Origin of the sequence: Hahella sp. NBU794 (assembly GCF_050749805.1) — a bacterium.
GTDB lineage: Bacteria > Pseudomonadota > Gammaproteobacteria > Pseudomonadales > Oleiphilaceae > Hahella.
Map to the genome: position 1 here is coordinate 2362672 of NZ_CP192738.1, position 56972 is coordinate 2419643.

The 56972-nt window shown below is 53.9% G+C and carries 55 protein-coding genes (2 of these 55 only partly in view); 26 read left to right on the plus strand and 29 right to left on the minus strand.

From position 1 onward, the window contains the following. From ACQYWX_RS10555 to ACQYWX_RS10565, 3 genes are all read left to right on the plus strand, one after another. On the plus strand, positions 1-890 hold the 3' portion of the coding sequence (locus ACQYWX_RS10555; RefSeq protein WP_431688724.1) for a hypothetical protein. The gene continues 91 nt to the left of window position 1, outside the view; the window shows 890 of its 981 coding nt (coding positions 92-981); its start codon lies beyond the left edge, outside the window; the stop codon is at positions 888-890. 11 nt (positions 891-901) lie between these two features. Continuing rightward, entirely contained in the window at positions 902-1453 is a 552-nt protein-coding gene (locus tag ACQYWX_RS10560; protein WP_431688725.1) for a DUF6160 family protein, read from the plus strand. Positions 1454-1932: 479 nt separating this feature from the next. Beyond that, positions 1933-3093, plus strand: coding sequence for a hypothetical protein (locus ACQYWX_RS10565; protein WP_431688726.1), 1161 nt, complete (start codon positions 1933-1935; stop codon positions 3091-3093). A 180-nt stretch (positions 3094-3273) separates the two neighbouring features. Here ACQYWX_RS10565 and ACQYWX_RS10570 read toward each other — a convergent pair whose 3' ends face one another. After that, the gene (locus ACQYWX_RS10570; RefSeq protein WP_431688727.1) at positions 3274-3717 is read right to left on the minus strand and encodes a macro domain-containing protein; all 444 of its coding nucleotides are present in this window, start codon (positions 3715-3717) and stop codon (positions 3274-3276) included. 210 nt (positions 3718-3927) lie between these two features. Between ACQYWX_RS10570 and ACQYWX_RS10575 the strand changes: the two genes are divergently transcribed. Beyond that, positions 3928-4998 (plus strand): hypothetical protein, encoded by a 1071-nt coding sequence (locus ACQYWX_RS10575; RefSeq protein WP_431688728.1) that lies wholly within the window; start codon positions 3928-3930, stop codon positions 4996-4998. Between the two features lie 30 nt (positions 4999-5028). Here the strand turns inward: ACQYWX_RS10575 and hemN are convergent, their stop codons facing one another. The 10 genes from hemN to ccoN form a co-directional block, all read right to left on the minus strand. Further along, complete coding sequence (gene hemN / locus ACQYWX_RS10580) at positions 5029-6405, minus strand: oxygen-independent coproporphyrinogen III oxidase (RefSeq protein ID WP_431689508.1); 1377 nt, start codon at positions 6403-6405, stop codon at positions 5029-5031. A gap of 76 nt (positions 6406-6481) precedes the next feature. After that, positions 6482-7213 (minus strand): sulfite exporter TauE/SafE family protein, encoded by a 732-nt coding sequence (locus tag ACQYWX_RS10585; RefSeq protein WP_431688729.1) that lies wholly within the window; start codon positions 7211-7213, stop codon positions 6482-6484. Then, on the minus strand, positions 7206-7439 hold the full coding sequence (gene ccoS, locus ACQYWX_RS10590; protein ID WP_431688730.1) for a cbb3-type cytochrome oxidase assembly protein CcoS: 234 nt from the start codon (positions 7437-7439) through the stop codon (positions 7206-7208). Before ccoS ends, ACQYWX_RS10585 begins: the two co-directional genes overlap by 8 nt. Before the next feature lie 9 nt (positions 7440-7448). Beyond that, a complete protein-coding gene (locus tag ACQYWX_RS10595; protein WP_431688731.1) occupies positions 7449-9890 on the minus strand; it encodes a heavy metal translocating P-type ATPase in 2442 nt (813 codons plus the stop codon). Further along, complete coding sequence (locus ACQYWX_RS10600) at positions 9883-10398, minus strand: FixH family protein (protein WP_279502081.1); 516 nt, start codon at positions 10396-10398, stop codon at positions 9883-9885. The genes ACQYWX_RS10595 and ACQYWX_RS10600 overlap by 8 nt, the downstream gene beginning before the upstream one ends. Before the next feature lie 14 nt (positions 10399-10412). Continuing rightward, a complete protein-coding gene (gene ccoG, locus ACQYWX_RS10605) occupies positions 10413-11846 on the minus strand; it encodes a cytochrome c oxidase accessory protein CcoG (RefSeq protein WP_431688732.1) in 1434 nt (477 codons plus the stop codon). Between the two features lie 109 nt (positions 11847-11955). After that, the gene (gene ccoP, locus ACQYWX_RS10610) at positions 11956-12849 is read right to left on the minus strand and encodes a cytochrome-c oxidase, cbb3-type subunit III (protein WP_431688733.1); all 894 of its coding nucleotides are present in this window, start codon (positions 12847-12849) and stop codon (positions 11956-11958) included. Next, the gene (locus tag ACQYWX_RS10615) at positions 12842-13027 is read right to left on the minus strand and encodes a cbb3-type cytochrome oxidase subunit 3 (protein WP_216739116.1); all 186 of its coding nucleotides are present in this window, start codon (positions 13025-13027) and stop codon (positions 12842-12844) included. Before ACQYWX_RS10615 ends, ccoP begins: the two co-directional genes overlap by 8 nt. Before the next feature lie 5 nt (positions 13028-13032). After that, positions 13033-13635, minus strand: a complete 603-nt coding sequence (gene ccoO, locus ACQYWX_RS10620; protein WP_216739117.1) for a cytochrome-c oxidase, cbb3-type subunit II — start codon at positions 13633-13635, stop codon at positions 13033-13035. Positions 13636-13654: 19 nt separating this feature from the next. Then, positions 13655-15100: a cytochrome-c oxidase, cbb3-type subunit I gene (gene ccoN / locus ACQYWX_RS10625; protein ID WP_216739118.1), complete on the minus strand. Its 1446-nt coding sequence runs from the start codon at positions 15098-15100 to the stop codon at positions 13655-13657. Between the two features lie 556 nt (positions 15101-15656). Between ccoN and ACQYWX_RS10630 the strand changes: the two genes are divergently transcribed. Together ACQYWX_RS10630 and rlmM are read left to right on the plus strand one after the other, a co-directional pair. Next, complete coding sequence (locus ACQYWX_RS10630) at positions 15657-16283, plus strand: alpha/beta family hydrolase (protein ID WP_431688734.1); 627 nt, start codon at positions 15657-15659, stop codon at positions 16281-16283. 90 nt (positions 16284-16373) lie between these two features. Beyond that, the gene (gene rlmM, locus ACQYWX_RS10635; RefSeq protein WP_431688735.1) at positions 16374-17525 is read left to right on the plus strand and encodes a 23S rRNA (cytidine(2498)-2'-O)-methyltransferase RlmM; all 1152 of its coding nucleotides are present in this window, start codon (positions 16374-16376) and stop codon (positions 17523-17525) included. 87 nt (positions 17526-17612) lie between these two features. Here the strand turns inward: rlmM and ACQYWX_RS10640 are convergent, their stop codons facing one another. Further along, positions 17613-17897, minus strand: coding sequence for an antibiotic biosynthesis monooxygenase family protein (locus ACQYWX_RS10640; RefSeq protein WP_216739121.1), 285 nt, complete (start codon positions 17895-17897; stop codon positions 17613-17615). A 120-nt stretch (positions 17898-18017) separates the two neighbouring features. Here ACQYWX_RS10640 and tusA point away from each other — a divergent pair, with 120 nt between their 5' ends. Further along, a complete protein-coding gene (gene tusA / locus ACQYWX_RS10645; RefSeq protein ID WP_279502068.1) occupies positions 18018-18281 on the plus strand; it encodes a sulfurtransferase TusA in 264 nt (87 codons plus the stop codon). A gap of 4 nt (positions 18282-18285) precedes the next feature. Here tusA and ACQYWX_RS10650 read toward each other — a convergent pair whose 3' ends face one another. Together ACQYWX_RS10650 and dsbD are read right to left on the minus strand one after the other, a co-directional pair. Further along, positions 18286-19173 carry a DMT family transporter gene (locus tag ACQYWX_RS10650; RefSeq protein WP_431688736.1) on the minus strand — a complete coding sequence of 296 codons (888 nt, stop codon included), beginning with the start codon at positions 19171-19173 and terminating at the stop codon, positions 18286-18288. Positions 19174-19217: 44 nt separating this feature from the next. Beyond that, a complete protein-coding gene (gene dsbD, locus ACQYWX_RS10655) occupies positions 19218-21137 on the minus strand; it encodes a protein-disulfide reductase DsbD (protein WP_431688737.1) in 1920 nt (639 codons plus the stop codon). Positions 21138-21547: 410 nt separating this feature from the next. On the opposite strand from dsbD, the gene ACQYWX_RS10660 reads away from it, so the two are divergent. The 3 genes from ACQYWX_RS10660 (at position 21548) to pdxB (ending at position 24682) form a co-directional block, all read left to right on the plus strand. Further along, positions 21548-22090, plus strand: a complete 543-nt coding sequence (locus ACQYWX_RS10660; protein ID WP_431688738.1) for an elongation factor P hydroxylase — start codon at positions 21548-21550, stop codon at positions 22088-22090. Between the two features lie 234 nt (positions 22091-22324). Continuing rightward, complete coding sequence (locus tag ACQYWX_RS10665) at positions 22325-23506, plus strand: DEAD/DEAH box helicase (protein ID WP_216739126.1); 1182 nt, start codon at positions 22325-22327, stop codon at positions 23504-23506. A gap of 30 nt (positions 23507-23536) precedes the next feature. Further along, positions 23537-24682 carry a 4-phosphoerythronate dehydrogenase PdxB gene (pdxB, locus tag ACQYWX_RS10670; RefSeq protein ID WP_431688739.1) on the plus strand — a complete coding sequence of 382 codons (1146 nt, stop codon included), beginning with the start codon at positions 23537-23539 and terminating at the stop codon, positions 24680-24682. A gap of 1 nt (position 24683) precedes the next feature. On the opposite strand, the gene ACQYWX_RS10675 is transcribed toward pdxB, so the two are convergent. Next, complete coding sequence (locus ACQYWX_RS10675; RefSeq protein ID WP_431688740.1) at positions 24684-24884, minus strand: PA1571 family protein; 201 nt, start codon at positions 24882-24884, stop codon at positions 24684-24686. Positions 24885-25306: 422 nt separating this feature from the next. On the opposite strand from ACQYWX_RS10675, the gene ACQYWX_RS10680 reads away from it, so the two are divergent. Continuing rightward, positions 25307-26002, plus strand: a complete 696-nt coding sequence (locus tag ACQYWX_RS10680; protein ID WP_216739128.1) for a flagellar brake protein — start codon at positions 25307-25309, stop codon at positions 26000-26002. 111 nt (positions 26003-26113) lie between these two features. Here the strand turns inward: ACQYWX_RS10680 and htpX are convergent, their stop codons facing one another. The 3 genes from htpX to ACQYWX_RS10695 form a co-directional block, all read right to left on the minus strand. Next, on the minus strand, positions 26114-26995 hold the full coding sequence (htpX, locus tag ACQYWX_RS10685; protein WP_431688742.1) for a protease HtpX: 882 nt from the start codon (positions 26993-26995) through the stop codon (positions 26114-26116). Between the two features lie 125 nt (positions 26996-27120). Further along, positions 27121-27789: a hypothetical protein gene (locus ACQYWX_RS10690; protein ID WP_431688743.1), complete on the minus strand. Its 669-nt coding sequence runs from the start codon at positions 27787-27789 to the stop codon at positions 27121-27123. A gap of 1 nt (position 27790) precedes the next feature. Next, on the minus strand, positions 27791-28129 hold the full coding sequence (locus tag ACQYWX_RS10695) for a hypothetical protein (protein WP_431688744.1): 339 nt from the start codon (positions 28127-28129) through the stop codon (positions 27791-27793). Between the two features lie 445 nt (positions 28130-28574). On the opposite strand from ACQYWX_RS10695, the gene ACQYWX_RS10700 reads away from it, so the two are divergent. Further along, the gene (locus ACQYWX_RS10700) at positions 28575-29426 is read left to right on the plus strand and encodes a Dimeric alpha-beta barrel (protein ID WP_431688745.1); all 852 of its coding nucleotides are present in this window, start codon (positions 28575-28577) and stop codon (positions 29424-29426) included. Here ACQYWX_RS10700 and gcvA read toward each other — a convergent pair. Then, a complete protein-coding gene (gene gcvA, locus ACQYWX_RS10705) occupies positions 29418-30326 on the minus strand; it encodes a transcriptional regulator GcvA (RefSeq protein ID WP_431688746.1) in 909 nt (302 codons plus the stop codon). The genes ACQYWX_RS10700 and gcvA overlap by 9 nt on opposite strands. A gap of 226 nt (positions 30327-30552) precedes the next feature. Between gcvA and bla the strand changes: the two genes are divergently transcribed. Then, on the plus strand, positions 30553-31440 hold the full coding sequence (gene bla / locus ACQYWX_RS10710) for a class A beta-lactamase (RefSeq protein WP_431689509.1): 888 nt from the start codon (positions 30553-30555) through the stop codon (positions 31438-31440). A 95-nt stretch (positions 31441-31535) separates the two neighbouring features. Here the strand turns inward: bla and ACQYWX_RS10715 are convergent, their stop codons facing one another. Together ACQYWX_RS10715 and ACQYWX_RS10720 are read right to left on the minus strand one after the other, a co-directional pair. Beyond that, positions 31536-32003, minus strand: coding sequence for a hypothetical protein (locus ACQYWX_RS10715; RefSeq protein WP_279502055.1), 468 nt, complete (start codon positions 32001-32003; stop codon positions 31536-31538). A gap of 71 nt (positions 32004-32074) precedes the next feature. Then, positions 32075-33289, minus strand: coding sequence for a pyridoxal phosphate-dependent aminotransferase (locus ACQYWX_RS10720; protein ID WP_216735722.1), 1215 nt, complete (start codon positions 33287-33289; stop codon positions 32075-32077). Between the two features lie 224 nt (positions 33290-33513). On the opposite strand from ACQYWX_RS10720, the gene msrB reads away from it, so the two are divergent. From msrB to ACQYWX_RS10740, 4 genes are all read left to right on the plus strand, one after another. After that, a complete protein-coding gene (msrB, locus tag ACQYWX_RS10725; protein WP_431688747.1) occupies positions 33514-33933 on the plus strand; it encodes a peptide-methionine (R)-S-oxide reductase MsrB in 420 nt (139 codons plus the stop codon). Positions 33934-33962: 29 nt separating this feature from the next. After that, on the plus strand, positions 33963-34628 hold the full coding sequence (locus ACQYWX_RS10730) for a DNA-3-methyladenine glycosylase I (RefSeq protein WP_431688748.1): 666 nt from the start codon (positions 33963-33965) through the stop codon (positions 34626-34628). A gap of 157 nt (positions 34629-34785) precedes the next feature. Further along, the gene (locus ACQYWX_RS10735) at positions 34786-35265 is read left to right on the plus strand and encodes a glutathione peroxidase (protein ID WP_216735725.1); all 480 of its coding nucleotides are present in this window, start codon (positions 34786-34788) and stop codon (positions 35263-35265) included. Continuing rightward, a complete protein-coding gene (locus ACQYWX_RS10740) occupies positions 35262-35738 on the plus strand; it encodes a MarR family winged helix-turn-helix transcriptional regulator (RefSeq protein ID WP_431688749.1) in 477 nt (158 codons plus the stop codon). Before ACQYWX_RS10735 ends, ACQYWX_RS10740 begins: the two co-directional genes overlap by 4 nt. A 5-nt stretch (positions 35739-35743) precedes the next feature. Here the strand turns inward: ACQYWX_RS10740 and ACQYWX_RS10745 are convergent, their stop codons facing one another. The 3 genes from ACQYWX_RS10745 to ACQYWX_RS10755 all read right to left on the minus strand — a co-directional run bounded on the left by ACQYWX_RS10745 (position 35744) and on the right by ACQYWX_RS10755 (position 39630). Next, entirely contained in the window at positions 35744-38137 is a 2394-nt protein-coding gene (locus ACQYWX_RS10745; RefSeq protein ID WP_279502044.1) for an ATP-binding protein, read from the minus strand. A 99-nt stretch (positions 38138-38236) separates the two neighbouring features. After that, positions 38237-39016 (minus strand): hypothetical protein, encoded by a 780-nt coding sequence (locus tag ACQYWX_RS10750; protein ID WP_279502043.1) that lies wholly within the window; start codon positions 39014-39016, stop codon positions 38237-38239. Positions 39017-39138: 122 nt separating this feature from the next. Next, positions 39139-39630, minus strand: a complete 492-nt coding sequence (locus ACQYWX_RS10755; protein ID WP_216735729.1) for a SixA phosphatase family protein — start codon at positions 39628-39630, stop codon at positions 39139-39141. A gap of 168 nt (positions 39631-39798) precedes the next feature. Here ACQYWX_RS10755 and ACQYWX_RS10760 point away from each other — a divergent pair, with 168 nt between their 5' ends. The 8 genes from ACQYWX_RS10760 (at position 39799) to ACQYWX_RS10795 (ending at position 49725) form a co-directional block, all read left to right on the plus strand. Continuing rightward, positions 39799-40791, plus strand: coding sequence for a BMP family lipoprotein (locus ACQYWX_RS10760; RefSeq protein ID WP_216735730.1), 993 nt, complete (start codon positions 39799-39801; stop codon positions 40789-40791). 240 nt (positions 40792-41031) lie between these two features. Then, complete coding sequence (locus tag ACQYWX_RS10765) at positions 41032-42576, plus strand: ABC transporter ATP-binding protein (protein ID WP_431688750.1); 1545 nt, start codon at positions 41032-41034, stop codon at positions 42574-42576. Continuing rightward, the gene (locus ACQYWX_RS10770) at positions 42576-43676 is read left to right on the plus strand and encodes an ABC transporter permease (protein ID WP_216735732.1); all 1101 of its coding nucleotides are present in this window, start codon (positions 42576-42578) and stop codon (positions 43674-43676) included. Before ACQYWX_RS10765 ends, ACQYWX_RS10770 begins: the two co-directional genes overlap by 1 nt. Then, entirely contained in the window at positions 43673-44638 is a 966-nt protein-coding gene (locus tag ACQYWX_RS10775) for an ABC transporter permease (protein WP_127969704.1), read from the plus strand. Before ACQYWX_RS10770 ends, ACQYWX_RS10775 begins: the two co-directional genes overlap by 4 nt. A 76-nt stretch (positions 44639-44714) precedes the next feature. Continuing rightward, positions 44715-45587: a ribokinase gene (locus ACQYWX_RS10780; protein WP_431688751.1), complete on the plus strand. Its 873-nt coding sequence runs from the start codon at positions 44715-44717 to the stop codon at positions 45585-45587. Positions 45588-45590: 3 nt separating this feature from the next. Beyond that, positions 45591-46562: a nucleoside hydrolase gene (locus ACQYWX_RS10785; protein WP_431688752.1), complete on the plus strand. Its 972-nt coding sequence runs from the start codon at positions 45591-45593 to the stop codon at positions 46560-46562. Between the two features lie 314 nt (positions 46563-46876). After that, positions 46877-48523 (plus strand): bifunctional UDP-sugar hydrolase/5'-nucleotidase UshA, encoded by a 1647-nt coding sequence (gene ushA / locus ACQYWX_RS10790; RefSeq protein WP_431688753.1) that lies wholly within the window; start codon positions 46877-46879, stop codon positions 48521-48523. Positions 48524-49332: 809 nt separating this feature from the next. After that, positions 49333-49725, plus strand: a complete 393-nt coding sequence (locus ACQYWX_RS10795; protein WP_431688754.1) for a hypothetical protein — start codon at positions 49333-49335, stop codon at positions 49723-49725. A 22-nt stretch (positions 49726-49747) separates the two neighbouring features. Here ACQYWX_RS10795 and ACQYWX_RS10800 read toward each other — a convergent pair whose 3' ends face one another. From ACQYWX_RS10800 to aceA, 3 genes are all read right to left on the minus strand, one after another. Continuing rightward, positions 49748-51712 (minus strand): alkaline phosphatase family protein, encoded by a 1965-nt coding sequence (locus ACQYWX_RS10800; RefSeq protein WP_431688755.1) that lies wholly within the window; start codon positions 51710-51712, stop codon positions 49748-49750. 399 nt (positions 51713-52111) lie between these two features. After that, complete coding sequence (locus tag ACQYWX_RS10805; RefSeq protein WP_431688756.1) at positions 52112-52480, minus strand: hypothetical protein; 369 nt, start codon at positions 52478-52480, stop codon at positions 52112-52114. 99 nt (positions 52481-52579) lie between these two features. Further along, the gene (gene aceA, locus ACQYWX_RS10810) at positions 52580-53914 is read right to left on the minus strand and encodes an isocitrate lyase (protein ID WP_011396215.1); all 1335 of its coding nucleotides are present in this window, start codon (positions 53912-53914) and stop codon (positions 52580-52582) included. Between the two features lie 107 nt (positions 53915-54021). Here aceA and ACQYWX_RS10815 point away from each other — a divergent pair, with 107 nt between their 5' ends. Further along, positions 54022-54984 carry a LysR family transcriptional regulator gene (locus tag ACQYWX_RS10815; RefSeq protein ID WP_127969711.1) on the plus strand — a complete coding sequence of 321 codons (963 nt, stop codon included), beginning with the start codon at positions 54022-54024 and terminating at the stop codon, positions 54982-54984. A gap of 32 nt (positions 54985-55016) precedes the next feature. On the opposite strand, the gene ACQYWX_RS10820 is transcribed toward ACQYWX_RS10815, so the two are convergent. Both ACQYWX_RS10820 and ACQYWX_RS10825 read right to left on the minus strand, forming a co-directional pair. Next, the gene (locus tag ACQYWX_RS10820; protein ID WP_216735739.1) at positions 55017-55796 is read right to left on the minus strand and encodes a cyclic nucleotide-binding domain-containing protein; all 780 of its coding nucleotides are present in this window, start codon (positions 55794-55796) and stop codon (positions 55017-55019) included. Between the two features lie 26 nt (positions 55797-55822). After that, positions 55823-56972, minus strand: partial view of a FecR family protein gene (locus tag ACQYWX_RS10825; RefSeq protein ID WP_431688757.1) — the 3' portion only. The gene runs 1019 nt beyond the window's last position; 1150 of the gene's 2169 nt are visible here — the last part of the coding sequence; the start codon falls outside the window, past its right edge; it ends in the stop codon at positions 55823-55825.

Consider the following 56972-nt stretch of genomic DNA (forward strand, 5'->3'; position numbering starts at 1 on the left):
GGCAAGTGGACGGTCGCAGCGGGTTCAGTTTCGCTTTCGATAACGTCAAGTTCAAAGGGATGGCGATAGACGGCGCGGAAGCGGGCAGCATCAATATCATTGCTGCGGACGGCTCCAGCCTGGGTTTGAAAGAGTTCCAGCTTTCCGCTGACGCGATCGGCACATTTGAGTCACCGTTGACCTTCAGTCTGGTGGAGATGGACGGTTCTCTGGTGAATAACTCGGGCGCCGGGCTTCCCATGCTGCGTATCGGGCTGCCTGGAATGGAAGGCTGGCGCAATCTGGACGTGCGCTTCAATGAGGCGTTCGGCAACCCGGACGTCCCTAATCCCAATAACCCCAATATCCGCGCTGGTGGAACGCCGTCGGAGCACACCATGCTGGGGAGCGTGTCGATGAATGACATTTCCATTCTCGGCAGCGTGGCCTATAGCGGGATTCCTGAGGGCTATAAGATAGAAAGCACTCGCGTCGATGACGGTAGTCGCGGCGCGGATTCGCGTCAGGGAATGCTGCTCAATGTGGACATCAATGAGCTTTTGATCCCCGAGTGGCTGGTCGAATCTCAGATTGGCGATGGCGTGTTTGATCCCGCCACGGATTTCATTCTCTACAATTTCAGGTTGGAAAATCTACACCTGCACTCCGCCACCTTTGAAGCCGCGCCCAACGGCTTGCGCTTCGCCTACTCCGACCCGCAGCCTTTTACGGAAGACGGCGGCATCATCCCGTCGGGAGGAGGGCTGCCGGATACCCAGCATCCAGATTACGATCCCAATTTCCCTAAAGTGGACCTCACATTCCAGGCGCAGATGACGCAATCGAAGCTGAATGAATCCCGCATCCACGGCGTCACCCTGGATCATCTTATATTCAACGTGCGCAACTAGGCGGAGTGTCAATGACACAGCACAAACCAGTCACTGATAAACGTCTTCTGAATCGCGCGATGCTGGTGTGTCTGGCGCTAAGCGTCTCCGACATGGCCGTCTCGGAATTACGCGATATGGAAGAGGGAGAGCTGTCGCAAGTAACGGCGCAAAGCGGCTTGATCATCGAGATACCCCGGGTGCGCATCAACGCCCACGATGGCGGTCTGGACGACCCCGGCACGCCGCAGGATGAAAGCGACGGTCGCCGCACCCGAGGGTTTCGCTACAACTACATCACCACTGAGCATGACGGCGGCGCCCAGACCTACTATTTCACCGATGAAATCTCCATCGCCATGGATATAGAAGGTCCTCTGAAACTGGATGTGGACGATGGCGGCCACATGATTCTGCAATTGCCTGAGCGGGTCAATTTCGTCGGCGATGGTTACAGCATGAAAGGCATTTATCTCAACAATACTGGCGACCCGGCCAGCGGTGGCAAATTACTCAACGAGATCAACATTCAGGGTAACTTTGAAACCGGCGGCCAGGTGTTTGTGTGGGGATATGACCCCTAGGCGGAAGCGCCGTTCCATTTAACCAATGTGTGGTCTTCGCCTTGTAGCTCTTCTTTACTAGCTTGTCCTCGGCGCTTTTTTCCATTCCAAGAACCGCCTTGCAAGCATCCAGAAACCTATTCTTGATTGTCAGAGCGCACCCACGTCCCTTCTGGCACTGACAATTGCAGCATGATTATTGGCATGAAAGTGACCGGCTTGCGCTAACGCCTGCAAGTCGCCTTCTACTATCTTCGTATTTTGTGAAAACACGCTGGAATGATTGATTTTGTAGAATTCTCACTAGAACTAAAATTAGTATTTTTAGAAAAGTTTGTTTGTTGTGTACAATACTTTGATGTCTTTTTATTAAATAGTTTCTTATTGAAGAGCTTCCTTGTGGGAAAATATGTGTTATGAATATTAAATCTCGATGAGGAAAATAAAATATTATTTTTTAATGAATTATGTGCGCCTGCTGCACGGAAGAGTGTATAAAAATGAAGATGATAGTGTTTATCCTTTTACTGGTAGGGGGCTCGCAATACGCTCACTCTGAATGCTCTAACTACAAAGGAAAAAGATGCATAAAACTGTGTAACGATACTTATGAAACGGTTTATTGGGCAAGGGAGTATGATCATGTGGGGCCGGGGGAGAAGAAAATAGGAGTGTCTACTGGGTGGGAGGCGCTTCAACCTATGAGCTGTTATAACGACATTCCCATTGTTGATTTTTCTTGGCAAGGTGGGACTTTGCCAGGAAATAGGTTCATTTTCATGACAAAGGACAGAAAATGGGAGTGGTTTGAAGGGGATGGACGAGGATATGTGTGTGCTTGGCTTAGAAGTACCACTGAATTTAACCTAACCCATGGGCAGCATAGAGATAACTCACCTTATTATCCTGAGTGTAACCTAGTCGATGGTTATAAGGCTGTGCCAGGATACACAATTAACGCCGGTGGCATTTTTCGAGTGAGAGAGAGTAATGCTTCCAAAAAGCCGTCTCTAGAGAAAATACTTGACGGTGTTCGGGAGTATTATGTAGGCATCGGAAAAAAATATAGAAAAGAAGGTAGGAAGTATGCCGAAGTTAGCAAGCTTGGCTATGACAAATACTATAATATTGCGAAGGATTATAAGGAAGCTATGGATGCTATAGATATCGTCGCTAGGGCAGATAGATCTCTTAAGAAAATAGAGGGTATGATAGAGGGGTATTATGGATATACAGGCGAATCTGTTAATGTAAGAATAAAGTTTGTTACACATAAAGTGGAAAGTTATATAAATGAAAAAATAAGAATACCGTCGGAGTATCTAGAGCCTACAATAGCAGGTCCTTCAGAAATTGATGGTGAAATAGCAACAAGGTCTTTTCTGCTCATTAGTATGAGAGGTCATAATGTTGCGATGCCTGATCCACTCGAAAAGCTGGTAGGCCTTCAAGAGCAACCTGATGGAGTATCTGTTTATTTATTTACCTCAGGAGGTTTCATTACGCTGGAAAATCTTGAGAAAGCTGTTAGCGAGCTTTTATGTGAGAATCCTAAGGACCGTGATTTACTTGCATTTAAGAGAAACTTGACCAGCGCCGGTCTGGTCGATTTTAGTAAAGATTACTCATGTCGTTCAAGCCAGATGAAAGAAATAGGTTAATTGTAAATATGAATTGCGCCTTGGCGATGTCTACAGCATGAAAGGTATTTATCTCAACAATACTGGCGACCCGGCCAGCGGTGGTACGCTGCTTCACGAGATCAACATTCAGGGTAACTTTGAAACCGGTGGTCAGGTGTTTGTGTGGAGGTATGACCCCTAGGCGGAAGCGCCGTTCCATTAAACCAAGGTGTGGTCTTCGCCTTGTAGCTCCTCTTTTATTATGGCGGCTATCCGCTCCCAGTTTCCACCCGCCAGGCCCGCGCCAATCAATGGATAGCCGATGCGTTTGCCGGGGAAGTCAGTCTTGATCTTTCTCATGACAGACCGAATCGCCTCATAGTCCGCCAGGTCGCCCTCGCCACGCCAGTGGAACTGGGTATAGGCGTTAACAACGGTGAAGTGCGCTTCATCACTGGAGACCTCAGCGTAGGAGTAGGTCCCCAGCTTTTCCCGAGCCCCTTTCTCCGTTTTCAAATCCTCTTTGCAAGCATCAGGAAACATATTCTTGATCGACAGAGCAATCCCTCGTCCCATCCGGCACTGGCAATTGCAGCCATGGATAATGACATCAAAGTGACCGGCTTGCGCCAGCGCGAGTAAATCGCCTTCTACTGTTTTCATGTGGCCTTAGACTTTTGAGTGAATGGCGAATCATATCAGTTTCAATATATACACCGTAATAAAGCCAAAGTGATTTAGTGTGAGCGGCACATATTATCTATTCGGTTGAATTGTGAGCGCTTAATTGATTGTATCGGGGGAAGGCGCAGTGCATATTTGGCTGAAAGAGAATAGAATCTGTTCACTTTTTATATGGCGGTTTAATAAACTATGCAAGGTCGAACCTTTCTGTCTGGAATTACTAAATTCACACTCATCTCAATGTTAACTTTCGGCGCCTATGCCGATGAAGTTGTTTTGTTTCAAACTCAGCTTACCAGTAAAGGGCAGGTCAGCCCGAATCACTTCCCGGCTGACTGGACCAGGCCTGCTACAAGCGAATACAACACTGTGGGTTATATACGTAGCAGCAGTAGCGATACTAAAGTGTTGCGTAAAGCTGTACTCAAGCTTGATGCTGCGCCTTTTTCTGAGATCAAGAATGCAGGCGTAGACGTCTGCATATTTATTCATCCCGCTTCTTATGGCCAGTATGAAGATAAATTGACGGTGACGCAGAATGAGGCGGTCTGCTTCAATCAGCATAAAGGCGATGGGCCGCAGTGGCCAAAATCCACGGTGGAGATTAATTTTCCAGGTCAGGGTTTGTTGATTCCCAAAGACTCGATAGTGGCCTGCGACTCGCAAGGAAGTTTGCCGGTAGGCGCGAATGACAACGGCCAGTTCCAGCTCTTTTCAAACTTTACCTGCGAACTTTTCATGGCGGACTACAACCCGAGTGACGCTGTTTCCCCGGCATATCAAAGTGTGAGAACGCCGTTTTTTGATGAGAGTTTTGTGTATACGCCACATTCCAGAACGGCCTATCACCAGAATCTATCCAATCAGGAACTGAAAATTAACGGCGTTTGGGCGTATGACAATACTAATGGCGCCGCAAACGAAATTTGTGTCGCCAAGGGTGGCCAGACGGTTTGTGACAGTCGTCAATTTGAAGGCAATGACTATACGACCCGCAGCGATTTCTTTGCCTATCAAGAAACCTGGAAAAAAGGCGAAAGTTTAACGGCGACTTGCTCTTCTTATGATGAACAAGGTTCTCCAAAATACTGCTCTTTTTATTTTATGGTGGAAGTCCCAGGGCAGAATGGACTGGATAGACGGTCGACAATCAGTCATGAGCAAGCCGACGCGTATTGTAACAATCCTTATCCCTCTAACTATGTGTTGAGCCATCATAGCTATAGTGATTATCAGCGCTGCATGAATTTATTGAATTGATTGCTATCTGTCCCTTTAATAACAAGGTGTCTAAATAATCCTGGAAAATCCCTGTTGCGCCTGTGTCCGGTAGCGGTCGAACACTTTGCAGACGCCGCGGATCAGCAGTCTTCCTGTGGGGTTCACATGCAGGCCGTCGCGGGTGAAGGTGACCAGTCCGTCTTCCGCCATGTCCTGCAGAATGCTTAGCTCTCCGCGGAAATAATGGGCGAAGTCGATATTGAACAGAGCTTCGATGCGGCGGTACTCTATTTTGAAGTTGCAGATCAGTTCGACGATGACTTTGCGGCGGATGACGTCGTCATCATTCAATTGCACGCCTTTGATGATTGGAAGCCGGTTTTCCGCCATGGCTGCTTCGTAGCTTTCCTGGTCGTAGCAGTTCTGGTAATAGCAACGATCCAGCATGCTGATGCTGGAAGCGCCCATGGCGATGAGGTCGCAGTCGCCATGAGTGGTATAGCCCTGGAAGTTGCGATGCAGCTCTCCCTTCTCCTGAGCGATGGATAGCTCATCACCAGGCTTGGCGAAGTGGTCCATGCCGATAAAACGATAATCCGCCGCGATCAATTGGTCGACGGATTGCTGCAGGATGGTCAGCTTATCTTCCGGGCGCGGCAGGTCTTCATCGCGAATGCGGCGTTGCGGCATAAAGCGTTGCGGCATATGCGCGTAATTGAACACCGACAGTCGGTCCGGCGCGAAGTCGATGATGGTGTCTACGGTCTTGCGGAAGGAGTCTGGCGTTTGCAGAGGCAGGCCGTAGATCAGATCAATATTGATGGAACGGAAGCCCAGCTCGCGCGCCTTGCGCAGTACGCCCAAAGTGAGTTCTTCGCTTTGAATCCGGTTAACCGCTTTCTGCACGGCGGGATTAAAGTCCTGCACGCCCAAGCTAATGCGATTAAAGCCGATTTCACGCAATGTGGTCAGTGTCTCGTCGTCGGCTTCGCGGGGATCGATTTCGATGGAGTAGTCGCCCTGGTCATTGTCCATAAAGCGAAAATGCGTGCGCAGTTCATGCATCAAATCGCGCATCTGCTGCGGCGCCAGAAAAGTGGGCGTGCCGCCGCCCCAATGCAGTTGCTCCACCAGTCGATCCGCGCCGAAAAGCTCGCTTTGCAGGGCGATTTCGCGATATAGCGCATCAAGGTAGGGAATCGCTTTTTCTCGGCGTTTGGTGATGATTTTGTTGCAGGCGCAGTAGTAACAAAGGCGCGCGCAGAACGGGATGTGCAGATACAGTGATAGCGAGCGGTTTGCGGCGCGACTGGCGGCCGCCGCCTCATGCACAGCGTCGATAGGGAAATCGTTCTGGAATTCGACGGCGGTGGGGTAGGAGGTGTATCGGGGGCCCTGCAAATCGTATTTGCGGATAAGGTTCTCGTTCCAGTAAATATTTTTCACTACGGCGCTCGCACTTCTACCATGGATAAGAAGTGGCCATTGTATATCCGAGCCAAACAGTCGGGCTTGATATGGGTCAATGCCCGCCGTGGTGTGTGGAAGAGGCTCCGTCGTGCTGATGGTCCATGCTCTGTCCACTGAAGAGTCCGGCGAAATGCACGGGCAGCGTCCAGACGCCAAACAGAATGAGTAGAACGCCGAATACGCGGCGCACCGATAAATTGCTCAGCCAGCGTCTCAGGTGGTAAGCGAAAAGCCCGGCGGCCAGCATGCTGGGCAGAGTGCCGAGACCAAAGCAGAACATGAGCAGGGCCGATAGCGAGGCGTCTGCGTTCGACATTGACCAGGCGAGGGCGCTGTATACCAGTCCACAGGGCAGCCAGCCCCAGAGCAGACCCAAAGCGAAGCTGATGTGTGGTCCCTGACGTTCGCCAAGGGATTTGCTAAGCGGGGAGATTCGGCTCCAGAGTCTGCCTCCGAGGCGTTCGATGTGGGTCAGGCCCATCCACCACTGGCCTACGTAAAGTCCCATCAGGATGATCATAACGGCTGCGATAGTGCGTAACGCCACCAGCAGCGTTTCGTTCAGCGCCAGCGCTTCACCCAGGAAACCGGCGAGCAGTCCGATCAATGCATAACTACTGAGGCGGCCGAAGTTGAACAGAAATAACCATGAGGTTCTTGGCGAGCCGTCTCCACCCTGGGCGAAGGACTGTGCGCCAGCGATGCCGCCGCACATGGCGATGCAATGACCGCTGCCGAACAGGCCGATCAGAAACGCGTTAGCGATCAGCAGAAACTCATGCATCGGGGTTGCGGGGCGCGTCCTCGGAATACTGAGTGGGGGTTTCCTGTTTGCCTTTCTTGTCCGTTTCGTTGCCGGGAATCATCTTCTCATCGTCATCGAACAGGATGCTGTGCGCAGGACCTTCCAGGTCGTCATACTGGCCAGAGCGCACCGCCCAGCGAAAAATAATGACAGCGACGGCGATGAGCGCGATGGAGAGTGGGATCAGGACGAACAGTATCTGCATAGCGGGGCCTTATGGCTTTTGGACGCCGGACAGTCTAAGAGCGTTAAGCACAACAATCAATGAACTGACTGACATGCCGATTGCGGCGGCGTAGGGCGGCACATAACCGGCGGCGGCCAGCGGCAGGGCGAGCAGGTTATAGCAGACAGCCCAGGACAGGTTCTGGCGAATGATGCGATAGGCGTCCCGCGCTTTCTTGACGCCGAATGCGAAAGTACGCAAATCGCCGTTAAGGATGACCGCGTCGGCGCGCACCTGGGTCAAGTCTGTCGCATTGTTCATCGCCACCGCCAGATGCGCTCCCGCCATAACGGGAACGTCATTGACGCCGTCGCCCACCATGACGACGGTGTCGCCTTCTTTCTGCCATTGCTTGACTCGCTCTAGTTTGCCTTCCGGCGAGCAGGATTTTTCGATATCGGTCACCGCCAGTTCCGAAGCGATGGTTTCGACGGCGGCGGAACTGTCCCCGGACAGAATCGCCGTGCGCAGGCCCTGTTCCTGCTGCAATTGCCGTAGAGCCTCTTTCGCGGACGGACGCAGACTGTCGGTCAAATAGAATAACGCCAGTAGCTGTTGGTCATCCGCCAGGGCTACCGTTTGATAGTTCTCCGGCGTCACCATTTGCGATTCAGGCAGCTTCTCCGTAGCAAATTTCAGATTGCCGAGACGGTAGACGGTCGCACCGCGCATTCCTTCGACCCCTTGCCCGGTATGGTTGCGAATCTGCTCCGCCGGGCCCTGGGCGTAATCTTGGAAGACTTTGGCGATAGGGTGGGGGTTATCCCACTCCAGCGATCCGGCGAGGGCAAGCAGCTCCGCGTCGGAATAGCGGGAGCGATTATCGGTTTTCACCAGGCTCAGTTCACCCTGGGTTAGGGTGCCGGTCTTGTCGAAGACTACGCGGGAGGCGCGGGCCAGGGTTTCCAGCGCGTGCCCCCGGGTAATGATTAAGCCGGACTGTCGTAATGCGGTGGTGGCGGTGGTCAGGGCTGTGGGAGTCGCCAGTGACAGTGCGCAGGGGCAGGTCACCACGAGTACGGAAAGCGTAATAGCGAAGGCATGGGCGGGATCAATACGCCACCAGATCACACCGACAATCGCAGCAGTTAGCAGCACCCCTGCGACGAAATAGCTGGCGACCCGGTCCGCCATGGCGCTGAGCTGCGGACGCTCCTGCAAGGCTCTTTCCACCAGACGATTGATGGTGGAAAGATGGGAGTCCTGATCCAGGGCGGTGACGCGCACCACTAATGCATTATCGATATTGACGCTGCCGCTGAGCACGGCGTCTCCGGCGCACCGGGGTCGCGGCATGAACTCGCCAGTCAAGGCGGCCTCGTTGACGGAAGACTCGCCTTGCACGATTTCCCCATCAACGGGAATCAGATCACCGGCTTTAAACAAAATGAGGTCGCCTACGCGAATATCCCGTAGTGGCGTCAGTTGCGCCTTAGTCAGGTCGATTTGGCTATTTTTCTCCCCCTGGCTGGGTAGTAAGTCCACAAACTGCGGGGCCTTTTGTTTCAGGCGGGCATTGGATTGGGCGGCGGACATGCGCGCGCGACTCTCCAGGTAGCGGCCCAGCAGCAGGAAGAAAGTAAACATGCAGACGGAGTCGAAGTAGACTTCCGGCCCTCCGCGGAAGGTGATCCAGACGCTGGCCGCGAAGGCGCCGCCAATCGCAAGGGAGACGGGAACGTCCATGGTCAGGTGACGTAACCGGATGTCCCGCAGCGCCGCGTTGAAAAATGGCCGCGCTGAATACAGGATGACCGGCATGGCGACAATCAGGCTGATGAAGCGGAACAGGTCGACGTATTCCGGCGTATCCTGCAACAGGCCGAAGTACATCGGCACCGCCAGCATCATGTTCTGCATCATGCCGATGCCGGCGATACCCAGGCGCACCAGCATGCTTTTCTGTTCATCGGCGAGGCGCTTTTCCTCTTCCGTCGCGGAAAAGGGATAGCCGCGAAAACCGATGGACTGCAGTTGCAATAATACGTCGCTGAGCGGTGTTGCGTTCTGATTCCAGGTCAGGGTGGCGCGGTGGTTACTCAGGTTCACCCAGAACTCATCAACGCCGGGTAACTTGCGCACGAACTGCTCAACCAGCCAGACGCAGGCGGCGCAGGTGATGCCTTCCAGAGACAGGGACAGGGTGCGTTTGCCGTCGGAGCCGGGTTGTGTGGCGATAGAGGAGAGCACATCGTCCCTGTCGTACAGCGCGTACTTGGAACGATCCAGGCTGGATATCGGCTCAGGAGCTTCCAGACGCTTGTCCCGGAAGCGGTAAAACTGTTGCAATCCGTCGTTATGGATCAGATTGGCGACTGCCTGGCAGCCGCGACAGCATACTGCGTAATCTTCGCCGCCTACGTTGACATGAAGATTGATGGCGGCGGGAACGGGATTACTGCAGTGATAGCACTTTTCGGCTTCACTCATTCTCGGTCGGGACAGCCGGGCTCAACGTGATTTTGGCGTCGGTGGGAAACCAGCTTTGGCCTTTCAGGCGCCAGGTTCCGTCGGCGTCGGTCAGATGGATGTAACGTCTGCCTTCGATCGGGCTGGGCAAAATACCGTGGTAACCGTCTTCCTGGCTGACCAGGGCGACGTTGTAATCATGTTCCGCCAAAGTAGGATGAATGAACTGAATGTTCAGACGCTCCGCTTTCTTGATGGGAATGCCTGACGTCAGCACCAGTTTGATGCGTCCGTCTTCATCGATGCTCGCCTGCGCCGCCAGACCATAGTCTTGTGCGGTGCGATCTTTCACCAGTTCCTGGTTGATCGCCAGACCGTCTTTGTAATAGTCGTCTTTAACCAGCGTATCTTTCCCGCGCACGGCGAGAGTGACCATCAGGATGCTGAACAACACGGAAGAGGCGGGCAGGCCTATCAGCAGCCATACCCACTTTTCTTTGTACCAAGGCAGAACAGTACCAGCCGACATAGCAGTATTACTCATTAGAATTTAACCGGCGCAGGACCAAGAAAACGGCTTTCGGAATCGATCTTCACGGAGGTGTCGTCAATCGCCTGCGCTTTAAACACGATATCATGACTACGCTCTGTCAGCGCACTGGGTTTAGCCTCAACCGCCATCGGGATGGAGCGTATTTCCGATGGCTCCAGCGTGAATTCGCTCTTGCCGGAGATGCTGATGCCATCCATGCCTTCCACAGTGATGACAAACGTGCGCACCTGGTCGGACATATTCATCAGCTGCAGGGTATAGGCGTTTTCGATATAGCCTCTTGCGTTGGTCTGGAACAGGGCTCCCCGGTCGCGGATGACATCCAGCTCAACAGGCAGACGCGTCCCCAGTTTGAATGCAAAGGCAGACATCATGATCACCAGGGCCAGACCATAGCCGATGGTGCGCGGACGCAGCAGTTTGGAGTCTTTGCCTTCCAGCTTCTGCTCCGTGGTGTAGCTGATCAGCCCTTTCGGGTATTCCATTTTCTCCATGACCGAGTCACAGGCGTCGATACAAAGCGCGCAGCCTATGCACTCGTACTGCAGGCCATCGCGAATATCGATGCCGGTCGGACAGACCTGTACGCACATACCGCAGTCTACGCAATCCCCCAGTCCGACCTCTTTGGGATCGGCAGAGCGCTTGCGGCTGCCTCTGGGTTCGCCTCGGTTAAGATCATAGGACACCACCAGGGTATCTCGATCGAACATAACTGACTGGAAACGGGCGTAAGGACACATGTACAGACAAACCTGCTCGCGCATCCAGCCCGCGTTGATGTAGGTGGCCAGAGTAAAGAATGCGATCCAGAAATACGCCCAGCCGGAGCTGATATCAAAGGTGAAGAAGTCAGGGACCAACTCGCGGACAGGGTAGAAATACCCTACGAAAGTCAGGCCGGTGGCGAAGGCCACGAACAGCCAAGAGGCATGTTTGGCCGCCTTTTTCAGCGCCTTTTGTTTGTTCATAGAGGCCTGATCCAGCTTCATGCGCTGGTTTCTGCTGCCTTCAATGCGCTCTTCCAGCCACATGAAGATGAACGTCCAGACGGTCTGCGGGCAGGTGTAACCGCACCAGACCCGGCCAAACAGGGTAGTGATGAAGAAGAGCCCGAAGGCGCAGATAATCAATAGCCAGGATAGCAGCACAAAGTCCTGCGGCCAGAATGTGGCGCCGAAGATGTGGAACTTGCGGTTTGGCAAATCGAACAGCACCAGTTGCTGTCCGTCGACGCTGATCCAGCAGAACAGGAAATACATTCCCATCAGGAACCAGAGCGAGAAGGAGCGGACTTTTTGGAAGACGCCAGTAATTTCCTTGACGTAAATCTTCTTGCGGGCTTCGTAAAGCTCGACCGTTTTGACTTTCGCCGTGGAGGCGTCTTGCGGGTCGATATTTTGGACCGGGATCTTATTACTCATGATGCTGTCCAAGGTTTAATCACTTTAGCTTTGTCCAAACAGCGAATGACCAAAGCTAAGGAGACTAAGCCGCCGGAGCCCCGCTAAGCGGGCTCCGGCATCGCAATGCTTAGCGATGAGACAAAGAGTAGATGTATGCCGCCAGCAGGTGAATACGTTCTTCACCCAGCTTGTCCTTGAAGGATGGCATGACGCCGCCGCGGCCGTTGCGGACTGTCGCCTCAACGATCGCTTGAGTGCCGCCGTACAGCCAGATGCCGTCAGTCAGGTTGGGCGCGCCCATGTCATGGCTGCCTTTACCGTCTTTGCCGTGGCAAACGAAGCAGTTGGCGGCGAATATCTCAGCGCCTTTCGCAGCCATGGCTTCGTCAACGCCTTCCTGGTTGCTCAAAGAGCGAACGTAGTTGGCGACTTGTTTAACGCCTTCTTCGCCGATCTCGTCCTTCCAGGCGCGCATGGCGGAGCCGTTACGACCGCCAGTGATGGTCTCTTTGATCTTCTCTGGGGAGCCGCCATACAACCAGTCATTGTCAGTCAGGTTGGGGAAGCCGGTAGCGCCGTGTGCGGTGCTGCCGTGGCAGACTGCGCAGTTGTTGGCGAACAGACGCTGGCCGATTTTCATGGCGTTGTCGTCTTTAGCCAGTTCCTCGATTGGCGTAGCCGCCAGCTTGGCGAAAATCGGGGCGTAGGTTTCTTCCGCCTTTTTAACTTCCGCTTCCCACTGGTTTGCGGAAGTCCAGCCGATAACGCCTTTGTAGCTGCCCAGTCCAGGATAAATGACCAGGTAAATTAGTCCGAAGACAATGGTTCCCATGAACAGAAACAGCCACCAGCGGGGCAGGGGATTGTCATACTCTTCAATGCCGTCGAACGAGTGACCCATGGTCTGCTCGGTTTCGGTATCGAACTTCTGGCTTTTGCGGGTGACCCACAGCAACCAGGCGCAACCAAATATTGATCCCAGGACGATAAAAGATATCCATCCGGTCCAGAAACTAGTCATGTTTTTTAGTCTCCGCTTCGCGTACTGACTTAGCGTCCGCTTCGTCATCTTCAAAGGGTAGGTTCGCAGCTTCATCAAACGTTTTCTTTTGTTTGGAGCTGAATGCCCATACCACTAAGGCGATGAACGCCGCCATGATGAACAGGGTGGCTAACCCGCGGACAGTATTAATATCCATTGAACTTACCGTTTGATTGCCGTACCCAGTTGCTGCAGGTAAGCAACCAGGGCTTCAATCTCATACTTGCCTTCAACCATTTCCGCTGCGCCTTCGATGTCCTCTTTGGTATAAGGTACGCCGACTTTGCTGAGAGCGTTCAGTTTGGCCGCAGTTTTCGATGGGTCCACCTTAGTGGTGAACAGCCATGGGAAAGCAGGCATGTTGGATTCCGGAACCACTTCGCGAGGGTTGAACAGGTGAGCCCGATGCCAGGCGTCACTGTATTTCGTTCCTACGCGGGCCAGATCCGGACCAGTACGCTTGGAGCCCCACAGGAATGGGTGCTCATAAACGGATTCGCCGGCGACAGAGTAATGGCCGTAGCGCTCTGTTTCTGCGCGGAACGGACGCACCATTTGCGTATGGCATACTGTGCAGCCTTCGCGGATGTATATGTCGCGTCCTTCCAATTGCAGGGCGTTGAGCGGCTTAAGACCTTCAACCGGGGTCGTGACTTCTTTGGTAAAGAACAAAGGTACGACTTCAACGAGTACACCGAAGCTGATTGCGATCACGATCAGAGGGATCATCAAGCCAAGGTTTTTCTCGACGACTTCATGATTCATCGAATTCTCTCCCTCTTAGTTAAACAGCGTGTGGAACAGAGTCAGCTTGCGCCAGCGCATCAATTGCTTTGGCGTCGCTTTGTCTGACGGTTTTCCAGGTGTTGTACGCCATGACCAGCATACCGGTCAGGAATACAGCGCCGCCCAGGACGCGCACAGCGTAACCAGGGTAGCTGGCGTTCAGCGCTTGTACGAAGCTGTAGGTCAGGGTGCCGTCTTCGTTAACTGCGCGCCACATCAGACCTTGCATGATGCCGTTGACCCACATTGCAGCGATGTACAGTACGGTGCCGATTGTCGCCAGCCAGAAGTGAACGTTAACTAGCTTGACGCTGAACATTTCTTTCAGGCCGTACAGACGAGGAATCAGGTGGTAAAGCGCGCCGATGGAAATCATCGCAACCCAGCCCAGAGCGCCGGAGTGAACGTGGCCGATAGTCCAGTCAGTATTGTGAGAAAGCGCGTTGACGGTCTTGATGGACATCATCGGGCCTTCGAAGGTGGACATACCGTAGAAAGACAGAGATACGACCAGGAAGCGCAGAACCGGATCGGTGCGCAGCTTATGCCATGCGCCGGACAGAGTCATCATGCCGTTGATCATACCGCCCCAAGAGGGAGCCAGCAGAATCAGAGACATAACCATACCTGCGCTTTGCGCCCAGTCAGGCAGTGCGCTGTAGTGCAAGTGGTGCGCGCCGGCCCATACGTAAATGCTGATCAGCGCCCAGAAGTGAACGATGGACAGACGGTAGGAGTAAACCGGACGCTCCGCCTGCTTGGGTACGAAGTAGTACATGATGCCCAGGAAGCCTGCAGTCAGGAAGAAGCCTACCGCGTTGTGGCCCCACCACCACTGCACCATCGCATCGATAGCGCCAGCATAAATGGAGTAAGACTTCATGGCGGAAACCGGGATCGCCATGCTGTTGCCGATGTGCAGAATGGCGACAGTAATAATGAATGCGCCGAAGAACCAGTTGGCGACATATATATGCTTGCTTTTACGTTTGGCGACAGTACCAAAGAAAACTATAGCGTACGCCACCCAGACAACCGCGATCAGAATGTCGATCGGCCATTCCAGCTCAGCATATTCTTTAGAAGTGGTGTAACCCAGAGGCAGCGTAATGGCGGCCAAGACGATGACTGCCTGCCAGCCCCAGAAGGTGAAGCTAGCCAAACCGTTGGAGAACAGAGGAGCCTGACTGGTGCGTTGGACTACATAGTAGGAAGTTGCGAAAAGTGCGCATCCGCCGAAAGCGAAGATAACGGCGTTAGTGTGCAGTGGTCTCAAGCGACCGAAGTGGAACCATGGATAGTGAGTATTTAGCTCCGGCCAGACCAGCTGTGCTGCGATAAGCACGCCGACAGCCATGCCCACTATACCCCAAACAACTGTCATGATGGCGAACTGACGCACCACCTTGTAGTTGTAGGTTTCGTTAGCACTTACTGTATTCATTAGTGACTATTCCTACCCTGAGTTGATTAATACGGCGCAAACCTGCTGGCGAGTTCGTTATGCTTTTGCAATTTTGAGTTGTCGCCCAGTTCGAATGTCAGGCTTTCAGGATCCAGAAACCAGGGGCCTCTTTTTCCTCCCCCTCGACAGCGGGCCGAAGCATAAGAGTTGCACAATGGGGCTGTCAACTTAATATGCTTGGCCAAGTCATTATCTCCACATATTTTTTCCCCTGCTTGATATGCATCAAACGCGTTATAAACCGGAGGGCGGATGCGTTAGTTCAGAAGGGGAGCGTCTGTCTTCGACTTTACTGCAAGGGAAGTCTTAGGGCATGTGAAGCAATGACCAAAGGACAGGAAATCCCTCTCACCCAATGCCTAAATAACTATTAGAAATAATAGATGATTTTTGGCTGATTTCTGGTCAATTTCAAATGGGATGACTCCTTCCTTTAATAAAGGAGGCGAGATCGTGATAATGACGGCCTTCGCGCAAAGATGAATATTTGTTCAGATCGTAGTTTTCGCATTGGTTTTTGGTAGATGGAGGGCGTATGCGCTTTATGGTCGACGGTCCGGAACAGGCCGGGAAAGTTCTTTTATTTGCTCATGGCGCCGGCGCGCCGATGGACTCCGATTTCATGTCCTTTATTACACAGGAGGTCAGCGCCGGCGGCGTGAAGGTCGTGCGCTTTGAGTTTCCCTACATGCAAGAGCGTCGCGATACAGGAAAGAAGCGTCCCCCGGACCGTCAGGATAAGTTGTTAAACTGCTTTGCGGAGGCGCTGGAGAATTGTCCCTCTGATGCGGCGGTTTTTCTAGCTGGCAAGTCTATGGGAGGACGCATGGCCAGTATGCTGGCGGCTGATTTGCCAGAGGGCGATGCTCGGGTGCGGGGATGGCTGGCGTTTGGCTATCCCTTTCATCCCCCTGGTAAACCGGAAAAACTCCGGACTGAGCACTTGATGAATATTCCGCTTCCCGGAGTGGTGCTGCAGGGTGAACGGGACCCATTTGGCGGCCGTTCTGAGAATATGGAGCAGTATTTAAACGAGCAAAGCGCCATGGTCTGGCTCCCCGACGGCAATCATGATCTGGCCCCGCGTAAGGCTTCCGGCCTGACCAAAGAGCAAAACTGGCGCACGGCTGCGCAGGCGGCGCTGGCCTTTATGCTTCGCTGATTTGCCCGGGGCGATAGGATCGACGACAATAGCGGCCTTTACCCGGCCGCGCATTGGCGCGTCGATGAATTGATGATTGGAAACGCCCGGATGTCGCAAAAATACCCTACCAGTTCTTCCCGTAAACGCTCCCCTTTAAGCTCCGGTAAATACTCCGCCATCGGATTGCTCGCCTACTGCCGGCCTGGATTTGAAGCGGAGTGCGCCCAGGAGCTGCAAAATATCGCTTCGCTGCAGTTTGTATACGGCTACTCGAAAATAGAAAAGGGATCGGGCGTTGTATTCTGGCGCTGCTCCCAAGGCAACGCGCTGGATGTATATAAAGAGATAGAGGTGAGTCGCTGTATTTTTGCGCGGCAGGTGTTTTGCGCGTTGCATGACCTCGAAATTGAAGACCCTAAGGACCGTGTCTCGCCAGTGGTCGAAGCGCTGCGCGCTGGCGGCGCATTTGGGTTCCTGCATATTGAAACGCCGCTGGAAGATGAAGCGGGCTCTCTGCAGAAACTGGCCAAGAAGCTGACGGCGCCGATGAGCGCGGCGCTGCGCAACGCAGGCGTATTGAGCAAGGCCAAGTCGGATGAACTGCCCCAGTTGCATCTGGTATGCCTGTCCGGTCAACACATCATCGCCGCTTTGGCGATTTATCCCAACAGCAGCGCCTTGCCGCTGGGCATTCCCCGTCTGCGGTTTCGCAATGAGGCGCCGAGCCGCTCCGCTTTGAAAATAGAAGAAGCGTTTCTGACCATGTTGACCCCTGCGGAGCGTGAGTTCGTATTGAAACGCGGGCAGCGGGGCGTTGACCTGGGCGCGGCGCCAGGCGGTTGGACCTGGTATATGGTGTCCCAGGGCGTGAAGATGACGGCGGTCGATCATGGCGCCTTGCAGCAAGAGCTTCTGGAGGATCCGGCGGTGACTTACGTCAGCGATGATGGATATGTCTATAAGCCGCAGAAAAAAGTCGATTGGGTCGTATGCGATATCGTGGATAAGCCGAAACGGACAATGGAGCGAATGGCGGACTGGCTGTGTTATGACTGGACCACCTATGCGCTGTTTAATCTCAAACTGCCGATGAAAACGCGCATGGATGAAGTGGAAGCCTGTCTGCAACGGTTGCAGGAACGTCTTCTCGGCGCTGACATTGAGTCGGAAGTTCGCGTGAAGCAGTTATACCATGATCGCGAAGAAGTCACTGTATTGGCGCTCACAGGGTATTTTCTGACCGCTTTCCAGAAGCATTAACGCGTTACCCGCGAAGATCTATAAATCAGAGGCGCTTGGGGGCATAAGGCCCTGAGCCTCTGGTTGTTGCTCAGCAGACCTCTTCCTTTAAGAGTGTTCCAGGATGGTGACTTTTTCTTCCCTGTCCATCATCGGAATCAACTCCGCCATCAGCGCTTTACGTTCATCCGATGTCTGCCAGGACTGCCAGTCCTGCACGGAGCGCCAGGTCGACCAGATTACCCGGTCGTTGGGTTCGTTGGCGTTACGCAGGGATTCGCCGGATAAAAATCCAGGCGCCTGCACGGCCGCTTGCAGGATCTTTTTCGCGGTGTATTCGTAATTGGTTTCCAGGGTCTTGGCGATATGGCGTTCGATCAGCACGCGGATCATGTAGCTACCCTCCGGTTTAGCAGCGCTTGTTTGTTATGAGTATAACAAGCAATCCCATGCAATTGAGGTCGATGCGGCGTTGAAGGTGTATAATCGCCGCCACGAAATGGAGAGGTTGCAATGAACGACAGCAAGAACGAAAACGTAGATTACTCGATCGACAGCGTCATGGATGTGTGCGGTCTGTTTTGTCCCGAGCCGGTCATGATGCTGCATAACCGCATCAATGACGTGGAAGTGGGGTGCGTTATCGAAGTATTGGCGACAGATCCCTCCACCCAGAGAGATATCCCCAAGTTTTGTCAGTTCTTGGGGCACGAATTGCTGGCTTCAGGTGAGCGGGACAAACAGTTTTTTTATCACATCCGTAAAGTCGGCGGCTGAAGGGTCAGTCTTTGGCGGTCGCAATCACCGGTTTTCTGGGGCGACTATAGAAGAAGGTCAGTGCGCCAGCTAAGACAATCAGGCCGCTTCCGATCCAGAGTTCCAGATAGATCTCCTCACTCCAGATTAACCATCCTAGCAGGCCTGCAATCGGCAGCGACGCATAGCTGTACAGGCCTATTTTGCCCGGCGACGTCAGTGTATAGGCGTGGGTGGTTGATAACTGACCGATTGTCGCCAGTATGGCGAATAGAAACAGCCAAAGCAGGGTGACCGGCCCCAGCGCCTGCCAGTACCAGAGCATGGGAATGCAGGACAGTAGCGTGCTGAACAGGTTGAAATAGAAAACAATACGGACGCTGGGTTCGGTAGCGCCCAGGCGACCGATGACCACTTTGGCTCCGGCGGCGAACAGAGAGCCGCACAATCCTGTGAGAATGGCGAGTTTCCCTGCGGCGGCAAGGCTGTCCGGTTGCAGGATAATCAGGACGCCGAGGAACCCCAATCCCAGAGAAAACGCCAAAACCGGCGTCGGGCGCTCACGTAGCCAGATCCAGGCGATGACTGGAATAAATAGCGGCAGCATCAGTTTCAACATGGTGGCTTCCGCCAAGTGAATGGACGCGAAGGTGTAAATCAGACAGGAAAAGGCGGCGACGCCAAGGGCGGCGCGGAGAAAATGAAGCGGCAAGCGCTCGGTTTTGAAAGCGCTACGTCCAGAACGGAGCAGCAGGGGAGTCAGAAGCGCCAGACCGAAGAGATTGCGGAAAAACACCATCTGCCAGACATGGGCTTCCAGGCTGATATGCTTCACCACCATGCCGGTAAGCACGAAAAAGCATTCGCCGAGAATGATAAACGCCACTCCCCGCAGAAAACGATCTTGCGGCATGCGCTGACAACCCTTGAAGATGGATGATTGCGACGCCGGGCAGTTTATATGTCTTTGACGTGATTAAGAAGCGCGTTTTTGGAGATTTCGCCCAGGAAGCGTTTGGGCGCCAGCTCCGCGCCATTGGCGTCAAAGAAGACGAACGCGGGAGGCCCGAATATGCCGTAGCGCTTGAGCAGCGCCTGATTGCCTTGGTCGTTGTCAGTGACGTCCGCCTTGATAAGATGAAAGCGGCTGAGCCCAGCTTGCACTTCGGGCAGGACGAAGGTTTCCCGCTCCATAATCTTGCAGCTGATGCACCAGTCGGCGTAGAAATCCACCATAACGGGCTTGCCGCTGGCGGAAGCTTTGGCGACTTCCTGGTCTAACTGCTCTGGTGAAGTGACTTTGACGAAAGACAGCGGCTGTGTGGAGGAGTTGCCTGTAGCCGCCGCCGCGGATTTGATCGCGTAGGGCGCCAGAGGTTGCAGCGGGTCGTTAGCGCCCGCCGCTGCGCCCAGCATCAGCGTGACGGCGTAGACAAAGAACACCAGTCCCAGGCCTTTGCTGAGTTTCTGCCAGCCGCTCCAGCCAGATTCGACGTTGGTGAATGCGCCCATGTAAACCGCAGAGACGCCGATCAATACCGCCCACAAAGTCAGAGTGGCTTCCGGCGGCAGGATACGCTCCAGCATCCAGATGGCTACACCCAGCAGGGCGACGCCAAAGACATGCTTCACATGCTCCATCCAGGCGCCGGCTCGGGGCAACAGTTTGGTCCCGCCAGTGCCGAGTATCAGCAGCGGCAAGCCAATGCCCAGACTGAGGCCGAACAGCGCCATGCCTCCTTTGAACGCCGAGCCCAGGTAGGCCGCATATCCCAGCGCGGCGATGAGCGGCGCGGAAACGCAGGGCGACACCACCAGTGCGGACAGCAGACCCATAATGAAAACGCTGAGGATTTCTCCGCCTTGCTGCTTGCTGTTCAGGCCGCTGAGCTTGTCGCGCAAAAACGAAGGCATCTGCAGTTCGTAGAAACCAAACATGGATAGAGAAAGCAACACAAACAGCCCGCTGAACAGAATCAAAATCCAGGGTTTTTGCACCTGCGCCTGAATGTTGGCGTCCTGACCCAGTTCGCCGAAGTGGCCGGCGGCGGCGCCCAGTGCGGTATACACAGCGGCCATGCCCATGATGTAGCTAAAGGACAGAATAAAGGAACGCAGCATGGTGACTTCTTTTTGCCCAACGATGATGCTGGACAAAATAGGCACCATGGGGAACACGCAAGGCGTAAACGCCAAACCAATACCCACGGCCATCAGGATGAAAAAGCTGAATAACAGGCCCTGGGCGATGAGGTAGTCTGTAATCGAGGTGGATGAGGTGAAATCAACGTCTGCGGCCTTGCTTGGGGTTGGCGTGCTGGAAGTGACCGCGGAGCCTGAGCCGTTTTGACCTGTAGAGGGTGGAGTAGATGAGGGGGCGTCGCTTGTGGCTGTCGCTGGCGCGGGGCTATCCGACTCCGTTCCGATAAATAGCGTCGTTTCTGTCTGCGGCGGATAACACAAACCGGCTTCCGCGCACCCTTGATAGCGCACTTTGAACTCAACTTCAGCGCCTTCCTCCGCCGCCACTGGCACGCGGATTGTAAGCTCATCGTGGTAGACATAGACCATGCCGAAGTAGGGATCTTCCTTTTCCTCTCCAGGGGAGGAGTAGGTCCAGCGCCCTTGTGTTACGCCCTCTGCGTCTGTCGTCACTGACGTTCGGTCTTTGTACAGGTAATAGCCGTCAGCAATCGCCCAATGCAGGACTAACTCGTCCCCTTCCACCGATGACGTGAACCGGTAGGCTTCCTCTACGGGCAGGAATTCCGGTTCGGCCAGAAAACCGCTGTTGTCGCCGAACAGGTTATTTTCCGCTCTGACCGTGACGCAGCAAAACAGCGTCAGTATGAATAGGGCTCTGAGTAGTAGGGGCATGTTTCTCGCTACTGGTGCTTAAAATTAATAGTGGCGCTATCCGGCGCTCCTGTTCCCCGGGCGTCCCTTCGGTTGCGCGGGTATGGACTGGTTCAATATGACAATTTACTGGGTTGAAGGTTCAAAAAACTTGAACTTCTCGTTGAAATTACAATTGATTACCTTATCCATAAAATCGATAATCGGCCATCATAATCCAAGGCCCCTGTCTGCGCGACTTTCTGCGGTTAAGTTAAACTATTTTTAAGATCCGCCCGAATGTGTCGCAACGCCTATACTCTAAGTGCTTCGCACGGGCGATGGGGCGTCCATAAGACGGGCATGCCGCCCGGCTTGATTGTAGCGACACGGAGCTGTCACGCATCGGGGTTTTTTACGCGTTGTCGAGTTATTCCAGATTAGACTTCTCCATGCCGGCCGCTACGGCGCATGACTTACAGCTTTTATTCGACGGCTTGTTCCGGGAAACATTGAATACAGTGCTGGTGCGGGGAGAAGGCGAGCCTATTTACTTACCCGCTTCCGCGACGGGCGGTTGCAACGAAATCCACTTTGCTCATGGCTTTGTGAACAGCGCTTTGCATGAGATTTCTCACTGGTGCATCGCGGGTGAAGCGCGTCGCCAGCTGACCGACTACGGGTATTGGTACGAGCCGGATGGCCGCAGCGCCCAACGTCAGGTGGAGTTTGAGCGGGTTGAAGTCAAGCCGCAGGCGTTGGAGTGGATTCTGGCGGAAGCCTGCGGCATAAAGTTTTTTATCAGTTTCGATAATCTCGACGGTCAAGGTGCCGCCGGGGAAGAGGCCTTCAAGGCCGCCGTTCATGAACAGGCGCGACGCTATCTGCAAGAAGGGTTGCCGCCGCGCGCCCAGCAACTTCTGGACTGTTTTTTGGACGCATACTTAGGGCGGGAAAATTTCGGACTGTCTCTGTTTGCACTGGATAAGCTATGAATGTTTGCGGAGATCCCGGAATAACCCAAATAAGCGGTGCGCGATGGAGCGTCCGCGGATAAGCTTCTCAATATCCCATTCACCGGCCCTCTTGCGAAGAACGGGCGGTTGGCGAATGAGGCGTTGGCGGGCTTGTTTTAAACAACTTATTGCAAACATTGCAGGTCCAGTCGCCCATCGCATAAAGTATGTGGTTTGGACTACGTCGGTTTGCCGGGAATATCTTCAAAAATCATGACAGTTAGTGATCAAACGACGGATAACGCCGTCCTCTTTTCTTCTCTGAATTTACATCCAAAACTTGAGCAGGCTATTCGCGATCTGAATTTTGAGCGCTGCACTCCGATACAGGGGCAGACGCTGCCGCACACGCTGCAGGGCGTGGACCTGATCGGTCAGGCGCAGACAGGCACCGGCAAGACCGCCGCGTTTCTGATCACCATTCTGCAGCGACTGGTTTCCAATCCGATCCCAGCGGAAGAGCGCTTCTCCAGTGAGCCGAGAGCCCTGGTGGTGGCGCCGACCCGGGAACTGGCGTTACAGATCGAGAAAGACGCCTGCGCGCTCGCCAAACACCTGAAATTGAATATTATCTCCGTCATCGGCGGCACCCAGCTGGATCGTCAGCGCAGAAAGCTGCGGGATGAAGCTGTGGATTTGCTGATCGCCACGCCGGGACGTTTGCTGGACCATCTCACCAGCGCTGACATTTACCTGGATCAGGTGGAAGTGCTGGTGCTGGACGAGGCGGATCGTATGTTGGACATGGGCTTTATCCCTGACGTCAAACGCATTGTCCGGGCGACGCCGAGAGAGCGACAGACCCTGCTGTTCAGCGCGACCTTCAGCGAAGACATCAAGAATCTGGCGCGGCGCTGGACCGAAGAGCCGGTGGAAGTCATGCTGGCGGTGGATCACCTTCCCGCGAAAACCGTGGATCAGCGCGTTTACATGGTGGAAAGCAGCGCCAAGCGCAAGCTGTTGGTGAACCTGTTGAAAGACAGCGAGACCCGTCGTGTGATCGTATTCTGTAACCGCCGCGATGAAACGCGAAGCCTGTCGGAAGCCTTGAATCGCCATTCCATCAAAAATGAGCTTATCTCCGGCGAATTGCCCCAGCAAAAACGCTTGAAGACACTGGAGCGCTTCCGTAAAGGCGACTTCCGCGTGTTGGTCGCCACTGATGTCGCGGGCCGTGGCCTGCATATCGATGGAGTGACTCACGTGGTCAATTACAATCTTCCCGACGACCCGGAAGATTACGTACACCGTATAGGACGCACCGGGCGCGCAGGCGCGACGGGCGTCTCCATCAGCTTCGCCTGTGAGGACGATTCCTTCCTGATTCCGGAGCTGGAGAAATACCTGGGTCATGAGCTGGCTCTGATTCACCCGGATGATGATTTACTGCAGTAGCCGAGCATACCGACCAAGAGGAAAGGGAAGATGAAAATAGTTGCAGATGAGAATATTCCACTACTGCAGCCGTTTTTCGGATCAATGGGAGAAATTCATACACTTCCGGGGCGAGAAATCAGCAACGAGCACCTGCGTGACGCGGATGTGCTGCTGGTGCGTTCCGTGACCAAGGTGGACGAGCGACTGCTGGAAAATACCGGCGTGAAATTTGTCGGTTCCGCCACCATTGGTTGCAACCATGTCGACATGGACTACCTCACTTCACGGGGAGTGGGGTTCAGCAATGCGCCGGGCTGTAACGCCAGCGCAGTGGTCGAGTATGTGGTGAGCTGTCTGTCCGTACTGAGTGAGCAGTTGGGCTTCGAGCTGGAAGACAAGACTGTGGGCATTATCGGGCGCGGAGAAATCGGCGGGCGTCTTGAACGCGCGCTGACCTTGCTGGGGCTTGAGGTGAAATCCAATGATCCTCCCAGAGAGGCCGCTGGAGAGCAGAATCTGTTTTCTCTGGAAGAGGTATTGCAGTGCGACATCATCACCCTACACACGCCACTGACGGATTCCGGTCCCTACCCAACCCGGGGTTTGCTGAACGCGGCGATGATCGAGAATTTGCGTTCGGACCAGATTCTGATTAACACCTGTCGCGGCGAAGTGATTGACGAAGCCGCGCTCAAGGGCCGACTGCAAAGGGGCGATGGCCTGACTGTCGCGCTTGACGTCTGGAACAACGAGCCCGCCATTGATGTGGAGCTGGCGATGCTTTGTCACTTCGCTACGCCGCATATTGCGGGCTACACGCTGGATGGTCGCACGGCGGGAACGGAGATCATTTACCAACACCTGAGTCGCTATCTCGGCTTGCCGGTGAGACACAAACTTGGGCAGTTTTTGCCTGAACCGCCGCTGCGCAGAATGGCGTTTTCATCTGGAGTAGATCCAGACTGGGCGTTGCACACTGCGATCAGAGCAAGCTATGACGTGCGTCACGACGATAGCCAGCTAAAACGCACTTTGCGCCTGGATGCGCCCATGCGGGCTCAAGAGTTTGATCGTTTACGCAGAGAGTATCGCGTGCGCAGAGGGTTTGATCGCATCAAGATTGAACTCAAGGGCGGCAAAGCGGATCTTCTCGCCACCCTGAGCGCGGTTGGGTTTAATCTCAGCTCGAAGTAACTCAGCCTTTCTGCCGCTGGCGCATATTCATGTGCTGGCGGCTCCACGGATTCCAATTATCTTCCATCGCTTTCAACGCCTGCTGAATCATGGTCTCAGTGATGGGGATCTCTTCACCGTTTTCCGTAATGATGGCGGCGCCGTTCATGCGTTCTTCGTCGCCAGTCTCGCTTGCCGATTTACGCCAGTTGTTCGCTTGCATTTGCCCGGACCTCCAGAGTTTGCACCAGCCTAAACTTGTCTCATGACGATCCTGTGACACGAGATGGACATCTGTTTTCAGGACTTTTCACTCTCGGCAGACGTCCTTATCTCTAAAATTAGCCCATGGCGTCTGCTTGAGCCATCAGGCTCAGGAAGGCTCTCCCAAGGCATTATCGACAGAAAATGCGAAAAAGCTCGAAAAGTGGACGATAATATATTGAAAGGCAAACCAACCTGAATTGGCGCTTATTTGTGAATCATTGCAAAAAAATGACCATTCGGGCTCACAAGCAGCGACAGGCGGTCGATACTAAACTGTCGAAATTATCGTCACGGAAAGAGGCGATCAATCCATTCCGGCATGAACAAAGGCGTTACAATGTAGACGTCGCTGGATACTAGTCTTGGAGAAATGGCTGAGTGGGTGATAAAGCAGCGGTGTATTCTCCCAAGGATGTGGAAATACCATTCGAAAAGCTGGGACTGCAAGTTGGCGATCCTTTACATCTGGAGAGCATGGACCAGAGTGCGCGCTATCATGTGCGCCTGATTGGGTTTGTGCCCGGGCAGAGCGTGATGGTCACCACGCCTGTGGTGGACGGCAAACAGCTGATTTTGAAAAAGGATCGGCCGTTTACCGTGCGCTCTGTGGCGAAGAACAAAGTGTGCGCCTTCACCAGTCAGGTTAAACACATGGCGCTACAGCCTTTCGCCCATATTCATCTGGAATATCCCAAGGAGCTGCTGGCGCTGCAAGTGCGCAACGCCGAACGACTCAAAGTCGAAATCCCCACTCAGGTCAACAGCGATTTCGATACAGGGTTGGGCGACTGGCCGAAAGAGGCGGTGATTATCGATATCAGTAAGACCGGCGCCGGAGTAAAGTCCATCGTCAAACTGGGGGACGCCGGAGAAGAAGTGATTCTGCGTTTTACTTTGACGGTGGCGGATATCACCAAGACGTTTAACGTCAATGGCATCATCCGCAATCGCACTATTCTGGAGCAGGATGATGCGCCTTTCAGGTATCTATATGGCGTGCAGTTTACCGGATTGTCAGATGCGGCGAAGATCGTCATCAGCGGCTTTGTGCACGAGCTGCAATTGTCCAAGTAATCAACGGCAATCGTCAGAAATGAGAAAGCCCGGCTCAGGCTCCGGGCTTTTTGAGACGAAATAAGCGCTAACCTATTTCAGGACTAGGCAGGTTAAGTCCTTCTCTGGCTCTTAGCGGTTGGCGGCAAGCGCGGCGATACGCTCATCCAGAGGAGGGTGGCTGGAAAACAGCGCTTTGAGTCCCTGTTTAACTCCCTCGGTTATGCCAAAAGCGGTCAGTGTGTCTGGCATTTCATTTGGCATCTGGGTTTCGGCTTGCAGGCGTTGCAGCGCCGCAATCATCGCGCCGGAACCAGCCAGTTTGGCGCCCATGGCGTCAGCGCGGAATTCACGTTTACGGGAAAACCACATGACGATTATCGACGCGAGAATACCCAATATAATCTCGGCGAAGATGGTGGTGATGAAAAAGCCGATGCCGTGACCGTTTTCATTTTTGAAGACAGCCTTGTCCACAATATTGCCGATAATGCGGGCGAAGAACATCACAAAGGTGTTAATAACGCCCTGTATCAGCGCCAGAGTCACCATATCGCCATTGGCGACATGGCCGATCTCATGAGCCAGCACTGCGCGAATTTCGTCTTTGGTGAAGCGTCGCAGCAGTCCCTCGCTCACCGCCACCAGAGCGTCGTTCTTGTTCCAGCCGGTCGCGAAGGCGTTTGACTGGTGCGCGGGAAAGATGCCGACTTCCGGCATATTAATTCCTGCTTCGCTGGAAAGTTCTTTTACGGTGTCCAGCAACCAGCGCTCTGTCGCATCACGGGGTTGTCCGATTATCTGGGTGCGGGTGGACATTTTCGCCATCCACTTGGACAGGAAGAGCGAGATCATCGCGCCGCTCATGCCGAATACGGCGCAGAAGATAAGGAGCGAGGTGAGATTCAGTCCGCTGCCCTGCAGATAGGGTTCAACCCCCAAAAGCCGCAACGTCACGCTCGCTACAAGCACTACAGCAATGTTGGTTGCCAGAAACAGTAGAATCCTGAACATAGTCGCCTCAAACTAAAGGGATAAGCCTACTGGGAAAATATGTTTCGGGTGGGGGAAAATCAATAAATCAGGGATTAAAGATTATTAACCGATCAGGGCGCAGGAGGATGCGCCCTATTTTGAGGTTAAACTCTAAACGTAGCCAAGTGTAAGTGGGTGATGTTTCTCATTTGGCCATCGCCGTCATTGCTACCTACATGGTATATTCGCTTGGTTTCGAAGTCCGAAGTGACGGTTTCTGCGTTGGCTGATTTTAAAGACTTTACTAATTCCTCGTGAGGAATTTTCTCATTAACCTTATTGCTGAATATCCATAGATTTATTGCTCCATGAATACCTAACAAGGTCGCAGCTTGTTGGATCGCCTGTGATACGCCTTTATAAAGGTGCTTGTTAGCTCTAACCAGAGCTTGCATTTCCATTTTGTTTTCACCCTCAGCATTGAGGTTTTTTACGTATATATCGCCAAACAGGTCACTTGCTTGGGCGTTGTAATAGTACATGCCGATCCTGACTGCTATGCTTAAGTCTTGAGGCTTTGTCGCGTCAACTTCAAATACCCATATTTCGTCATCTATTTCGAATGCTTGCTTTGATGGGAAAGGGTTGTCATAGAGGTAAATTACCAACATTGGGTTGACGGAGTGTTTAGCTCTCCAAACGTCGAAGTGATCTAATGTGGTTCTTAATACGTACTCACGTGATACTTTATTAACACCAAGCACAACGGATGCATCAACTTTGTAATCGGTGTTTCCTTCGGCTATAGTCATCGCTCCCTTGCGACTAAGCATCTTATTCGCTCCCTAGTGCTATTAAAACTTCTGAAGATAACCCGCATGCGTAAAATACTTTGCTTTGTTCTTGCGCTTTCTTAATAGAGCGCTCTACTCCATTGGGGTCTTCGCTATCTAGGCCATAGTCATTTGCGTTGTGCTTAACACACTTCCAAATATCCAATAGTTGCATATGGTTGTCTCTCAGATATTCATGAAGCCTCGCTAAGGCCTCTTGCAGGTCTTTCCCAGGGGCGACTGCGATACCTACTGCATAGTTTGAACCATCCATGTTCATGGGGCTGTTAGGGCTTAATGACGCCTTGTGGTGAATAAGCCAGATATCTTCAGTATTCATTTGATGTCTCCAATGTGTAAGCTAAGTGTGCAGTTTATTGTTGGGGGTCTATCCTGTCACTCGATTTTTTGCCAGCTATTTATTTGAATTATAAAGCTTGAAACGACATGTTTTTCAGAAATCGTTTGTGTGTGTTAGTTTGATTTGTAGAGTTATGTTAGAGGTGGTTGTTTTTCGGATATTCTCGTATAAAGCCGCTTCGGACACTCGGAGTGTTTGTCTTTATTTGAAAACAAGTTTTTCTCTTTGTTTTTAGTCGTTATTTCATCATATTTCACTTTAGTGAATCAGGTGTTCTCATTGTTTGTTTAAAGCATCATGTCGTATCACTGAGTATTTCGGGTTGGGATGAGTGACTGCATTGAGATGTTTGCTTTCAATGACCTCAGCCCTTGCTCGTGGCGCTAATAAGTGGATTGGGGTTTGAATAGGGAGTGGAAGGAGCGTGACGGTTTCGATTTTTCTGGATGATGCAGGCAAGGATTTGGAGAAGCGGGCCGCGGGGAAAAGGGTCGCTTTGGTGTTTCATTTGAAAATAAAGCGCAGCGAGGATTATCTGAGTTGGCTGCGAGAGAGTGCGAATCAATGCGGTGGTGAGCGGTTGTTTCGCGTGCAGGCGGACCCGGTCGCCAGGGAGGGGATGTGGCTGGATGAAATTTTGATTGATGAGTTTCCCTCGCCCAAGGCTGCTTTGAGCTTTATGGCGACTCATGGCGAAGCTTTGCGGAGGCATTGTGAGTCGTGGGCCGTGCTGGCGGTGGTTCCTGAATCTCCTTGGCTGTTTCGGATGGTGAGATGGATGTCCAGGCTGATTCAGGTGTTTAAAGGCGTTCGTGATACGGGGACGCCTGCTGCCGGGTGGGCGGCTGAAAATACGGCGATTTGGCCTGACCAAGCTCAAATGGCTGTCGCTCGAAGTCAAAGCCTGGATGATCCCTTGTTCGTCTACAATCTGAATAAATACAAAGCGGTAGCGGAGTATCAGGGAGAGGTGGAGTCTGAGCCTTCCGTTAGCGGTAAGGAAGCCTATGATCGCTACGCTAAATTGGCCGGATTTGAACTGATGCGACGAGGTGCGTTTCCCGTATATGGCGGAACGCCGGTTTGTTTGCTGGCGGGAGAACCGGACTGCATGCTGCAGGATAACTGGGATAAATTTATTTTTGTGCGCTATCCCCAGAGAAGGAATCTACTGGCTACGATAGAAGGCGATGCCTTCGGCGAGAGCCAGAAGCATCGCGATGCGGGGCTGGCGCGAGTGGCGATATTTATGGCCAGTCCGGTTGGCTCAAGCTGAGCCTTGTTCCATACGGGGCGGCTTCTCCACTTCCACCCACTGCGTCATCCAATCTCGAAACGCCTCCATCGCTGGGGTGGGCGAGCGGGATTTCAGTCGCGTCAGCCAGTATCCTCCCTCGGAAATGAAGCAGGAAAACGGTTGTTGAATGGTCCCGGAGGCGAGATGGCGGGCGAACATCAGTGGCGGCGCCAAAGCCACGCCCACGCCTTGCAATGCTGCTTCCATCATGGCGATGGACGAGTCGAAAACAATGCCTTTTATCAAGTTGGCCGGATGCGCCATGCCGGCGGCGGCGAACCAGTTGCTCCATTCGTTGGCGCGATAGGATCGCAACAGCGTGTGTCCGCTCAAATCTTCCGGCGTGCGCAACGTTTCCGCCAGGGCGGGGATGCATAAAGGCGTTAACGGCGCTTCGAAAAGCGGTGCGGCGTCGACGCCATGCCAGGCTCCGTCCCCGAACCGGATGGCGTAATCCAGGCCTTCCGCGGCGATATCCACGCGATTGTTATTGGTCGATAGACGTACTTCCACAAAGGGGTGCTGCTGCTGAAAGTCAGCCAGACGCGGCAGTAGCCATCCCACCGCGAAAGTTCCCACCACTCCCAACGACAGCACTTCGCGAACTTGTCCTCCCTCAAGCCGGGACAACGCCTCAGACATGCGGTCGAACGCCTGATTGACGGTGGGTAACAGCGCCTCGCCCTCTGGCGTGATCATGAGTCCGCGGGGCAGGCGTTTGAACAGCTTCACGTTGAGGCGCTCTTCCAGCACCTTGACCTGGTGACTGACGGCGGCCTGAGTGACGCAAAGTTCGATGGCGGCCTGGGTGAAACTCAGGTGTCGCGCGGCGGCTTCAAAAGCTCTGATGGCGTTTAGAGGAAGATGTGGTCTGGCCATGGATGCCCAAATTTAATTTATGGCTAATGCAAAAATTGGTCGTTTGTTATCAATTCTCTTGGATCATAAGCTATCCATCCCTAAGCGTTAAGGGCTTTGTCGCTGGTTTGGTATAAATATAATTTGTGCTTTTCAGACCGGACCCTTTTTCGACGTTTATAAAGCCAACGCTTAGTCACTTCATTTAACATGGCGAGTAATCTTGGAGATACTTATGAGTTTTTTGGTGACGCGTCGTCGTTTGACGGCGTTACTGGGATCGGCGTGCGTAGGCGGGCTATTGATTTTTTCCGGCGTCAGCGCAGCGGCGGATAAGCCTGTTCAGTTGGAAAAGGTTTTTGCAAAACTGGAAGATCGGCTGGGCGCGCGCATGGGAGTGATGGTGCTGGATACGCAGACCGGCCGAACCTGGGAGCAGCGTGGACAGGAACGTTTTCCCCTGTGTAGTACCTTTAAAGTGCTGGCCTGCGCGGCGTTGCTGGCGAAAGTGGACGCCGGCGAGGAAAATCTGGCGCGCCGCGTCCAGATTCAAGCTCGGGATATTGTTACCTATTCTCCTGTCACCAAGAACCGTATCGGCGGAGAGGGAATGACGCTGGGAGAACTGTGCCAGGCGGCCATGACCAAAAGCGATAATACGGCGGCCAATCTGGTGCTGAAAGCGGTCGGCGGTCCGCCCAAGCTGACCGAGTACCTGCGTGGTCTGGGGGATGAAATCACCCGTCTGGATCGCTGGGAAACTGAACTGAACGAGGCGACGCCGGGGGACCCACGGGATACGACCTCGCCTGCGGCAATGACGTCTACATTGCGGAAGCTGTTCTTGAACTCTCCGCTGTCGCCCGCATCCCGTCAGCAACTGACTGCCTGGTTTCTCGCGAACGAAACGGGCGACGCCAAGTTGCGCGCAGGCTTGCCGCAAGACTGGCGCATTGGCGACCGTACTGGCGGCGGCGCTTACGGCTCTACCAATGACGTGGCGGTGATCTGGCCGCAGGGGCGCGAGCCTCTGATCGTGACCGTGTATATCACAGAGACGGAAGCGACTTTTGACGATCGCAACAAGGCGATTGCCGATGTCGGTCGCGCAGTGGGAGCGGCGTTTCAGCCCTGAAGTAGGAATCGCTAAAGCGAATATTCAAAACAAGGGTAAACCGGATTTACCCTTGATACGTCTGTCTGGCTCAACGGAGTGGGGCGTATGTTTTATCAGTGTTGCGCTGGCGCAAACAGGATGCATTGCATGAGCTCCGCCAATTGCGTGGAAGTCGCTTTATGCAGCGCCTTCTTGATGAGCTGGATATTGCTCATGGCGGTATTGGGCATGGCGTCGCCGCTTTCTTCCAAAGCGCTGATAAAACGCTGCAGGGTCGGCGAGACGGCTTGATTGACGGCCAGACTGTTGAGTTTCAAAAAGGCTGGTTGAGTCAGCACCGCCTGATCGATGGCTTCCTGTCTGATGGTGTCCACGAAGCGAATCAGCCCCTCTTCCGACAGCCAGATCATGGCGGCGAAACAGGCTTGATGTCGTACGCTGTGCAGCCCGAACTCATCCGGCGTGTCCGCACCGGAAATATCCTCCACAAAGACGGCGCTTTTGCGGGGAAAAGAGTTATAGAGCTGAATCAGGACTTTGGCTGCGTCCTTGTAGAACTCTTCTATGTGTATTTCTGGCACGATTCAATTCTCGGTTAGTTCGCTATAAAGGCGGACGCCTGTTGAAGCGCGTCCGCCGCAAAGGCGACGAATTATTGTTCGTAGCCTTGCAGGAAGTGGCTGATGCGGCCAACCGCGCCCTCCAGTTCATCCACCCTTGGCAGGAACACCAGACGGAAATGCTGAGTGTCCGGCTGATTGAAGGCGGAGCCCTGAACGATCAGGATGCGCTCCTGCCGCAGCAGATCCAGCACCATTTTCTCGTCATTGTGGATGGTCAGTACCTTGGGATCAATTTTAGGGAAGAGGTACATGGCTCCGCGTGGTTTGACGCAACTGACGCCGGGGATCTGCGAAATCAGATTGTAGGCGGTGTCGCGCTGCTCCAGCAGGCGTCCGCCCGGGGCTACCAGATCGTTGATGCTCTGGTAGCCGCCCAATGCGGTTTGAATGCCAAGTTGCGCCGGCACGTTGGAGCACAGACGCATGGAGCTGAGCATGGTCAGGCCTTCAATGTAGTCATAGGCGCGCAATTTGGCGCCGCTGACGATCAGCCAGCCGGCGCGATAGCCTGCCGCCCGATAGTTTTTGGACAGGCCGTTGAAGGTCAGGAACAACAGATCGTCCGCCAATGAGGCGATACAGGTGTGCTCCGCTTCGTCATAGAGAATCTTGTCGTAAATCTCATCGGCGAGGACGATCAGGCGATGACGGCGCGCCAGCTCCACGATTTGCTGCAACAATTCCCGGGAATAGACGGCGCCGGTGGGGTTGTTGGGGTTAATAATGACGATCGCCTTGGTGCGCTCGGTGATCTTGCTTTCGATGTCCGCAATATCCGGGAACCAGTCCGACTGCTCATCGCAGCGGTAGTGGACGGCGCGGCCGCTGGACAAAGTAACGGCGGCGGTCCACAGCGGATAATCCGGCGCTGGAATCAATACTTCGTCGTTGGTGTTCAGCAGCGCCTGCATCGCCATGACGATCAGCTCGCTGACGCCATTGCCCAGGTAAATGTCCTCGATATCCACGTTGGCGATGCCGCATTGTTGGGTGTAATGCTGCACCGCCTTGCGCGCGGCGAACAGACCTTTAGAATCCGCATAACCTTGCGCATGGCTGAGGTTGTAAATAACGTCTTGCTGGATCTCTTCCGGAACGTCAAACCCGAATGGGGCGGGGTTGCCGATATTGAGTTTCAGGATTCGATGGCCTTCTTCTTCCAGGCGTTTTGCTTCCTGGAGCACTTGCCCACGAATTTCATAACAGACGTGGAGCAACTTATTTGATTTCTTGATTTCATGCATACTTAAACCGCTGCCGGGAACTGGCCTATAAGAAACATATATATAGAACATAAAAGGGGGCTGCGTATTATTCAATTGATGTCCCCATAATTACAAGCGGGATGCGGAAAGTCGCATATCGCAGTCTTGTGTCGGCGCAAGGTGCGGAACAATTCAGCGCCGCCTGCGTCAAAGTAAATGGAATATCGTTCAAGCGAGCAGAGAGTAATTGAGTCGGAGGTCTTATGGATAAAGTAAAGAAAAGCGACCAGGAGTGGCGCCAACAACTAACGGATGAGCAGTATCGGGTGACCCGAGGGAAGGGGACGGAGCGTCCTTTCACGGGTGAATATTACGACACGAAAGACGCGGGCGTGTACGTTTGCATCTGCTGTGGCGAGCCGCTGTTCACCTCGGAGAATAAATATGATTCCGGCTGTGGCTGGCCCAGTTTTTGGGCTCCGATGGAAAAAGAAAAAATCACGGAAGAAATGGATATGAGCCATATGATGGTGCGCACGGAAATCCTGTGCAGCAAGTGCGACGCGCACCTGGGACATGTTTTTGACGATGGCCCGCAGCCCACCGGGCAGCGCTACTGTGTTAACTCCGCCTCGCTGCGCTTTCATTCCGCTGACGGCGACGCCAAAAAGGAAGACGAATAACCGGCGCTCCGCGTCTCAGGAGAATAATCGTGAAATTTGCAGATCGGCTGGCGGCGGTGCGGGACCGCTTCGGCTCCGACGAGGCTATGCGCGCTGGGTTATCAGTGGCGGCGGATGCAGAGCAACTGACGCAACAGTCCGACGCTTACTATCTTTCCAATATCACTCGGCGGATATTTCGCGCCGGGCTGAAGCACAGTTTTGTCGACTCTCGCTGGCCGGCTTTTGAAGAAGCGTTTTTCGGCTTTGAGCCGGAAAAAGCAGAACTGTTGTCAGAGTCCGATCTGGATGAGCGTATGAAAGACGCCCGGCTCATCCGGCACTGGGGCAAGATGTGCTCGATTCCGTATAACGCCGCGATGGTGAGAGAAGTCTCCCGCGCTCATGGCGGTTTCGGTCGTTTTCTTGCGGAATGGCCGGAGACGGATATTGTCGGGCTGTGGCGTTATCTCGCCAAACAGGGTAAGCAAATGGGCGGGCAATCAGGGGCGCGTTTCTTGCGGATGGTCGGCAAGGACACCTTTTTGCTGACGGACGATGTGGTCGCCGCGCTCAAAGTGATGGGCGTGGTGGAGAAAATCCCGACTTCGCAGAAGCAACTGCAGCATACCCAGGCGTTTTTCAATGAGTTGGCGCACACCTACTCATTACAGCTCTGCCAGCTGAGCCAGATCCTGGCCTACAGCGTTGGCTAATCGCTGAGAAAACGGGTAAGGGCTAAGTACACAACGATCGCCGCCTGGAGCCTGCCTGGCGGCGAAGTTTTGTGACCCTGAACGCAAAAGATCTCAGGAGAGATTGAAAATATATATTGTGCACAATATTATTTTTCGAAATACAAAGGAGAAACCTATGAGCGTTTACGACTATCAGGTAGAGGACATCAAAGGCGCGAAGCGGGACATGTCTGAATTCAAGGGCAAGGTGCTGTTGATCGTCAACACCGCCAGCAAATGTGGCTTCACGCCACAGTTTTCCGGTCTGGAGTCCTTGTATGAGAAATACAAAGATCAGGGCCTGGAAGTTTTGGGGTTTCCCTGTAACCAGTTCATGCAGCAAGACCCCGGAGAGAACGCTGAGATTGCCGAGTTTTGCCAGCTTAACTATGGCGTCAGCTTCCCGATGTTCGCCAAGATCGATGTCAACGGCGATAGCGCGCATCCTCTTTATAAGTTTCTGAAGAGCCAATCTAAAGGGCTATTGGGGACGGAGGGGATCAAATGGAATTTCACCAAATTCCTGGTGGACAAGAACGGTAAAGTTCTTGAGCGCTTTCCGCCCACCGCTACGCCAGAGAAGCTGGAAAAGCCGATCAAGGAACTGTTGGCGTGACGCTACCCGCTTGTCAGGAGGGACGGGAAGACCAGTTGCTGGCGTTGGATAACCAGATTTGTTTTCTGCTGTATTCCTGCTCTCGCAGTATGACGTCTCTCTACCGGCCTCTGTTGAATGAGCTGGGGCTGACCTATCCGCAGTATCTGGCCATGCTGGTGCTGTGGGAGGGGGACAAGTCCGGTGAGGCGATGAGCATCAAGCACATCTGCGAGCGTCTGTTGTTGGATACCGGGACGGTGACGCCGCTACTGAAGCGATTGCAGCAGCAGGGGCTGATCACCCGTCAGCGCTCAGCGGAAGACGAGCGTAGCGTTTTGCTGGGGCTGACTGACGCGGGAAGGGAGCTTAAGGCGCGGGCGGCGAAAGTGCCGATGCAATTGCTGTGTCAGGCGAACGTGGCGATTGAGGAGCTTGAACGCTTGAAAGGCGATTTACGCGGCTTTCTGGATCGCATTCAGCAACTGAGCTGATGCGTTTAGGCAAATTTGCTGCTGGCGGCCGCTGCAACAGGGTCTTCCAGCCATTTCGCCAGCATTTGGGTGAGCGCTTTTTTCTCGTAAGGCTTGGTGAGGTAGTCATTCATGCCGCAGCTGAGACAGCGCTCTTTGTCGCCCTGCATGACGTTTGCGGTGACCGCGATGATAGGCAGGGCGTCGTACTTGGCGTTTTGACGAATCAGTCGCGTGGCCTCGTAGCCGTCCATGACTGGCATATGGCAGTCCATCAAAATGATGTCGTAATGGTCGTTGCCCACCAGATCCAGGGCGTCCTGTCCGTTGTTGGCGATGCTGACCTCGTAACCCAGCTTGCGCAGGATGGTTTTCGCCACCAGCTGGTTAACCTGGTTGTCTTCCACCAGCAGCACATGTTTCTGGCCTACCGGCGCCTCCGGCATATCCGTCCCTTCCGTAATCACCGCAGCCCCGCCAGGGTTGGCGGCCTTGTACAGGGTGTCGTACAGCCGGTCGCGGCTGACCGGCGCACTGATCATCTGCTCAATGCGCATGGCTTTGAAGGCGTCAGTGTCAGACGGAATGTTTTGCCGCGCCACCAGAATCATATGCACGTTTTCGATATCCTGATGCTCCACCAGCAACGGAGACAAGGAGCGAGAGTCGAACAAAATAATAGTATTGGGCTCAAAACGCTGTTCTTTTAACTGAACGTCCTGTGGGTGTTCATAAGGATAGGAAGCGCAGGGCAACTTCCAGTTCTGCAGCTCGGCGCTGATGCATTCAAAGGTGCGATTCTCTGTCTGATGCAGCAGCACAAAATGATGTTTGAACAGGCTTTCGTCCACCTTCGGGCTGGGCGTGTTGTGGTCCGCCAGCAGGGGCAGGGTGACCATGAAGCTGCTGCCGCGCCCTCGTTCTGAATCCACCTCAATCTTGCCGCCCATATGGGTCACCAGCTGCCGGCACAGGGTCAGACCGAGACCGGTGCCGCCGTATTTACGGGTGATATCGGCGTCGCCTTGAGAGAAGGGGGAGAAAATAGACTCCAGCCGGTCCGCTTCGATGCCGATGCCGGTATCGGATACGCGGATCTCCACGCTCTGGTTTTTCAGAATGCTCAGGCTGACGGTCACGCTGCCGGTCTCGGTAAACTTGATGGCGTTACCAGTCAGGTTGCTGACGATTTGGCGAATACGGGTGGGGTCGCCGTAAACCCTCTCAGGGAACGTGGGGTCAATATTGGTGTACAGGGCTACGTTCTTGGCGTGTGCGTTTTGCGCCAACAGACGGGACACGTCCTCGACGGTCTTGCGAAGATCGAAGGCGATGTTCTCCAGCGTCAGTTTGCCGGCTTCCACTTTGGAAATGTCCAGGATGTCGTTGAGCAACTCCAGCAAGGCGACGCCGGAGCTGTAGGCGACATTAAGCTGTTCTTTCTGCTTCTCGGACAGCGGCTCTTCCAGCGTCAGGCTGATCATGCCCAGTACGCCATTGAACGGGGTGCGGATTTCGTGACTCATATTGGCGAGGAAGTCCGCCCGGGCTTTGGCGCGGCTGACTGCTTCCTCTTTGGCGACGCGCAGGTCGTGGTTGCTCTTGATGAGCTGTTTGTTCTTCTCGGACAGCTCTTTGGTGCGGCTGTCGACAATCTGCTCCAACTGCTCTGAATAGGTCTTCAGGCGCGATTCGGCTTTCTTCAGCTTGTTCAGGTTCTCATCGATGGCCTGTAGCTGGTTGTTGGTGGAGTTGACCAGGACGCCGATTTCATCCATTTCATGGCCCTTGGGCACAGGCAGGCGGATTTTCTCAGGGGTCTCCGGATCGACTTCGCTGACTGCGGAGATCACTTTTACCAACGGCTGGGTCAGCATGATATAGAACAGAATTAGCAGCACCGCGGAAAGGATCAAGCTGCGTAAAAAGCCGGACACAAGGGTAAATGCCGCCCGCTTGAGAAACTCTGCGCCGCTTGGATAAGTGTCCACGACCACATTCAGGTCGCCCAGAACAAAGTCGTTCAGCTGCGGTACGAATAGCGTTTCAGTGTAGGTGCGACTGGGTTGGAACAGCAGGTCGCTGAGCCAGCGGTAGGCGGAGGTCTGCGGCTCGCGTTCTTTACTGGCCAGCAGCCGATTGTCCGTGTCGATAATCTCCGCATGAATAATCGAAGGGTGTTCAAGCAGCCCGTCCAACAACTCTGCGGCGAGTCTGGCGTCAATGTTATAGGCGATCTGTGAGGCCGGCGCATGGCTGATCGCGACGACCGCGCGAATTTCCGCGTCTAGAGAATTTTTTTCGTTGAGAAAGTCGATGATGACCTGGATCAGACTCAGCACCATGCCCAGCAGCAAGGCTACGGCGACGGTGTTGCGCGCCAGTCGGAAGGATAGTCGGTTGTTGATGCTAATTTTCAAGGGTTATTCCCATGAACGCCAAGCGAGCGGCGGAGACAGAGGAAACTGTCCGGCGCTCCGCCGGTCAGGAAAGCACAAGCGCTGTCCGGCCCGTCCGCTCTAATCATAAGACTGCTTTTTCTTCCACTTTTCTTCTTCTGTCATCATCTTGTCCAATTGCGCGCTCAGCCTGTCGCTTCCTTCCGCAACTGCTTCAGATTTGGTCTGCGCCGCTTCAGTGGCAAGTTTTTCCAGCTCTTTGATGCGTTGACGATAAATAAGCATGCTTTTCTGCGCAAGGGGATTCTTCTCTATTTTGCCCAAAGCCTCGATAGCGTCATGATAATGATGAATAGCGATGCGTGGCCGGTTGGTGGCCAGGGCGTGTTTGGCCTTGTTGACGTGGGAGTCCGCCAGTGAGCGGACAATCAGGAATTGGGTGTTGAGGAGGTGTTTGACGCCCGCTTTCTTTTCTATGCGGCCTTTTTTGACCTGCACCTCAATAAACTTGTACAGCCCCTTGAGCAGTTTGCGGACTTCCTGCATCACTGCCTGATTTTGCAGATCAAGCTGAGGGAAGTCGGCCTGACTATTTATATTCTCCTTTATGACTTCCCACTCTTCGGCCTGGCTTTCGTGATCGCCCCGATGACCGAGATTGGCGAGCTCCTTGATAGTTTCCTGGGCGCGCGCCACCACCAGCAGACGAATGTCTTTGGCGGCGTATTGGGGCGGCAATCCGGTGGCCAGCGCTTTCAACAGACGCAAACGGTCGAGCAAAGCGTTGAGCTGACGTTGCCGGGCGTCCTTCGCCTTTTCGCGCCACTGTCCCAAGTAAATCAGAAGCAACACCAAAATAATGACGCCGCCTATTAAGGCGGTAATATTCGTTGCAGACATCTGGGTCGTATATTTTCTATATAAATTTAGAACTTACGGAAAGTATAGATGAAACTGGGAAAGTCTACGGATTTCTGCAAAAAAATGTCTGTCTGGGTGAAGAGGGCGGCTGCCTGGCGAAACTACGCCGATAGAGACTTTGGCGTTACAAAAAGCTGCAAAATTCCCCGCGTTTGCGATATGTCGGACCAGCGTTCCATGTCAAAGCGGACTTGAGCGACGCCGCAGGTGGGGAGGTTAGCGATGCGGCTGTCGGAAATAGCGTTTAGCAGGTCTGTAAAACCGGGATTGTGTCCAATAATTGTGAGATTGGCTTGCGTTTGCTGTTTGATCAGAGCCAGGAGTGTGGTGTAATCCGCCTCGTAAATTTTGGCGTCCTCCTGCGCTACTTTTAATAGCGCGGGATTGTCCTGGCCCAGTAATTGCAGAGTTTGCCGGGTTCTGCGTGAAGGACTCAGCAGGCATACATCGGTGGAGAATTTCATATTCTTCAGCAAACCGCCAATCCTGGGCGCGTCCCTTAATCCCCGTTTTCCCAGCGGCCTTTCCAAATCAGGCAGTTGTGAATTTTCCCAGGAGGATTTTGCGTGACGGATCAGGGTTAGGGTGTGCATGAGGGGCTGCCGGAATTTGCGCGAACTCGTATTTATAACGTGAAAATTATTCTGCCATCAATTAATTCAGGCGTGCGTCAACATTGTGCGTCGATGGAGAATTGTAATAGCATCCGCACTGTAATGATAAAAAGATCGTTCAGTCCTAGATCTACCAAGGATAATTATATGAAAAAAACTATAATTGCTGCTTGTATGGGGTTAACTTTGGTTCAGCCGGCGATCGCCGCGGACTTCAAACCGGCCGTTGTTTACGATAAAGCCGGCAAGTTCGACAAGTCATTCAATGAGGCGGTTTTTCGAGGAGCGGAGAAGTTTAAAAAGGACACCGGCGTTGAAGTGAAAGAGGTGGAGCCTACTAATGAGGCTCAGGTTGAGCAAGGTCTCGAGAAGTTAGCTCGTCGCGGCTCCAGCCCGATTGTAGCGGTTGGTTTCAGCCAGGCGAATGCGGTGTCTTCAGTCTCCGCAAAATATCCAGACGTTCAGTTCACTTTGATCGACATGGTTGTGGATAATCCTAACGTTCACTCCATCGTGTTCAAAGAACATGAAGGTTCATTTTTGGTCGGCGCATTGGCGGCGATGAAGTCCGCAACCGGTAAAGTCGGTTTTATCGGCGGTATGGACATCCCTCTGATTCGTAAGTTTGGCTGCGGCTTCGAGCAGGGCGCCAAGTACGAAAATCCGAAAGCGGAAGTTTTCACTAACATGATCGGCTCCACCGGCGCGGCGTTCAATAACCCGGGCAAAGCGGCGGAACTCGCCAAGAGCCAGTTTGACAGCGGCGCGGACGTTATCTTCGCAGCGGCTGGCAGCAGCGGCAGCGGCGTATACCAGGCGGCCAAAGACGTGGGCAAATACGCTATCGGCGTAGACAGCAACCAGAACCACCTGCATCCAGGCACCATGCTGACTTCCATGGTCAAGCGTGTTGACGTAGCGGCGTACAGCAACTGGATGGCGGCCAAAGACGGCAAGTGGGAGCCAGGCGTTGAAGCCCTAGGGTTGGCGGAAAACGGCGTTGATTGGGCGCTGGATGAACACAACCGCTCGCTGGTGACCAAGGAAATGGAAGAGAAGGTCAATCAGATCAAGGCGGATATCATTTCCGGCAAGATCAAAGTGCACGACTACATGTCTGACAACAGCTGCAAATACTAAGCGGGTTGTGAATTTAACGACGGCGTTGTAAGCGCCGCCACGAAAGAAATATCGCCGGGCGTGAAGGGCCCGAAGCCGGGTTTTTAGACGCCCCGGGACAAGTTTTTTCTTGCCCGGGTCTGTCATTTATCTTGACTACTTGGTCAGAAAAATGAGAAAAAACCCTGCGCGGGTGCTTAAGCCCGGCGGATTTCCGAGTAAACTAACAACCGATAAACCAATTCGGGATTTCCCATTTCCATGACTAGTAACGCATTGCAGCTTGAGAGTATCAGCAAGCGGTTCGGCGCTGTATTGGCTAATTCGGACGTTAGCCTTTCCGTCGAACAGGGAACTATACACGGCGTCATTGGTGAAAACGGCGCAGGTAAGTCGACCCTGATGAGCATACTCTACGGCTTTTATCAGGCGGACAGCGGTTCCATCAAAGTTTTCGGCAAGGAAGCAAAAATCCACGATTCTCAGGACGCCATCGACGTCGGCATCGGCATGGTGCATCAGCACTTCATGTTGGTGGATACCTTCACTGTGCTGGAGAACATTACTCTGGGTTGCGAAGGCAGCATGTTGCTGAGCAAGGGCCAGGCGCAGGCGCGCGAGGCTTTGAGTAAACTGTCCCGGGAGTACAACCTTAAAGTTGACCCTGACGCCCTGGTTGGCGAGCTGCCGGTCGGCGTACAGCAGCGGGTGGAAATCCTGAAGGCGCTGTACAAAGGCGCAAAAATTCTGATCCTGGACGAGCCCACCGGCGTACTGACGCCGCAGGAAACAGACGACCTGTTCAAGATACTGTTATCTCTGAAAGAGCAGGGCGTGACCGTCCTTTTGATCACACACAAACTGAAAGAAATCATGCACGTGACGGACAATGTGTCCGTTATGCGCCAAGGCAAGATGGTGGCCCATCGCCGCACTGCGGACACCAACCCTGAAGAGCTCGCTGAGCTGATGGTCGGGCGCAAGGTGGTGCTGCAATTAGAGAAGCCTGCGACGGATGCCGGCTCCAAAGCGCTCACCGTCTCCAACCTGAAAGTGCGCGACGCCCAAGGCATTGAGCGGGTGAAAGGGGTTTCCTTTGAAGTCGCGGCTGGCGAAATAGTCGGTATCGCAGGGGTGTCCGGCAACGGGCAGACCGAGCTGATGGAAGCGCTGGCGGGTATGGTCTCGCCGGAATCCGGGGAAATTCGCTACGGCGACCTGTTAATTTCCGCTGACCATAAAGTCTGCCCCTCTGAGATGCGCAAAGCCGGCGTGGCCCACGTGCCGGAGGACCGTCATCGGGTTGGCCTGGTGACCTCCTTCAGCGCCAGTGAAAACGCGATTCTGGGCTATCATCGCAGCTCCGCCTGGAATAGTAAGGGCGTACTAAGTAGCTCCACTGTTGGTAAACACTGCGCGGAATTGATGGCCGATTTCGACGTACGTCCCCAGGACCCCAACCTTAAATGCGCCAACTTCTCCGGCGGCAACCAGCAGAAACTCATTCTCGCCCGTGAACTCGATCAGACGCCTAAAGTGTTGCTGGTAGGCCAGCCAACGCGCGGCGTGGACATCGGCGCGATTGAGTTTATCCATCAGCGTCTGTTGGATATGCGCAACCGCGGCGGCGCCATTCTGTTGGTATCCGTTGAGCTGGATGAGATTCTTTCTCTGAGCGACCGCATCATCGTCATGTGCGACGGCCGCGTCACTGGAGAGTTAGCCGCCTCGGAGGCGGATGAATGTACGCTGGGGCTGATGATGTCGTCGTCCCGGGATATCAACGCCAGCGAAGAGAAAGAATAATGAAAGGTCTGGATCGTAATTTGCCCACTTGGGTCAATGTCGGATTGTTGCCGCTGTTGAACGTCGTTACCGCATTGCTGATATCCGCCGTGGTGTTCTGGCTGATCGACGTTAACCCGCTGGAAGCGGCTGAAATTCTGTTGTACGGCGCCTTTGGCTACCAGGAAGGCATTGGGTTTACGCTGTATTACACCACTAACTTCATCTTTACTGGTCTGGCGGTGGCGATCGCTTTCCACGTCGGCCTTTTCAATATCGGCGGCGAAGGTCAGGCCTACATTGGCGGCCTGGGCGTCGGTCTGCTGTGTCTGGCGTTGGACGCTTCCGTGCCCGGGCCGGTGTTGCTGTTGCTGAGCACTCTGGCCGCTGCGCTGTTCGGGGCCGCTTGGGCGTTTATCCCTGGCTGGCTGCAGGCCTATCGCGGCAGCCACATCGTTATCACCACGATCATGTTCAACTTCCTGGCGTCATCGCTGATGGTTTATCTCATGGTGAACGTTCTGCGTGAACCGGGACAGATGGCGCCGCAAAGTCGCGCTCTGGCGGAAACCGCCTGGCTGCCTTTTATGCATGACTTGTTCGCGGCGATTGGCATTGAGTTTGAACGCTCTCCATTGAACATTTCTCTGTTCCTGGCTTTGCTGTGCGCATTTGGGGCCTGGGTATTTATCTGGAAAACCAAGTGGGGCTACGAGATTCGCACCGTCGGCAGCAACCAGCAGGCGGCGGTCTACGCGGGTATCAAACCTGCGCGGGTGATGTTGTTGGCCATGGCGATCTCCGGCGCCTTGGCGGGCTTCGTCGGCGTTAATGAAATCAATGGCGTGCAGCATCGTCTGTTACTGGATTTCCATTATGGATATGGGTTTGCAGGCATTGCGGTCGCTCTGATGGGGCGCAATCATCCCATCGGCATCGTGCTGGCGGCGCTGTTGTTCGGCGCGTTGTATCAGGGTGGAGCTGAGCTGGCTTTTGAAATGTCCAACGTGAACCGGGACATCGTCGTGGTCATGCAGGGTCTGGTTATTTTGTTCTGTGGCGCCTTGGAGTTTTTGTATAAGCCCTTGATCGCCAATATGTTCAAGGAGAAAACGGCATGATCGATACCTTGATTCTCACTTTGGACGCCACCATGCGCGTGTCCACGCCTCTGATTTTCGCCGCCTTCGCAGGCATGTTTTCCGAGCGTTCCGGCGTGGTGGACATCAGCCTGGAAGGTAAAATGCTGGCGGCTGCGTTCACTGCGGCGGCGGTCGCTTACCTGACCAATTCCGCATGGCTGGGTCTGGGCGCGGCCATTATGGTTTCCGTGTCTCTGGCGATGTTGCATGGCGTCGCCTGTGTCACGTTTCGTGGTAATCAGGTCGTCAGCGGCGTGGCTATCAACATTCTGGCTGCGGGCCTGACGATGACGCTGGGTCTGAGCTGGTTCAAGCAGGGCGGACAAACCCCGCAGCTGACTGACGCCGCTCGCTTTTCCATTATTGAGTTCCCGGGCGCGGAGATGATGAGAGATGTGCCGGTAATCGGCGGTATCTATTCTGAAATGCTCAGCGGCCACAATATCTTTGTTTACTTGGCCTTTTTGGTTGTGCCGTTCTCCTGGTGGCTGTTGTTCCGCACGCGTTTCGGCTTGCGTTTGAGAGCCGTTGGCGAGAACCCGAAAGCAGTGGATACCGCAGGGATTTCCGTACATCGCATGCGCTACGCCGCATTACTGTGCGCAGGTATTTTGTGCGGTTTCGCCGGCGCCTATATCTCCTCCGCTCAGAATGCGCAGTTCGTACGGGATATGACGGCCGGGCAGGGCTTTATCGCGCTGGCGGCGCTGATTTTTGGTAAGTGGCGTCCTCTGCCTGTTCTGGGCGCCTGTCTGCTGTTCGGATTCCTCGACGCTGTCGCCGTGCGCTTGCAGGGCGTGGAAATTCCAGGGTTGGGCAAGGCGCCGATTCAGTTGATTGAGGCGTTGCCATACATCCTGACGGTAGTTCTGCTGGCGGGCTTCTTTGGCAAAGCGGTGGCGCCCAAGGCGATCGGCTTGCCTTATGTGAAAGAACGTTAGGTCAAACACTGATAAAGACATATCTGCGTCGCCAGGGCTCTGACCATTTGGCCTTGGCGACGACCTAAGGAAGACTATGAAAGTTCTGAATTTCGGTTCTATTAATATTGATTATGTCTACCGGGTGCCTCACTTCGTGCGCCCGGGGGAAACACTGGCCAGCGACTCGTTGACGACAGTGTTGGGCGGCAAAGGCGCTAATCAAGCCATCGCCTTGGCGCGCGCGGGCGTTCAAACCGCCCATTTGGGGCGAGTGTCCGCGGCGGATACTTGGGCGGTGGACCTGATGCGCGAAAGCGGCGTGGATGTCGCCACCGTCTCACAAATCGCTGAGCCCAGCGGTCACGCCATCATTCAGGTGGATGACGCGGGTGAAAACGCCATCGTGTTGTTTGGCGGCGCCAACCGCAGCTTTTCTCAAGAAGAGGTGGTCTCCGCTGTGTCCGCTCTGGACGAAGGCGACTGGCTGCTCATGCAAAACGAATGTAATGGCGTGGAATGGGCGATCGCCGCCGCAGCGGAGCGTAAGGTGAAAATTGCGTTCAATCCTGCGCCGATGACGGAAGACGTCAAGACGCTGCCTTTGCAGCAGGTTGATCTGTTGATTCTCAACGCGATGGAAGCCTGCGACCTGGCGGAAACCGCAGATGCGGACGCCGCATTGCAAGCCTTGGCGAGCAAATACCCGAACACTACGGTTGTGGTGACACTGGGTGGCGAAGGCGCTTTGGTCATGCACGGCGGCGAGATTGTCACCCGTCCGGCGGATAAAGTGACGCCTGTGGACACCACGGGCGCCGGCGACACCTTTGTCGGTTATTTCCTGGCTTCGCTTATTTCCGGTTATGAACATTCCGCCGCTCTGGCCAGGGCGGTTAAAGCGGCCGGCATTGCGGTCACCCGCCCCGGCGCTTCTCCCAGTATTCCAACCGCCCAGGAGGTGGATTGATTTATGTACCCAATTATTATCGATACGGATCCCGGCGTAGATGATGCGATGGCGATCGCCTTTGCCCTGGCGCATCCTGAGATTGAACTGGTGGGCCTGACCACTGTTTTCGGCAATGTGCCGGTTGCTCGCGCCACCCGCAACGCGCTGGCTTTGGCGGAGCATTTTGGCGTTCCGAATCTGCCAGTGGCGCAAGGCGCCAAGTACCCTCTGGTACAGTCGCCGCTGCCGCACCCTGACTTTGTTCACGGCGCGGACGGTCTGGGCAACATGGATTATGACGCTCCTCAAGGACAAGCCGTGGCGCAAAGCGCAGCGGAGTTTATCGTTGAGCAGGCCAATCGCCTGAATGGCGAGCTGACTGTCGTGGCGATTGGACCACTGACCAACCTGGCGCTGGCGCTCAAGCTAGACCCGGACCTGCCCAGCAAGTTGCGTTCTCTGGTGATTATGGGCGGCGCGGTAGACGAGCCAGGCAACGTATCGCCTATCGCCGAAGCGAACTTCCTGTCTGACCCTCATGCCGCAGACGTGGTGTTGGGCGCGGACTGGCCGGCGGTTATCGTTGGCCTGGATGTAACGCATAAAATCATTCTTACGGACAGCAATCTGGCGCAACTGCGCGACAACGCCGGTGAAACTGGTAAATTGCTGTGGGAAACCAGCCGTTTTTATGTGAATTACTACTCGAATACCGGCGCAGCGTCCGACCATGACGAAGCGGGCTGCTGTATGCACGACGCCGCCGCGGTGGCTTATGTGGTGGCTCCGGAACTGTTTACCTGCATCAGCGGACCTGTGCGGGTTATTAGTGAAGGGGTTGGAGCAGGGCAATTGACGATTAATCGTAAGGGCTACACCTATCTGCTCAAGCATTGGGAAGACCGTCCCGCCGCCAAGGTCTGTATGGACCTGGAGGTGGAGAAAGTACGTTCTTTGTTCCTGGATACGATCATCCAGCACAAAGTGCGCTGAACTGATAAATAGAATAATGACGGTAACGAACTTCTCATGATAAAAGGCCCTTGTACTCCAAGGGCCTTTTGCGAAGTGAACGTTACTAAGCGGCCACGGGCGTTTAAGAATAACTCAGCTTAGGGCTTGGGTCTGTTGGCGATTGCTTTCGCCACCCCTTTTTGGCTATTTTCCCTTTCTCATTGCCGGAGACGCGATTCGGCGGCGTAGCCAGCTCGCCGGAGTCTTCACTGTGAGTAATGAAATATGTTTCAAAATCGGCGCTGTTCCCAAAGGACAACGGGCCCAGATATAAAAACAGAAAGGAAAAACACATGGTAGCAAAGCAACGCAAACTGGGCCTGGCCATTCTGGCGGCCTGTTCATTGACGGTCGTCGCCTGCGCCCCGATGCAAACGGGTCCGCAGAAAGACAAGACGTACCATATTACCCTCCTGCACACCAATGATCATCACGGCCGCTTCTGGCCCAACAAATACGGCGAGTACGGCCTGGCGGCGCGTAAGTCTCTGGTGGATGAGATTCGTCAGGAGGTGACGGCGGAAGGCGGTCATGTGCTGCTGCTGTCCGGCGGCGATATCAACACTGGCGTTCCTGAGTCCGATTTGCAGGACGCTGAGCCGGATTTCAAAGGGATGAACATGGTCGGTTACGACGCCATGGCGATCGGCAACCATGAGTTTGACAACCCGATCGACATTTTGCGTATGCAGGAACAGTGGGCGAACTTCCCATTCCTGGCGGCGAATATCTACGACTCCAACGGCAAGCGCCTGTTCGAACCCTATAAAATCTTCAACGTCGATGGTCTGCGCATTGGCGTAATGGGTCTGACGACGGAAGACACCAAGAAGCTGGGCAACCCTGAATTTATTGACGCGGTTCAGTTCACCAAGCCTTCTGACGAAGCGGCGAAAGTACTGCCTGAGTTGAAGAAAAAGGCGGACGTCGTTATCGCGGCGACCCATATGGGTCACTACGTTGACGCTAATTACGGCATTAACGCTCCGGGCGACGTTACTTTGGCCAGAACCGTTTCCGGCATCGACGTGATCGTTGGCGGCCACTCCCAGGACCCTGTTTGTATGACTGGCGAGAACCAGCGGAATGAGTCCTACAAGCCGGGCGATCCCTGTATGCCGGATGTGCAGAACGGCACGCTGATCATGCAGGCCCATGAGTGGGGCAAATACGTGGGGCGTGCGGATCTGGAATACCGCAATGGCGAATTGAAACTGGTTAAATATCAGTTGATTCCGGTTAACCTGAAGAAGAAGGTTAAAAACGCGCAGGGTGAAGACGAGCGCGTATTCGTGAGCGAAGAAATCAAACCGGATCAGAAAGTGCTGGCCTTCCTGCAACCCTACCAGGACAAAGGTCAGGAGCAGCTGAATCAGGTCGTGGGCGATGTTGACAAGCGTTTGGAAGGCGACCGCAAAGTGGTGCGTTTCAAACCGACTAACCTGGGCCACCTGATTGCGGCGGCGCAAATGGAAAAGGTGAAAGCGGATCTGGCGGTGATGAACTCCGGTGGCGTACGCGACAGCATTGACGCAGGCCCAATCACTTACAAAGAAGTGCTGATGGTGCAGCCTTTCGCCAACATGGTGAGTTCCGTAGACCTGAGCGGCAAAGAGCTGCTGGACTACCTGCGCATTGTGGCGGAGAAGCCGGTAGATAGCGGCGCGTTCGCCCAGTTCGCCGGTGTGCAGCTGGAAGTAGTTGGCGGCAAACTGAAGTCCGCCAAGGTAAACGGCAAGCCTATCAATCCGAAGCAGACTTATCGTATGGCTATCAACAGCTACATCGCTTCCGGCGGTGATGGCTATCCGAAAATCGACACTCATCCGGGCTACGTGAACAGTGGGTTTGTCGACGCGGAAGTGTTGATGAGTTATCTGAAGAAACACTCCCCGGTTAAAGCGGCGGATCACGAGAAAGCGGAAGTAATCCGCAAGTAAGCTTTCCTGAACTGAAAGCGCTTCAGCTTCCCTTTTCTCCTGACAGCATGGCAGGAGGAAGGGGAGGCCTGCTTTCCCTTCTCCTGTATTTCCCGTCCAGAAAAAACTAATCCGTCCGGCGATACATTACATCTGTTCGCAGCACGTATTTGATTCCAGCTTTGACCTCGCAGCCTTCATGAAATATCTCGTGTATGTGTGTGAAGAGGGGCGGCTTTGGGGTTTTGATCGTCAATGTATTGAATCCAGTCAATACATTCATGGGCGGAAATTAGATTATCCAGAGTCGTTATATAGGTCGCCTTATGGTCGAGCATATGTGTTTGGTTCTGTACACGTAATTGATTGGTGAAAGAGTGCTTTTATCCGTGTATTGCAAGCACAATAGCTTTCAGTTATGCGAATAGGAGAACAGTTCTTCACTGTCGAAATTCAATGACTCTTGTATATCTGCGAGAGCGAAAGATATAAGTTCAAATGCCCCGAGAGTTTCCCCTGAATAGGACATGAGAAATGATGAGAAGCTGACCTGGGGATCATTGAGGCCTTCAGCATGGTGTGCTTTTGAAATTACTTCCTTAGTGGCCAGACTGCTTGTTTTGCTGTGCTTCGGTATAGGGTGATCAGGTAGTTATAAGTCACTCATATCCTATCTATTATACAAAAAAGAGGAGGGCGCTTGCTTGGCTTCTGTGCTGCGAGTGATGTAATTGATGCTGGTTTAGAAATCAGTAATGGTGGTTTGGGCAGTGGTTGAGTGCAGTGAGTCCTCAAGAATATGCAACTGATTCGCAACCCTGGAGCAGAAAGTGAAAAACCGCGCATGTGACGAGCTGGTGATGGAAATTGGAGAGCTGATATTACGCTGTGAAGATTATCAAAATGATTTATGGTGGGGGCTTTCTGTAGTGGGCGACTTTGCATATGGAGATACGTCTATGACTGGTTATATCTATTACTATAAAGGCGGGTATGAAGCAGCGCTTCCAGAATCCGATACTATGAGAAAAATTCGAGCTTTACGTGCTGAGATGGAAAAGTTAGAAGAAAAATCATGGCATCAATGTTTGATTCATATTACTCGCCCACACTATAAGATGAATATTCAGTTTGAATATAATGAGCCTGAGCGTTGGTCTCTCAGTAATAAGAGTCTTGGTGGTATCGGCGAGTTTGCTGAACGCCTTAAACCTGGTGCATAGATCCCCCTTTAGGTGAGAGTTGCTACTCTCTTTTTCTAAGGTAAGCGCCCGGACATGCCCAGATATGCGCATCGGTCAGTGGCTGATAGAAGACCCAGAGAGTGTCTTTAAGCGTCGCTATGGCGAGAGGCGTATCCGAGTTGCGGAATACGCCGGATACCGCGCTGGAGCCGCTCCAGCCCGCCTCAGCCAGGGTGCCGTATCCATTGCTGGTGGTGTCGTTTTCGGCCGGGTTATAGGAAACCGGGTTTGCAGGCGTCAGCGTGCCGCTGATGGAGAAAGTTTCGAATAACAGTTGTCCGTTAGCCGGTCCATCGGAGCGTCGGTTATGCGCCAGATAAACGACGCCATTCAAGGTTGCGGCGGCTAATTCTCCTGATGCGCCGACGCCTTCCGCCACCGGTTCATCTTCGTTCGGCGTCACTGGATTGGGCGCTTCGCTGAAGTGATTCAGGGAGAAGGCGCTGGCGGACCATTGATTCACGGTGGTGTCGTCATAGGGGCCGGCGTATTTGCTGTTCTCCACTGTCACTTTATTGAATTCCCCGGTGTTGTAGCTCATGCAGGCTAACTGTCCGGTTTTCACAATTTTATAGATCAACAAAATGGTGGGCCCGAGGGCTGTGAGTGTGAAAGGGCCTTCGCTGTGGGTGCAAATCGCGGGGGAAGGACCCTGCCAGGCTCCATTGTTGAAGGTCAGGCTGTGCAATTGCTGAGTCGTATTATCGCGGTAGACCAGCATAAATCCTGACTGGTGCGGGATGCTGGTCAGAGCAATTTCTTCGACTTCTCCGGTATCGGGCGTTTCCGCCAGTCGCCAGCCGTTTTCAAGATCATAGTGCTTGATGATCAATCTCTTATTTGAATCCCGATAGGCCAGCGCGAGCCCGTCCGCATTGGATGCCAAATGCAGATAACCGTCGCCATCCTCGGCGACAGTGACTTCCGGCGACCATCTATGACCGTCAAACACGGAGTACTTCAGCGTTCCATCTATGTCCGCGCTGACCACATAGAGTTCATCCTGGTAGGCGGCGGCGCTCAGGTTCTGCTTGCCGCCAAGGGGCGTTTCCCGTGGAGGCAGCCATTGGAAGGATTTGCCCCACAGGAACTGAAACCAATTGGCGTCCCTGTCGTTTTTCTGCAGATCGCCCAGGTTGAAGTTCTTTTCGATGGTTTTAAGCAGGCTGTAATGGTTATAGCCTTCCGCCTGTTTGCCGGGCTTGATCATGTCCCCGAGAAGAACGGTATAGATTTGATTGGGACCATCGTAGGTGTACTTTTTGCCTTTGTCGTAAAAGGCTTCGAAGTCGGCTTCGTCGTAGGTGACCATCACCAGGGTTTTCGGCGGCAGTTTACTGTTGGGACCGGGAAAGTTCAGACCGGAGAAGAAGGATTGCAACCATCTCGCCTGCTGGTCGACTAATACCGGTGCGCGCTCGCCATTTAAGCTGTCATTGAGGGTGCCCACCAGGTAATGGCCGTCGTTCCACATATTGGGCGTGAACCACGCATATTCAGGAAAGTCGTTATTGAGCAGGTCGCGCCAGAATCCAGCTTCGTTGTCTATTTTTTTCCAGCGCTCCTGATTGTCCAGGATGTTCTGGAAGGACGAAAACGGATTGTGTTTGATCACATAGGGATAGTGGTCGCGAGGCTTGAAGTTTTCAGGAACCCAGGGCGTATCGTCAGGGACGTAGCTGTCCATATAGGCTTTCCAGCGCAAATTCAGCGGAGAGGCCTCGATAAGATCCACAATCGTCTTTTGCGGGAGAGGCTGGGGCTGGTCGTCATCGCTGACATTGCAGAGTTCTCCCGCAATGGAGGTAATGTAGTTGGTCTGGGAGGGATGCATGACGCCGAAGCTGTTGGTCAGCTCAATTCCCTGAGCGGCCAGATTACGCATGTATTCGTTTTCCTGCACGTAACCCCGGTACTCGTTCTCAAACATGATGATCAGGACATGATCAAAGACGCGCTCTTCCATAAAACCTCCCTATTCGCTTTGGGCGGATAAACTGTACTGGCGGAGTGAAACTTCAACTTTTTGTTGCGGAAATGAGTGCCCACGTGATCTGGATTTTTCGCAGGGAATGCAGTCAGTGAGTCCGATAAGAATGCATTCAGTGATGGGGGTAGTAGAGGGGCTGGAGTTTGATCGAGACAAATTGTCTAACCCGTCCATAAAGGGCTCCCAGGGCTTTGATCCACTAACCACTTGCTTCCGCACAGCAATCGGAAGCCGCTTTTTTGTCTTCTATTGAAAGTTAGTATAGACCGTTTATTGATCAGTACGTGACGTCAAGGCGGGTGCTTCTCGTTACTCCGGTAACTGCCAGGGTTGCGTCAGGCGTTCAGGGCTTCAGTCGCTTCGGAAAACGGATGATTAACCGGCGCTGTAGGGGAGTAGTGTTTGCGAGTCTCTGTTCCATTCGAACAGCGTTTCGTGTGACTTGGCGGATGCTGGCCATCCCCTTTCCAGCGCTGACTCGATTACTGTTCTGACTTCGCCGGGAGTGATTGGTCTCAACTCAAATAACTCCGCCGCTTTTTCTGGAGGGCATGCGATCACGGGGCCGAAGTTGAGCCAGGGATCATCAAAGCGCATGATGACGATCAGCTTCTGACTTTTGTTATAAGAAAGCCAGATTGTGAGTCGCAGATATCCGGTCTCTTCTTTCAAGCATCTCTCATGCGAAATGACGTAGATGAAAGTGAGTTCACTCACCGAAATTTTGCGAAGTTTGCTTTTCATCAATAAGACGGCTCGATTGGCGTAGCTGACGCTCAATCTAACAAAAAAAGGCGACCTTGCGGCCGCCTTTTTTCGGGGACTTAGCGTGAAAATCGGTTCTTAGTGGAACTGATCTTCTTCAGTTGAGCCGGTCAGTGCGGTTACTGAAGACTGGCCGCCTTGAATAACGGTGGTCATGTCGTCGAAGTAGCCGGTGCCGACTTCTTGCTGGTGAGCAACGAAGGTGTAACCCCGTTCCGCAGCAGCAAATTCGGTTTCCTGCAGTTCCACGTATGCGGACATGTCGTTGCGAGCGTACTTGTACGCCAAGTCGAACATGTTGTACCACATGTTGTGGATGCCCGCCAAAGTGATGAACTGGAACTTGTAGCCCATGGCTGACAGTTCGCGCTGGAACTTGGCGATGGTGGCGTCGTCCAGGTTCTTCTTCCAGTTGAAGGAAGGAGAGCAGTTGTAGGACAACAGTTGGTCTGGATATTCCTTCTTGATCGCTTCCGCGAACTTCCGGGCTTCAGCCAGATCCGGCGTCGCAGTTTCACACCACAGCAGGTCGGCGTATGGCGCGTAAGCCAGACCGCGAGCGATGGCTTGGTCGATACCGGCTTTAACGCGGTAGAAACCTTCAGAAGTACGGTCGCCAGTGACGAACGGCTTGTCGTAGTCGTCGCAGTCGGAAGTCAGCAGGTCCGCCGCGTTGGCGTCAGTACGCGCCAGAACGATGGTGGATGTGCCGGAAACGTCAGCGGCCAGACGGGCTGCGATCAGTTTCTGTACAGCTTCTTGAGTCGGAACCAGAACTTTTCCGCCCATGTGGCCACACTTCTTAACGGAAGCCAACTGGTCTTCGAAGTGAACGCCGGAAGCGCCTGCTTCGATCATGGCGCGCATCAGTTCGTAAGCGTTCAATACGCCGCCGAAACCGGCTTCCGCGTCAGCAACGATCGGAGCGAAGTAATCGATGTAGCCTTCGTCGCCTGGGTTCAGGCCTTTTTTCCACTGAATCTGGTCAGCGCGACGGAAAGAGTTGTTGATGCGCTTAACGACTGCTGGAACAGAGTCCACCGGGTACAGAGACTGATCCGGGAACATGGACATGTAAGAGTTGTTGTCCGCAGCAACCTGCCAGCCTGACAGGTAGATAGCCTGGATGCCGGCTTTAACCTGCTGTACAGCCTGACCGCCGGTCAGAGCGCCCATGGCGTTGACGAAGTCCTTCTCAGGACGAAAAGCGGGTTTGGCGCCTTCATTGATCAGCTTCCACAGCTTCTCAGCGCCGCGCTTGGCGATAGTGTTTTCGATTTTCAGGGAACCACGCAGGCGCACTACGTCTTCAGCAGAGTAGGTGCGTCTTACGCCTTTCCAACGTGGGTTTTCCGCCCAGTCCTTCTCGATGGCTGCTATTTCTTCAGCGCGATTGTAATTTCCAGTTGTCATCGCTCAACGACCCTCTTTTGGTTTAGTCGAATTTTTGTACGAGACAAAGTGTACGACTTTAGTCATAATTTCTTAAATTTATAGTTTTTATTTTCGGTATTCGTGAAATGAATGTAAGCCGTATCGATCTGAATTTATTGGTTTTTCTTGATGTTTTGCTACGGGAAAAAAGCGTCACCAAGGCGGCGAATCACTTGGGAATCACCCAGCCGGCCATGAGTAATGGTCTGCGTCGTCTGCGGGATATGTTCGGCGATCCATTGCTGGTGCGCACCAGTGAGGGCATGACGGCGACGGCCCGCGCGCTGGAGTTGCAGCCGATGGTGCGGTCGATATTGTCCGATATAGATATGGTGGTGCAGCCGAAGGAAGTATTTTCGCCGTCGACCAGCCGCCGCGTCTTTCGCATTATGGCCAGCGACTATGCGGAAAGTACCCTGATCCCCGCTTTGTTACGCCGTTTGCGCAGAGTGGCGCCGAATATCATCCTGGACGTGCTGACCCCCAGCGACGTCACCTTTCTCGATGTGGAGCAGGGCAGAGTGGATATGGCGATCAACCGCTTTGACAAAATGCCTCAGTCTTTTCACCAGAAAACCATTTGGGAGGACAGCTTTTCCTGCCTGTTGAGCGTGCATAACCCGTTGGTGTTCGATTTCACTCTGGAGAATTATCTCAACGCCAATCATATCTGGGTCAGTAAAACCGGTTTTGGCGTGGGGGTGGGCGTTAACCCCAAGGATGTGCAGCGTTTGGGATGGGTGGATGAGGCGCTGACCCGGTTAGGGCGAAAGCGGAAGATCAGCGTGTTTACCCGCCACTATCAGGTGGCGATGTTGCTCGCGCAGCAGCATGACCTGATCGCCACCTTGCCGAGTCGCGCCGCGTTGTTGACCCTGGACAGCCCGGGCGTCGTGGTTAAAGAGCCGCCTTTTCCCATTCCGCCGATCGAGCTGAAAATGGCGTGGAGCCCGTTGCTGCAGAACAATTCAGACCACCGCTGGCTGCGTCAACTGATTACTGAAGCCGCCAACGAACCCGAAGAGAGGGAGACCCGAGCCAAGGATTGATAACCATCCCGTGCGCTCTTGCCATCGGCGACTCAGGATTTTTGCATGACATCCACCAGCTTATTGTTCAGCTCCAATATCTGCTTGGCCATATTTTCCATTAGCGCCAGACAGGTGCGCGGCTGATTGCGAATCAGAAAAATAAACTCGTCCATGGGGGCGGACATGACGGTGCAAGGGCGGTCGGCGATGACCGTGGCGGTGCGGGGGGTTTTGGTCAATGCCGCCATGGCGCCGAAAATCTCATTGGGGCCAACTTTGCCGACCAATTGATCCTTTACGTACACCGACGCCTCGCCGCTGATCAGGTCAAACACTTCATCGGCGGTATCGCCCTCACGTATGATCACTTCTCCCTGTTTGAACGACTTGAAGGAAGTGTGAGTTTCATTCTGAGTGTCGAGACCGTGGCAGCAGGCTTCGGCGAAAAAAGCCGAGATCTGCATGAGATATTCTTTGAAGTGCGCCGAGCCCGCGGCGGCGTCGCGAAAACGCTTCTTGCTTATCTGGGCCAGGGTGGCGGGGCCGTCCGAGCGAATGACCGGCTCAGGGAAGCCTGACAGCACCTGAATGCCGATCAGGTCTCCGGTCTCGAAATGATAAATCGGGCGGTCATCCGTCACCGCTTCCAGCTCGCCTGACTCGACGAAGTATAAATAGTCGCCATCGAATTCCCGATACAGGTCGTCGATGTAGTCGAATTTAACGCTATCGCACAGCATCTTGATGGCGTCGTACAGCTTGGCGCTGCTCTGGGTGACGTTTGCGCCCAGGGCCTGCAGCCTGTCCGTTGTGCTATTGATGAAACGCATGGTGTTAGTTCCCCCACAGAGACGGACTATTGTTGTTCCATAAGCAAAAGGCCTTCCACATGAACGTCTGGGTCGTCGAATTGCTGCAAGTCGAAAGAGCCGGCGAAGGCGTCTCCCGGCGCTGCGAAAATGCCGTTGAGATTGCCGGTGACGCAGCCGCTGCAATTGACCGAGCCGCTGATATCCCCGTTCAGTACGTTCAAATAGGCTTGGGCGTCCTGATAGGAGCCTGACAGCTGGCTGCTCCAGTTTTGGCTGGCGGTGCTGATGTCCAGCAGGCCATTGCTGATGACGCCGCTATCGAAATCTACTTGAAAGGAGCCATTGACTGCGGTGACCGCTCCGTCTGAGCCGCTGCCGATGAAGTCGCCAGTAGTAGCGAAATTAGCGGTTCCCGTCAGGTCGGCGGTGTTGGCGGCTTCCGCTGACAGCCAGTAGATGGAGCGCTCCTCGGATCTGAAAACGTCGGGGTTGGCTACGTCGTCATATATGTTCACGCCAGCGCTGGCGGATGACTTCCAGAGTCCCCAGCTGATGTTGCTGCGACCGCCCACACTGGGATCGAATTTATCCAGAATGGCGTCGCCCCGTCGCACCACCGTGTAAGGTTCCGGGAAGTTATCCGGGTCGAAAAACATCACGGTGGAGGGGGGGCTGCCGGAGCCGGGCTCATCCACATCCGGCAGCATGAAAACCGGCTCGCCGTTAGCGTCGAACACCATTTTCAGGTTGGCGGACTGGGAGCCGTCGATGCTGCCGTAGCCGTAAGTGCCCTCCATGATGCCGCCCAGGGTGCCGGCGATATCCGTACTGGATGCGGTGGAGGAGATGGGGTCATAGGTCACCAGACCAAACAGTAAGGTGACGTCTCCAGTGGTGGTGTAGAACTCCAGTTTGCCAGGATTCTGCATGGATTCGCGCACGCCGATGGGCGCGCCGGAGAGGGACAGGTCGTCGTCAATATCCGCGATGAGGCCGGCCAGATCGGTAATGTTGTCTTGCAGCATGACCGTGACGGTATTAATCGGCGGCGTGCCGCCGGAGCTACTGAAGGAATATTCGATATTGAACGTCACCGGCCCCGCGCTGGTGTAATCGAAAGGCGTGATCGTCTGGGGGGCGATGATGGTGGCGAGAATCTCTGCGCCAGCCCCGGTCACCACGGCGGCGCCGAAT

Coding starts and splice junctions, on each gene's coding strand:
- ACQYWX_RS10650 (WP_431688736.1), bottom strand. CDS start 19,173: ATGCCGCAAGATCGTTTTCTGCGGGGAGTGGCGTTTATCATTCTCGGC.
- ACQYWX_RS10720 (WP_216735722.1), bottom strand. CDS start 33,289: ATGCATGAAATCAAGAAATCAAATAAGTTGCTCCACGTCTGTTATGAA.
- ACQYWX_RS10800 (WP_431688755.1), bottom strand. CDS start 51,712: ATGGAAGAGCGCGTCTTTGATCATGTCCTGATCATCATGTTTGAGAAC.
- aceA (WP_011396215.1), bottom strand. CDS start 53,914: ATGACAACTGGAAATTACAATCGCGCTGAAGAAATAGCAGCCATCGAG.
- ACQYWX_RS10600 (WP_279502081.1), bottom strand. CDS start 10,398: ATGTCGGCTGGTACTGTTCTGCCTTGGTACAAAGAAAAGTGGGTATGG.
- ACQYWX_RS10735 (WP_216735725.1), top strand. CDS start 34,786: ATGAGCGTTTACGACTATCAGGTAGAGGACATCAAAGGCGCGAAGCGG.
- htpX (WP_431688742.1), bottom strand. CDS start 26,995: ATGTTCAGGATTCTACTGTTTCTGGCAACCAACATTGCTGTAGTGCTT.
- ACQYWX_RS10675 (WP_431688740.1), bottom strand. CDS start 24,884: ATGCAAGCGAACAACTGGCGTAAATCGGCAAGCGAGACTGGCGACGAA.
- ACQYWX_RS10805 (WP_431688756.1), bottom strand. CDS start 52,480: ATGAAAAGCAAACTTCGCAAAATTTCGGTGAGTGAACTCACTTTCATC.
- ACQYWX_RS10755 (WP_216735729.1), bottom strand. CDS start 39,630: ATGCACACCCTAACCCTGATCCGTCACGCAAAATCCTCCTGGGAAAAT.
- ACQYWX_RS10560 (WP_431688725.1), top strand. CDS start 902: ATGACACAGCACAAACCAGTCACTGATAAACGTCTTCTGAATCGCGCG.
- ACQYWX_RS10585 (WP_431688729.1), bottom strand. CDS start 7,213: ATGCATGAGTTTCTGCTGATCGCTAACGCGTTTCTGATCGGCCTGTTC.
- ccoN (WP_216739118.1), bottom strand. CDS start 15,100: ATGAATACAGTAAGTGCTAACGAAACCTACAACTACAAGGTGGTGCGT.
- ushA (WP_431688753.1), top strand. CDS start 46,877: ATGGTAGCAAAGCAACGCAAACTGGGCCTGGCCATTCTGGCGGCCTGT.
- ACQYWX_RS10765 (WP_431688750.1), top strand. CDS start 41,032: ATGACTAGTAACGCATTGCAGCTTGAGAGTATCAGCAAGCGGTTCGGC.
- ccoS (WP_431688730.1), bottom strand. CDS start 7,439: ATGCAGATACTGTTCGTCCTGATCCCACTCTCCATCGCGCTCATCGCC.
- ACQYWX_RS10780 (WP_431688751.1), top strand. CDS start 44,715: ATGAAAGTTCTGAATTTCGGTTCTATTAATATTGATTATGTCTACCGG.
- ccoP (WP_431688733.1), bottom strand. CDS start 12,849: ATGACTAGTTTCTGGACCGGATGGATATCTTTTATCGTCCTGGGATCA.
- pdxB (WP_431688739.1), top strand. CDS start 23,537: ATGAAAATAGTTGCAGATGAGAATATTCCACTACTGCAGCCGTTTTTC.
- ACQYWX_RS10615 (WP_216739116.1), bottom strand. CDS start 13,027: ATGGATATTAATACTGTCCGCGGGTTAGCCACCCTGTTCATCATGGCG.
- dsbD (WP_431688737.1), bottom strand. CDS start 21,137: ATGCCCCTACTACTCAGAGCCCTATTCATACTGACGCTGTTTTGCTGC.
- ACQYWX_RS10750 (WP_279502043.1), bottom strand. CDS start 39,016: ATGTCTGCAACGAATATTACCGCCTTAATAGGCGGCGTCATTATTTTG.
- ACQYWX_RS10690 (WP_431688743.1), bottom strand. CDS start 27,789: ATGCTTAGTCGCAAGGGAGCGATGACTATAGCCGAAGGAAACACCGAT.
- ACQYWX_RS10595 (WP_431688731.1), bottom strand. CDS start 9,890: ATGAGTGAAGCCGAAAAGTGCTATCACTGCAGTAATCCCGTTCCCGCC.
- ACQYWX_RS10695 (WP_431688744.1), bottom strand. CDS start 28,129: ATGAATACTGAAGATATCTGGCTTATTCACCACAAGGCGTCATTAAGC.
- rlmM (WP_431688735.1), top strand. CDS start 16,374: ATGTCGCAAAAATACCCTACCAGTTCTTCCCGTAAACGCTCCCCTTTA.
- ACQYWX_RS10815 (WP_127969711.1), top strand. CDS start 54,022: ATGAATGTAAGCCGTATCGATCTGAATTTATTGGTTTTTCTTGATGTT.
- ACQYWX_RS10785 (WP_431688752.1), top strand. CDS start 45,591: ATGTACCCAATTATTATCGATACGGATCCCGGCGTAGATGATGCGATG.
- ccoG (WP_431688732.1), bottom strand. CDS start 11,846: ATGAGTAATAAGATCCCGGTCCAAAATATCGACCCGCAAGACGCCTCC.
- ACQYWX_RS10775 (WP_127969704.1), top strand. CDS start 43,673: ATGATCGATACCTTGATTCTCACTTTGGACGCCACCATGCGCGTGTCC.
- msrB (WP_431688747.1), top strand. CDS start 33,514: ATGGATAAAGTAAAGAAAAGCGACCAGGAGTGGCGCCAACAACTAACG.
- ACQYWX_RS10820 (WP_216735739.1), bottom strand. CDS start 55,796: ATGCGTTTCATCAATAGCACAACGGACAGGCTGCAGGCCCTGGGCGCA.
- ACQYWX_RS10630 (WP_431688734.1), top strand. CDS start 15,657: ATGCGCTTTATGGTCGACGGTCCGGAACAGGCCGGGAAAGTTCTTTTA.
- ACQYWX_RS10570 (WP_431688727.1), bottom strand. CDS start 3,717: ATGAAAACAGTAGAAGGCGATTTACTCGCGCTGGCGCAAGCCGGTCAC.
- ACQYWX_RS10760 (WP_216735730.1), top strand. CDS start 39,799: ATGAAAAAAACTATAATTGCTGCTTGTATGGGGTTAACTTTGGTTCAG.
- ACQYWX_RS10565 (WP_431688726.1), top strand. CDS start 1,933: ATGAAGATGATAGTGTTTATCCTTTTACTGGTAGGGGGCTCGCAATAC.
- ACQYWX_RS10770 (WP_216735732.1), top strand. CDS start 42,576: ATGAAAGGTCTGGATCGTAATTTGCCCACTTGGGTCAATGTCGGATTG.
- ACQYWX_RS10665 (WP_216739126.1), top strand. CDS start 22,325: ATGACAGTTAGTGATCAAACGACGGATAACGCCGTCCTCTTTTCTTCT.
- ACQYWX_RS10575 (WP_431688728.1), top strand. CDS start 3,928: ATGCAAGGTCGAACCTTTCTGTCTGGAATTACTAAATTCACACTCATC.
- ccoO (WP_216739117.1), bottom strand. CDS start 13,635: ATGAATCATGAAGTCGTCGAGAAAAACCTTGGCTTGATGATCCCTCTG.
- ACQYWX_RS10640 (WP_216739121.1), bottom strand. CDS start 17,897: ATGATCCGCGTGCTGATCGAACGCCATATCGCCAAGACCCTGGAAACC.
- tusA (WP_279502068.1), top strand. CDS start 18,018: ATGAACGACAGCAAGAACGAAAACGTAGATTACTCGATCGACAGCGTC.
- ACQYWX_RS10660 (WP_431688738.1), top strand. CDS start 21,548: ATGCCGGCCGCTACGGCGCATGACTTACAGCTTTTATTCGACGGCTTG.
- gcvA (WP_431688746.1), bottom strand. CDS start 30,326: ATGGCCAGACCACATCTTCCTCTAAACGCCATCAGAGCTTTTGAAGCC.